Annotated in this window: 38 protein-coding genes and 1 tRNA gene; 13 read left to right on the top strand and 26 right to left on the bottom strand. The window is 61.3% G+C overall.

Features of this window, described 5'->3' with window-relative positions:
- Window positions 1-98: 98 nt before the first annotated feature.
- Complete coding sequence (locus tag TR61_RS12495; protein ID WP_050930410.1) at window positions 99-869, bottom strand: LamB/YcsF family protein; 771 nt, start codon at window positions 867-869, stop codon at window positions 99-101.
- A gap of 136 nt (window positions 870-1,005) precedes the next feature.
- Window positions 1,006-1,947 carry a hypothetical protein gene (locus tag TR61_RS12490; protein ID WP_245626883.1) on the bottom strand — a complete coding sequence of 314 codons (942 nt, stop codon included), beginning with the start codon at window positions 1,945-1,947 and terminating at the stop codon, window positions 1,006-1,008.
- A 190-nt stretch (window positions 1,948-2,137) separates the two neighbouring features.
- Between TR61_RS12490 and aroQ the strand changes: the two genes are divergently transcribed.
- Together aroQ and TR61_RS12480 are read left to right on the top strand one after the other, a co-directional pair.
- Window positions 2,138-2,584, top strand: coding sequence for a type II 3-dehydroquinate dehydratase (gene aroQ / locus TR61_RS12485; RefSeq protein WP_050930409.1), 447 nt, complete (start codon window positions 2,138-2,140; stop codon window positions 2,582-2,584).
- Window positions 2,584-3,339 (top strand): LuxR family transcriptional regulator, encoded by a 756-nt coding sequence (locus TR61_RS12480; RefSeq protein WP_050930408.1) that lies wholly within the window; start codon window positions 2,584-2,586, stop codon window positions 3,337-3,339. The genes aroQ and TR61_RS12480 overlap by 1 nt, the downstream gene beginning before the upstream one ends.
- A 401-nt stretch (window positions 3,340-3,740) precedes the next feature.
- On the opposite strand, the gene tsf is transcribed toward TR61_RS12480, so the two are convergent.
- From tsf to TR61_RS12455, 5 genes are all read right to left on the bottom strand, one after another.
- Window positions 3,741-4,616 carry a translation elongation factor Ts gene (gene tsf, locus TR61_RS12475; RefSeq protein WP_050930407.1) on the bottom strand — a complete coding sequence of 292 codons (876 nt, stop codon included), beginning with the start codon at window positions 4,614-4,616 and terminating at the stop codon, window positions 3,741-3,743.
- Window positions 4,617-4,697: 81 nt separating this feature from the next.
- Window positions 4,698-5,486: a 30S ribosomal protein S2 gene (gene rpsB / locus TR61_RS12470; RefSeq protein ID WP_050930406.1), complete on the bottom strand. Its 789-nt coding sequence runs from the start codon at window positions 5,484-5,486 to the stop codon at window positions 4,698-4,700.
- Between the two features lie 224 nt (window positions 5,487-5,710).
- Window positions 5,711-6,547 (bottom strand): lyso-ornithine lipid O-acyltransferase, encoded by an 837-nt coding sequence (gene olsA, locus TR61_RS12465; RefSeq protein ID WP_050930405.1) that lies wholly within the window; start codon window positions 6,545-6,547, stop codon window positions 5,711-5,713.
- Complete coding sequence (gene olsB / locus TR61_RS12460) at window positions 6,544-7,305, bottom strand: L-ornithine N(alpha)-acyltransferase (protein ID WP_050930404.1); 762 nt, start codon at window positions 7,303-7,305, stop codon at window positions 6,544-6,546. The genes olsA and olsB overlap by 4 nt, the downstream gene beginning before the upstream one ends.
- A gap of 102 nt (window positions 7,306-7,407) precedes the next feature.
- Window positions 7,408-7,590 (bottom strand): DUF3553 domain-containing protein, encoded by a 183-nt coding sequence (locus TR61_RS12455; protein WP_050930403.1) that lies wholly within the window; start codon window positions 7,588-7,590, stop codon window positions 7,408-7,410.
- Window positions 7,591-7,637: 47 nt separating this feature from the next.
- Between TR61_RS12455 and TR61_RS12450 the strand changes: the two genes are divergently transcribed.
- Complete coding sequence (locus TR61_RS12450) at window positions 7,638-8,234, top strand: histidine phosphotransferase family protein (RefSeq protein WP_050930402.1); 597 nt, start codon at window positions 7,638-7,640, stop codon at window positions 8,232-8,234.
- Window positions 8,235-8,248: 14 nt separating this feature from the next.
- Here TR61_RS12450 and TR61_RS12445 read toward each other — a convergent pair whose 3' ends face one another.
- The 9 genes from TR61_RS12445 to TR61_RS12405 all read right to left on the bottom strand — a co-directional run bounded on the left by TR61_RS12445 (window position 8,249) and on the right by TR61_RS12405 (window position 15,784).
- Window positions 8,249-9,517: a glutamate-5-semialdehyde dehydrogenase gene (locus TR61_RS12445; RefSeq protein ID WP_050930401.1), complete on the bottom strand. Its 1,269-nt coding sequence runs from the start codon at window positions 9,515-9,517 to the stop codon at window positions 8,249-8,251.
- A 70-nt stretch (window positions 9,518-9,587) separates the two neighbouring features.
- A complete protein-coding gene (proB, locus tag TR61_RS12440; protein ID WP_050930400.1) occupies window positions 9,588-10,694 on the bottom strand; it encodes a glutamate 5-kinase in 1,107 nt (368 codons plus the stop codon).
- Window positions 10,682-11,716, bottom strand: coding sequence for a GTPase ObgE (gene obgE, locus TR61_RS12435; RefSeq protein ID WP_050930399.1), 1,035 nt, complete (start codon window positions 11,714-11,716; stop codon window positions 10,682-10,684). Before obgE ends, proB begins: the two co-directional genes overlap by 13 nt.
- Before the next feature lie 38 nt (window positions 11,717-11,754).
- Window positions 11,755-12,291, bottom strand: coding sequence for a GNAT family N-acetyltransferase (locus tag TR61_RS12430; protein WP_050930398.1), 537 nt, complete (start codon window positions 12,289-12,291; stop codon window positions 11,755-11,757).
- Window positions 12,288-12,896: a LysE family translocator gene (locus TR61_RS12425; RefSeq protein WP_050930415.1), complete on the bottom strand. Its 609-nt coding sequence runs from the start codon at window positions 12,894-12,896 to the stop codon at window positions 12,288-12,290. The genes TR61_RS12430 and TR61_RS12425 overlap by 4 nt, the downstream gene beginning before the upstream one ends.
- Window positions 12,897-12,972: 76 nt before the next feature.
- The gene (gene rpmA, locus TR61_RS12420; RefSeq protein ID WP_050930397.1) at window positions 12,973-13,242 is read right to left on the bottom strand and encodes a 50S ribosomal protein L27; all 270 of its coding nucleotides are present in this window, start codon (window positions 13,240-13,242) and stop codon (window positions 12,973-12,975) included.
- 12 nt (window positions 13,243-13,254) lie between these two features.
- Entirely contained in the window at window positions 13,255-13,911 is a 657-nt protein-coding gene (locus tag TR61_RS12415) for a 50S ribosomal protein L21 (protein WP_050930396.1), read from the bottom strand.
- Window positions 13,912-14,114: 203 nt separating this feature from the next.
- Window positions 14,115-14,936, bottom strand: a complete 822-nt coding sequence (locus tag TR61_RS12410; RefSeq protein WP_050930395.1) for a DUF2059 domain-containing protein — start codon at window positions 14,934-14,936, stop codon at window positions 14,115-14,117.
- A complete protein-coding gene (locus tag TR61_RS12405) occupies window positions 14,933-15,784 on the bottom strand; it encodes a DUF2059 domain-containing protein (RefSeq protein WP_050930414.1) in 852 nt (283 codons plus the stop codon). The genes TR61_RS12410 and TR61_RS12405 overlap by 4 nt, the downstream gene beginning before the upstream one ends.
- Before the next feature lie 138 nt (window positions 15,785-15,922).
- On the opposite strand from TR61_RS12405, the gene TR61_RS12400 reads away from it, so the two are divergent.
- A tRNA-Ser gene (locus TR61_RS12400) sits at window positions 15,923-16,012 on the top strand.
- A 185-nt stretch (window positions 16,013-16,197) separates the two neighbouring features.
- On the opposite strand, the gene TR61_RS12395 is transcribed toward TR61_RS12400, so the two are convergent.
- Genes TR61_RS12395 through TR61_RS12385 form a run of 3 tightly spaced genes read right to left on the bottom strand, consistent with a single transcriptional unit; the run spans window position 16,198 to window position 18,383 of the window.
- Window positions 16,198-16,662, bottom strand: a complete 465-nt coding sequence (locus TR61_RS12395) for a CoA-binding protein (protein ID WP_050930394.1) — start codon at window positions 16,660-16,662, stop codon at window positions 16,198-16,200.
- A 3-nt stretch (window positions 16,663-16,665) separates the two neighbouring features.
- Window positions 16,666-17,031, bottom strand: a complete 366-nt coding sequence (locus TR61_RS12390; RefSeq protein ID WP_050930393.1) for a 2Fe-2S iron-sulfur cluster-binding protein — start codon at window positions 17,029-17,031, stop codon at window positions 16,666-16,668.
- Window positions 17,028-18,383, bottom strand: a complete 1,356-nt coding sequence (locus TR61_RS12385) for a selenium-binding family protein (protein WP_172676974.1) — start codon at window positions 18,381-18,383, stop codon at window positions 17,028-17,030. Before TR61_RS12385 ends, TR61_RS12390 begins: the two co-directional genes overlap by 4 nt.
- 71 nt (window positions 18,384-18,454) lie before the next feature.
- Here TR61_RS12385 and TR61_RS12380 point away from each other — a divergent pair, with 71 nt between their 5' ends.
- Both TR61_RS12380 and TR61_RS12375 read left to right on the top strand, forming a co-directional pair.
- Entirely contained in the window at window positions 18,455-19,216 is a 762-nt protein-coding gene (locus TR61_RS12380; RefSeq protein ID WP_050930391.1) for an IclR family transcriptional regulator, read from the top strand.
- Between the two features lie 104 nt (window positions 19,217-19,320).
- Window positions 19,321-19,674, top strand: a complete 354-nt coding sequence (locus TR61_RS12375) for a putative quinol monooxygenase (RefSeq protein ID WP_050930390.1) — start codon at window positions 19,321-19,323, stop codon at window positions 19,672-19,674.
- Window positions 19,675-19,842: 168 nt separating this feature from the next.
- Here the strand turns inward: TR61_RS12375 and TR61_RS12370 are convergent, their stop codons facing one another.
- The 6 genes from TR61_RS12370 to TR61_RS12345 all read right to left on the bottom strand — a co-directional run bounded on the left by TR61_RS12370 (window position 19,843) and on the right by TR61_RS12345 (window position 27,143).
- Entirely contained in the window at window positions 19,843-23,007 is a 3,165-nt protein-coding gene (locus TR61_RS12370; RefSeq protein WP_050930389.1) for an efflux RND transporter permease subunit, read from the bottom strand.
- Complete coding sequence (locus TR61_RS12365) at window positions 23,007-24,107, bottom strand: efflux RND transporter periplasmic adaptor subunit (protein WP_050930388.1); 1,101 nt, start codon at window positions 24,105-24,107, stop codon at window positions 23,007-23,009. Before TR61_RS12365 ends, TR61_RS12370 begins: the two co-directional genes overlap by 1 nt.
- 86 nt (window positions 24,108-24,193) lie before the next feature.
- Window positions 24,194-24,616 (bottom strand): VOC family protein, encoded by a 423-nt coding sequence (locus tag TR61_RS12360; RefSeq protein WP_050930413.1) that lies wholly within the window; start codon window positions 24,614-24,616, stop codon window positions 24,194-24,196.
- A gap of 162 nt (window positions 24,617-24,778) precedes the next feature.
- Window positions 24,779-25,861, bottom strand: coding sequence for a dihydropteroate synthase (locus TR61_RS12355; RefSeq protein WP_050930387.1), 1,083 nt, complete (start codon window positions 25,859-25,861; stop codon window positions 24,779-24,781).
- Between the two features lie 16 nt (window positions 25,862-25,877).
- Window positions 25,878-26,804, bottom strand: coding sequence for a methylenetetrahydrofolate reductase (locus TR61_RS12350; protein WP_050930412.1), 927 nt, complete (start codon window positions 26,802-26,804; stop codon window positions 25,878-25,880).
- Between the two features lie 36 nt (window positions 26,805-26,840).
- Complete coding sequence (locus TR61_RS12345) at window positions 26,841-27,143, bottom strand: virulence factor (protein WP_050930386.1); 303 nt, start codon at window positions 27,141-27,143, stop codon at window positions 26,841-26,843.
- Window positions 27,144-27,375: 232 nt separating this feature from the next.
- On the opposite strand from TR61_RS12345, the gene TR61_RS12340 reads away from it, so the two are divergent.
- Window positions 27,376-28,491: a Ppx/GppA phosphatase family protein gene (locus TR61_RS12340; RefSeq protein WP_050930411.1), complete on the top strand. Its 1,116-nt coding sequence runs from the start codon at window positions 27,376-27,378 to the stop codon at window positions 28,489-28,491.
- Between the two features lie 72 nt (window positions 28,492-28,563).
- Window positions 28,564-29,280, top strand: coding sequence for an RlmE family RNA methyltransferase (locus TR61_RS12335; RefSeq protein ID WP_050930385.1), 717 nt, complete (start codon window positions 28,564-28,566; stop codon window positions 29,278-29,280).
- Here TR61_RS12335 and TR61_RS12330 read toward each other — a convergent pair.
- Window positions 29,277-29,456: a hypothetical protein gene (locus TR61_RS12330; RefSeq protein ID WP_050930384.1), complete on the bottom strand. Its 180-nt coding sequence runs from the start codon at window positions 29,454-29,456 to the stop codon at window positions 29,277-29,279. The two genes, TR61_RS12335 and TR61_RS12330, sit on opposite strands and share 4 nt — an antisense overlap.
- 140 nt (window positions 29,457-29,596) lie before the next feature.
- On the opposite strand from TR61_RS12330, the gene TR61_RS12325 reads away from it, so the two are divergent.
- From TR61_RS12325 to TR61_RS12305, 5 genes are all read left to right on the top strand, one after another.
- Entirely contained in the window at window positions 29,597-30,565 is a 969-nt protein-coding gene (locus tag TR61_RS12325; protein WP_050930383.1) for a glycosyltransferase family 2 protein, read from the top strand.
- A 208-nt stretch (window positions 30,566-30,773) separates the two neighbouring features.
- On the top strand, window positions 30,774-32,216 hold the full coding sequence (locus tag TR61_RS12320; RefSeq protein ID WP_157440903.1) for a hypothetical protein: 1,443 nt from the start codon (window positions 30,774-30,776) through the stop codon (window positions 32,214-32,216).
- A gap of 294 nt (window positions 32,217-32,510) precedes the next feature.
- Entirely contained in the window at window positions 32,511-38,864 is a 6,354-nt protein-coding gene (locus tag TR61_RS12315; RefSeq protein WP_050930381.1) for a type I polyketide synthase, read from the top strand.
- A gap of 3 nt (window positions 38,865-38,867) precedes the next feature.
- Complete coding sequence (locus tag TR61_RS12310; RefSeq protein WP_050930380.1) at window positions 38,868-39,896, top strand: glycosyltransferase family 2 protein; 1,029 nt, start codon at window positions 38,868-38,870, stop codon at window positions 39,894-39,896.
- The coding region (locus TR61_RS12305) for a formyltransferase family protein (RefSeq protein WP_281178071.1) at window positions 39,893-40,752 on the top strand (860 nt) is incomplete at its 3' end. The genes TR61_RS12310 and TR61_RS12305, both read left to right, overlap by 4 nt.

The following is a 40,752-nucleotide window of genomic DNA, read 5'->3' as shown; positions in this document are numbered from 1 at the left end:
CACTTCAGGGTAGCGCGCTCCGCCTATATGGATTACTCTTATAATCAGTATTATGTAATATTAGTATTCATGCCGAGATAACGCGTTCCCGTATGATATCAATGTCTTCCGGTGAATTTCTGAACTGTGATCCCTGCCGCCTCCAACGCGCGGCGCACGGATTTCGCGATGCCCACCGCTTCGGGTGTGTCGCCATGCAGACAAATCGTGTCGATATGAGTTTCGATCCGCTTTCCGCTTTCGGTGATGATCGCCCCAGCCTGCACCATTTCGACCATGCGCGGCCCTGCGATCGCCGGATCATGGATCACAGCGCCTGGCAAGGATCGGTCCACCAGCGTTGCATCGTCATTATACGCCCGGTCAGCAAAGATTTCGCCAGCCCAGGCGCATCCCAGCGCGCGCACGGCTTTCTCCTGCGCGGTTCCTGCCAGAACCATGATGATCGCTTCCGGCGCAACCGACAGCGCCGCGTCATAGCAGACACGCGCCAAATGTTCGTCTTCTGACGACATGTTGCTGAGCGCACCGTGCAGTTTTACATGGCGCATTTCAGCCCCCATCGCGCGCGCCATGCCAAGGTTTGCGCCCACCTGATAGCGGATCAGATTGCAAAGTGTCGCGTCGGACAGCTTGATCCGGCGGCGCCCAAAGCCCTGAAGGTCCTGAAATCCGGGATGTGCGCCGATTCCCACGCCGTTTTCATGGGCTTTCTGCATGGTCGCGGCCATGACATCCGGGTCGCCCGCATGAAAACCGCACGCAATATTGGCCGATGTGACGACATCCAGAAGCGCGGCATCATCACCCATAACCCAAGGACCGAAACTTTCGCCCATATCGGCGTTGAGATCGACTGTATTAGTCATTGGACGACTCCTCTTACGCTACCTGAATGAGTACCGGTATCAGATTATTTTCCAACGACAAATTTGCATTTTCTCCGGATTCTTCACCTGCATCACAAAGCTTCAAGCCGTCAGTCGCGTCTTCAAGCGGTCATCTTCATGCCCGGTCATGAAGCCGTTTCATGACAATCGGCGTGAGGTACATCGGGATTTGATAACAGCCGATGAAAATCAGCAATGGCTCAACCACCTCTTCGGGCAAAGCGATCAGAAACAGCGCCACGTTCCGATTGCCGGAAATCATCGAAAAGGCGACGCGCGCCCGTCCTTTATATACATAAAAAGCAATAACTTGTAGCCCGACATTCAAGCAAAACACAGCAACAGCCCAGCCGGCAAGGCGCATTGGCTCGGTGCGCAGCAATGGCCCTACGGCTGACATCAGCCCGATCACGATCACCGCCAAGGCAAGTGCGTTCAACCCGTCAACGGCGCGTTCTTGCATTGGCCCGATGCGATCTGCCGACAAATGCCGCGCCGCAAAGCCCAGCCCGACCGAAACAAGGATCACCCCGACAAGCAGCGCAGAAGCGCGCAGCCCCTCTGCCCTACCCAGTTGCGGCAACGACCAGAAAACCGGCAGCACCAGCACCGGAAAAAGCGCGGTGCCAAGAACAAGAATGCGCATGGCCGGGGCCGGATCGGCCCCATTCATGATCGCGAAATTCGGTGCACCCGTGACGGAAGGCGCTGACAACATGAGGATGACAGCCAGCAAGAACGGCGTGATCGGCATCTGAAAGACAAATAGAACAGCCAGAAGCCCCATCGGTAACACAAGCTGCAGAACCAGGACCTGAGCCAGCACCCCTGCCCCGGTCGTCAGCCCACCAAACGCGCGCGGCGCGCCGACCCTGAAAGCCGTCAGACATAGCAAAAGCGCCACCAGAAACGGCAGATAGGGTTTCATCCAAGCCGCCAACCCAGGCAGCGCCAACCCCGCCAGAAGCCCCAGTACCAGACAACTGCGCCCAAACCGCGCGACCTGCGCCAATGCGCCTGCAAGCATGCCGGTTCGAGGGTGAATCTGGATATCCATGCAAGGAGTGTGCCCCAAGCCCAGGTCTTGCGCCATGACCGCGTCTTGCTTCGCCAATCCTTCATGCGCCACGTGGCCGGCATCGAAATGCCACAATCGGGCGATGATTGCCCGTTAGGACGCTCTGCTCAGGCTGGACAGGCCAATGCGCTGCGGTCTAACAGGGAAGGGAAGAACGGATGGAATTTCAATGACGTCGGTACTTGTCCTGAACGGGCCGAATCTGAACCTGCTGGGACGGCGCCAACCCGAGGTTTACGGCGCCACCACCCTGGCGGAAATCGAAGCGATGTGCCGCGATCACGTGGCCGACTGGGGCTGGTCCTGCGACTGCATCCAGTCGAACCATGAAGGCGCATTGATCGACGCGATTCACGCCACGATTGGCCACCATGACGGTCTGGTGATCAATGCCGGGGCCTATACACATACCTCAATCGCTTTGATGGATGCCATCGCCTCGGTCGAGGTGCCGACGGTTGAGGTGCATTTAAGCGATATCCACGCCCGCGAGCCGTTCCGGCATGTGTCCTATATCGAAAAAGTGGCGCTGGCGCAGATCTGCGGCAAAGGGCCCAAGGGCTATGTTGAGGCGCTGGATCTTCTGAAGACCCATCTTGAGACGGAGGGCATGTGATGACGCTTCGGTCTTATCTGCAATACGTCACGAACACCAAGACAATGGAGGAGCTGTGGGCCGCCCATTGCGAGAAGATGGCGGAATATGGCTTTGACCGGCTGCTGTACGGCTTTACCCGCTATCGCACCAATACGTCGCTGGGCGATCCCGAGGATTTCATCATCCTGACCAATCACGATCCGGAATACACCAAGGTGTTTCTGGGTGAAGGTCTTTATTTTCACGCCCCCATGACTCGCTGGGCGCTGGATCATGAAGGTGCCGGCAGTTGGCGGCTGGTGGGTGACATGTTCGACAACCGCGTGCTGACACCGGAAGAGCAGCGTGTGGTGGCCTTCAATCTTAAAATGCAGGTGACGGCGGGATATACGGTCAGCTTCAAATCGGTCTCTGTCAGGACAAAGGGCGCGATCGCGCTGACGGCGAAGCCCGGAATGAGCCAGGATGACGTGGACGCCATCTGGGCGGAGCATGGCCGCGACATTCACCTGATGAACAATGTCGCGCATCTGAAGATCATGACCCTGCCCTATTACGGTCCGAACCGCGCGCTGACGCCGCGCCAGCGCGAGGCGCTGGAATGGGTGGGCGACGGAAAGACCACGCAGGATATCGCGGTTCTGATGGGGCTGACCTCGGCCACAGTGGAAAAGCACCTGCGGCTGGCCCGCGAGGCCTTGTCGGTGGAAACCACGGCGCAAGCGGTGCTGAAAGCGGCGATGCAGAACCAGATGTTTGTTCTGGAAGCGTAGGGCTGAGGTTATTGTGATGAAAAATCAGGCGGTTGGACTGAATCTCCCGGGAAAGTGACCCAAGGTAAGGAATCCATTACTTTCGGATGCGCGCGCAAAAACGCATCCTGATGCTGTTCCGTGAGTGGTGGCTTTTGCCAAGGGAACATCCAAGACGCATCCTTGTGATTACTGGGCTCTGCGTTTTGTCCGGTTTTTCCCCGGAAGCCGGCCCGGCTGTGTATTCATCCGCAGTTCGGGCCGGATCTTTGACAGGTCCGACCATCCCCAAAATGCAAGGGCCGTCACCCCGGGGTCGCATCGCTGATGCGGCCCCTTTTCTTTGCCCCTGCCTCGTTCCGCCAAAAGAAAAGCGCGCCGGTTGCCCGACGCGCCGTTCGTTCATGCAGTAAGGAGTGTCCTTAGCCTTGCGCGGCTTTGGCGACTTCGGCTGCGAAGTCTTCCTTTTCAACCTCGATGCCTTCGCCCACTTCCAGGCGCACAAAACCTGTGATGGTGGCTCCAGCTTCTTTCGCGGCATCGCCCACGGTCACGTCGGGGTTCACGACGAATTGCTGGTTCAGCAGGGTGCTTTCAGCCACGAATTTGTTCATACGGCCGATGATCATCTTTTCGATCACCTGCTCGGGCTTGCCGGATTCGCGGGCGATATCCATCTGAACCTGCTTTTCCTTCTCGACCATGGCCGGATCCAGATCAGCTTCGGACAGGGCGGCCGGGTTCACGGCGGCGATGTGCATCGCAACCTGCTTGCCGAATGCCTCGTCACCGCCATCCATGGCGACCAGAACGCCGATTTTGCCCATGCCGGTGGTGGCCGCGTTGTGAATGTAAGACACGACCGACCCGCCCGAGATTTTCGCCATGCGGCGCACGGACATGTTCTCGCCGATGGTGGCGATCTTGTCGGTGATCACATCGGTGACGGTCTTGCCGCCCAGATCGGCTGCTTTCAGCGCCTCGACATCGTCGACGCCTGCTGCGGCGGCTGCGATCTTGCCAACCATCTCCTGGAATTCGGCGTTTTTCGCCACGAAGTCGGTTTCCGAGTTCACTTCGACCGCGACACCGGTGCCACCGTCCACATGCACAGCCACCAGACCTTCGGCGGCGGTACGGCCGGATTTCTTGGCGGCTTTCGCCAGACCCTTGGTGCGCAGCCAGTCAACCGCGGCTTCCATGTCGCCATCGGTTTCGGTCAGCGCTTTCTTCGCATCCATCATGCCTGCGCCTGTGCTGTCGCGCAGTTCTTTCACCATTGCTGCTGTGATTGCCATCTCTTGGCTCTCCTCAAATCGAATTGGGGTTTGGGGCAGGTCTTGGCCTGCCCCATATGTCAAATCCGTGACAGGTGCGGATCAGCTTTCCGCCGGGGCTTCCTCGGCGGGGGCTTCTTCTGCGACGACTTCTTCCACTGGGGCTTCTTCCATCGCGCCCACATCGACGCCTGCGGCGCCCAGCTGCGCGCTCATCCCGTCGAGCGCTGCGCGGGAGGCCAGATCGCAGTAAAGCGCGATGGCGCGGGCTGCGTCGTCATTGCCGGGGATGATGTAGTCCACACCATCGGGCGAGCAGTTGGTGTCGACCACGGCCACAACCGGAATGCCCAGCTTGTTGGCTTCAGCCACGGCGAGGGCTTCTTTTTTCACGTCGATGACGAACAGCAGATCGGGCACGCCACCCATTTCGCGGATCCCGCCCAGCGAGGCTTGCAGTTTGCCCTGGTCACGTTCCATGCCCAGACGCTCTTTCTTGGTGAGGCCTTCGGCGCCTTCGGCCATGGCTTCGTCGATCTGCTTGAGGCGCGAGATCGAGTTCGACACGGTCTGCCAGTTGGTCAGCGTGCCGCCCAGCCAGCGGTGGTTCATGTAGTATTGCGCGCATTTCTCGGCCGCCTCGGCGATCGGCTGAGCCGCCTGACGCTTGGTGCCGACAAAGAGGATGCGGCCGCCTTTGGCGACGGTTTCACGGATCACGTTCAGTGCCGCGTCCAGCATCGGGACGGTTTGCGTGAGGTCCATGATATGGATGCCATTGCGCGCGCCATAGATGAACTCGCTCATGCGCGGGTTCCAGCGTTGCGTCTGGTGGCCGAAGTGAACGCCAGCTTCCAGCAGCTGACGCATGGTGAACTCAGGAAGAGCCATGCCTTTTTCCTTTCCGGTTTAGCCTGAGCGGGGGTGCGACGCGGGATGCGCCAACCGGCGGACCTTTGGGGATGTCTCCCCCAAACGGCCCAACCCCGCCTGCGGAGTAAGTAGGCGGGCGTATAGGGGGGTTTCAGGGCAATGGCAAGCCCGGTTTTACCGGCGTGTTTTTGGCGTGTCGACGGCGGTCTGGGGTATTTGCAGCCAGAAAGAAGCAGGAGGGGTTATCCGGCTTCGGGAAGGGCGTTTTGGTGGGTGATGCGGATGGCGTTTTCCAGATACGCGGCAAGCGCCTTGCGATCGGGGAAATCGGCCACGCGGACGGGGGGTAGGTAGTGCACCTCGACCGCGCCCTGCCGTGGGGCTGCCAGGGTTTTCAGAAGATGCGGTCCGAACTCCATATCGCCCCACCAGCCGTAATAGTGAGCAGGCGCGCCTGCAGGGGCGCGGTAGATCACGGCCACGGGTTGAATATGCATGTGATCGCGCAGGGCATCCGCATAGAAGGCCGCGAACAATGTCGTTTTGAAGGGCAGCACGCGTAAACCGTCGGTCGAGGTGCCTTCGGGAAAGAACAGAAGCTTGTGGCCTGCCATCAGGCGGGCCTGGAACAGCTCGGTCTGTTCGCGGGCGCGCCGGGGGTTGCGTTCGATGAAGACGGTTCCCGTGGCGCGCGCCAGCCAGCCGATGCCGGGCCAGTTCGCAACTTCGGATTTCGAGACGAAATAGATCCGTTTGCGCGCATTCAGCGCGAAGATATCCAGCCAACTGGCATGGTTCGCCACCACGGCGCCACGCTCGTGCATGAGCGCCCCGTAGGAGGAAAAGCGCATGCCCAGAATGCGGAAGGCGTTCCGGCAGACAAACTGGGTGATATGCGGCGTGACGGGCCGGTGCAGACCGCACAGCGGCCGTTCAAACAGGCGGACAAGCAGCAGGATGGCAAGACAGCCAAAGACCAGCGTACCCAGAACAAGCCCGCGCGCCACAACACGCAGCCAGCCCAGCGGCGTAATGCGCACGGGATCGGGCACGGTGTCGCTGTCCCAGGTTTGGCTCATGCCCCCTCCCGCATGTAAAGCTTGCGCTGGCGTTCGTTCATCCGTGCGGTGTCCAGCACCAGGCAGACATCGGTGGTGTTGAAGGCGTGGTCAATCCAGGCCCCCTGCCCCACAAAGCCACCCAGACGCAAATATGCCTTGATCAGCGCGGGCACCTCCAGCATCGCCGAACGGCGATTGATCTGATCGGGGGCAAGCAGGTTCATGTCCTGCGCCGCATCGGGTTTGGCGATCGGGCGTAATTCGGGCGGGGCCAGATGGCTGTGGTGCAAAAGCGACAGCGGCTGGGCCAGCGCGGTCACATCGGTGCCATGGAAGCTGGCCACGCCGAACAGCACCTCGATTTCGTGCCGGGCCACATACTCGGCCAACCCGGTCCAGAGGTGATACATCGCAGTGCCGCCGCGGTAATCCTTGTGCAGGCAGGATCGGCCCAGCTCAAGCAGGCGCCTGCCGCTTTGGCGCAGGGGTGTGAGGTCATATTCATCCTCGGAATAGAACTGACCGGCTGCCTCAGCGCATTCCCCGCGCAGCAGGCGGTAGACGCCCACCACCTGCCCCGTCGCGTTATCGGTGGCGATCATATGATCGAAAAACGGGTCGAAACGGTCGCGTTCAAGGCCCGCTTCGTGATCCACCATCACGCCGCCACCGCCCAGTTCACGCACGAAAACATCATATCGCAGCGCCTGGGCCGCGCGCAGCTCATCCGCTGTGTCTGCGATTTTGACGGTGAAACCGGGGCCTTGATCAGGCATGAGAGGCGGCGCCTTGCGCGAAAGGGATCGACGTTCAGGGCTGATAACGCAAAGCGGGGGCGCGGGGCAAGCGCGCCGGCGTTAACCCTTTTTCAACCATGTTCAGCCATCAAAGACAGGAACAAGCGTGATACGGCTGCCATCAATGACGACTTTGCCCTCGTCCGGAAAGTTCACGGTGATGCGGCCGTTGACATTGGATTGAACCTGCCCGATGCCCCAATCGGGCTGATCGGGATGACGGACCTGCATACCGGGCGTGAAGATTGAGTTCAGATCGTCCATTTCTCTCGTGGATTGTTATGATGGATGCATTACAATTTAACGGCGACATGACGCCGAAAGCCCAGAACCTGACATCTCTCATAGGATCGCGGATCTGTCACGACCTGATCAGTCCGATCGGGGCGATCAGCAATGGTATGGAGCTTTTGAGCCTTTCGGGTGCGATGGCGGGGCCTGAACTGGCGTTGATTGAAGACAGTGTGGCCCAGGCCAACGCGCGGATCCGGTTCTTCCGTCTGGCATTCGGGATCGCCGATGCGGCCCCGGTGACCGAGGCTGAGGTGGTCGAGATCCTGCGTGGCTATGCCGGGGGGGCGCGCGTGTCGCTGGGCTTTCATGTGACCGGGGCCCAGCCGCGCAACGAGGTGCGGTTGGTGTTTCTGGCGATCCTGTGCCTTGAAACTGCCCTGCCCTTTGGCGGCAAGATCACCGTGCACCGGGAGGCCGATCACTGGCACATTTCGGGCATCTCGGACCGGGTCCAGAGTTCGACACCGGCATGGCGAGCGCTGTTATCCGGCCAACTGCCGGAGGAAATCACGCCAGGCACGGTACAGTTCGTTCTCTTGCCCGAAGGCGCGGGTGACCTGGGGCGCATGCTAACCGTGGATAAGGCGACGGACGGAATCACCATCCGTTTCTGATTGAGACAAGCGCATCAGGCGCGTGTCGTGCCGTCTCCGGTGACCAGGTATTTGAAACTGGTCAACTGTGCCGCCCCAACCGGCCCGCGCGCGTGCATTTTGCCCGTGGCGATACCGATTTCAGCGCCCATGCCGAACTCTCCCCCATCTGCGAATTGGGTGGAGGCATTGTGCATCAGAATGGCACTGTCGAGCCGTTCGAAAAAGCGGTCCCGGGCGGCGAGATCTTCGGTGAGGATACAATCGGTGTGGTTGGAGCCATAACGGCGGATATGGGCGATGGCGTCATCCACATCGGTGACCACCTTGGCCGCGATATCCATGTCGAGATATTCGCGCCCCCAATCTTCGTCAGTGGCGGGTTCGGTTCCGTCGATCAGGTTGTGTAGCCTGTTATCGGCGTGGACGCGCACACCCGCATCCATCAGCGCGCGGATCACGCCCTGACCGATGGTGGACAAGATGTCTTCGTGGATCAGCAGACATTCGGCGGCGCCGCAGATGCCCGTCCGCCGGATCTTGGCGTTCAGCACCACTTTCAGCGCCTTTTCCGGATCGGCCTCTTTGTCGATATAGATATGCACAATGCCTTCCAGATGGGCGAAGACAGGCACGCGGGCCTCGCGCTGGACCAGACCCACAAGACCCTTGCCGCCGCGGGGCACGATCACGTCGATATAGTCTGTCATCGTCAGCATTTCCGATACGGCGGCGCGGTCGCGGGTGGGGACAAGCTGAATGGCGTCTTCGGGCAGATGGGCGGCTTTGAGCCCTTCGACAAGGCAGGCATGGATCGCCCGCGAGGAATGGAAGCTTTCAGACCCGCCGCGCAGGATCACGGCGTTGCCCGCCTTGAGGCAGAGCGCGCCGGCATCAGCCGTTACGTTGGGCCGACTTTCATAGATCACGCCGATGACGCCCAAGGGTGTGCGGACACGCTGGATGTGAAGACCATTGGGCTGGTTCCATTCGGCGATGACCTCGCCCACGGGATCGGCCTGTTCGGCCACAGCGCGCAACCCGTCGACGATGGACTGAATGCGCCCCTCGTCCAGCATAAGGCGGTCCATCATCGCGTTGGACAGGCCCTTTTCAGCGCCATAGGCGAGGTCTTTTTTATTGGCCTCGATGATCGTGGCGCGCGCGGCCCAAACGGCGTCGGCTGCGGCGATGAGGGCCGCGTGTTTGCGCTCTGCCGTGGCAAAGGCCAGAGCATGGGAGGCTTCACGGGCGCGGGCGCCGATCTCGGCCATCAGGCTGGGGATGTTGTCGAGGTCTTTCATCTTTTGTCGTCCTTGGCGCGATGTGGCGTGCGCTGTGTGCCGTATTTGGAAAGAGAAGAAGATGCAGGGCTCAGAATGCCATATCATCCCGGTGGATCAAAGCGGCACGGCCTGGATAGCCCAGGATTGTCTCGATATCCGCTGATTGGCAGCCTTTGATCGCGCTGGCCTCAGATGAGGTATAACGCGTAAGCCCCTGCCCTATCTTGCGCTTTTCCGGATCAAGGATCGCAACGGCATCGCCGCGGCCGAACCGGCCGGAGACCGCGCGGATGCCTGCAGGCAGAAGGCTTTTGCCCGATTGCAAGGCGCGGGCGGCGCCAGCATCGATGGTAATTTCGCCTGCGGGTTTCATGGCGGCGATCCAGCGTTTGCGGGCCGCCTGCGGATCAAGCTGGGGGGTGAACCATGTGGCGGGCGCGCCGTTCTCCAGCGCGGACAGGGGATTGTGGGGCGATCCTTCGGTGATCGCCATGGCACAGCCTGCGGCCACGGCGGTTTTGGCGGCCATCAGTTTGGTTTTCATGCCACCTTTGGACAGGCCGGAGCCTGCGTCACCCGCCATCGCCTCGATCTCGGGCGTGATGTCATCGATGATGTCGAAACGGTGGGCTGAGGCGTCTTGCGCGGGGTTGGCGGAGTAAAAGCCATCGACATCCGACAGCAGGATCAGCTGATCGGCGCCCACGGTCACGGCGACCTGCGCGGCAAGGCGGTCATTGTCGCCATAGCGGATTTCATCGGTGGCGACGGTGTCGTTCTCGTTCACGATGGGAATAGCACCAAGAGACAAGAGCGTTTCCATCGTCGCGCGGGAATTGAGATAACGGCGGCGGTCGCGGCTGTCTTCGAGCGTGACGAGGACTTGTGCGGTCAGAAGGCCGTGGGGGGCCAGCGCCTCTTCATAGGCGCGCGCAAGGCGGATCTGGCCCACGGCGGCGGCGGCCTGGGATTGTTCCAGCGCCAGGTCGGTCTGGCTGAGGTTCAGAACGCCCCGCCCCAGCGCGATGGAGCCGGAGGAGACAAGGATCACATCCGTGCCACGCGCCTTGATGGCGGCGACGTCCTGGGCCAGGGATTTCAGCCAGTCTTCGCGCAAGGCGCCTGTCTTGCGATCGACCAGCAGGGCCGAGCCGATCTTGACCACGACGCGGCGCGCGTCGCTCAGGGTCGCCACGGTTCCGGTTCCTTGTCTGCTTTCAGGCGCAGGCGGTCTTCGGTGATCTCGGCGCGCAGAGCGCGCAGCACCTCGGTGACGCCTTCTTTGGAAACGCCGGACATCATCATCACGGGGCCGCCTGAGGCCTTTTCCAACTCGGCCCGTGCCTCGGTCCGTTCGTCATCGTCCAACGCGTCGATCTTGTTGAGCGCGGTGATGCGGGGTTTGTCGGCCAGATGGCCGCCATAAGCCTCAAGCTCGTTGATGATGGTGTGGTAATCTTCTGCGATCGTCTCCGACGTGCCATCGACCAGATGCAGCAGGACCGAGCAGCGTTCCACATGACCCAGAAAACGGTCGCCAATGCCCTTGCCCTCATGCGCGCCGGCGATCAGGCCGGGGATGTCGGCGATGACGAATTCGGCGTTGTCCACGCCCACGACGCCCAGATTGGGGTGCAGCGTGGTGAAGGGGTAATCGGCGATCTTGGGCCGCGCGTTCGATGTGGCGGCCAGGAAGGTGGATTTGCCCGCATTGGGCAGACCCAGAAGGCCCGCATCGGCAATCAGCTTCAGCCGCAGCCAGAGCGTGCGTTCCACACCGGGCTGGCCGGGATTGGCGCGTCGCGGGGCTTGGTTGGTGGAGGTTTTGAAATGCAGGTTGCCGAAACCGCCATTGCCGCCGCGGGCCAGTTCGACCTCATCGCCCACTTCGGTCAGATCGGCGATCACAGTTTCCTGATCTTCGTCCAGAATCTCGGTGCCTGCGGGCACTTTCAGGATGATATCCTCGCCATCCTTGCCGGTGCGTTGCTTGCCCATGCCGGGCTGGCCGTTCTTGGCAAAGAAATGCTGCTGATAGCGGAAGTCAATCAGCGTGTTCAACCCGTCGACCGCCACCGCGCGGACCGACCCGCCCTTGCCGCCATCGCCGCCATCGGGGCCGCCATATTCGATATATTTCTCCCGCCGGAAGCTGATGCAGCCCCCGCCGCCCGCGCCCGAGCGAATGTAAACCTTGGCGAGATCGAGAAATTTCATGGAATATGTCCTAGCGGCTGCGCGGCAGCCCGGCAATGTCAGAGTTTGCGGCTGTATGTCCAGGTCGGCACGGGTTTGTCACGCGCGACCGAAAAGCTTTCCGCATCGCCCAGATATTCAAAGCCGCAATGGGTCAGGACACGGGCCGAAGCCGGGTTGTCCTGAAAGACCGATGCGAACATGGTCTGGTTCTGCAACGGGTTGGCGTTCACCAGAGCTTCGACCGCCTCGGAGGCGAGGCCGGTGTTCCAATACGCCGGCGCCACCCAATAGCCCACTTCGGACTGATTGCGGTCCATGCGTTCAAGGCTGATCAGGCCCATCAGCTCGCCGCCCCCGGATTTGGTGGCATCCATGGCCCAGACATCTTCGTCGCGATCCTCGGCCATGGCGCGTTGGATGAACGCCTCGGTCGAACCAGGCGGCAACGGGTGCGGGATGGACGTGGTCATATGCGCGACACGCTCATCGCCCGCGTAAAGTTCGATCAGACCCTGATCGGACCGGCGCAGGGGGCGCAGGTCGAACCGTTCGGTCTCGATTGTGGGTTGATCCACGATATGTTCCAGTTTCATTGTGCTGACCCTCCTCCGATAAGCACATAGAGAACGGACACGACGGTCAGAGCCGCCAATGTCCACATCAGGTATTGTTCCTCGGGCCGTCCTGCAACCGTTCGAGCGATGCGATCACCGGCAAGTGTCCAGATGGGATGCAGGATCAGCTGGCAGCTCAGCAATACGGCCGCGACCGTTACTGTGGCCTGAAGGGTTGGGATATCGGCACCGACGAAGCCGGTGAAAGCGGCCACGATCATCGCCCAGGCCTTGGGGTTGAGCGGGTGCACGATGAGACCTGCGAAAAACCCGGGGGCGTCCGCCTCCCCTTGGTTGGCTGACAGGCGCAGGTTGGCCACGCGCCAGGCCAGCCAGATGATATAGGCGGCCGATGCCCATTTGAGAGCGACAAACACGCCCGGATAACTTTGCGCGAGCCCCATCAGGCCAAAGCCGATGGGCCAGATGATCAGCTGTTTGCCGAGGGCCACGCCCAGCACAAAAGGGAGTGCGGCCCGGAAGCCGAACCGCGCGCCGGTCGCCATAAGCGCCATATTGGCAGGCCCGGGCGTGCCGACCTGAGACGCGGCGAAGACAAACAGACTGGGAAGAGCGATGGACATGACAAATGCACTGCAAACGAAAAAGGGGACCGGCGGCTGCCGATCCCCCAAGATGTGATACCTTTTCCGGTTCGGCTTATTCAGCGGCCTCCGCCACTGGCAGGACCGAAATAAAGGTGCGGTTTTTCAGGCCCTTGTGAAACTTCACGGCGCCTTCAACAGTCGCAAAGATGGTGTGATCCTTGCCCATGCCCACGCCTTCGCCCGGCCAGAACTTGGTGCCGCGCTGACGCACGATGATGTTGCCGGGGATGGCCGACTGGCCACCATAGAGTTTCACGCCAAGGCGACGACCGACGGAGTCGCGACCGTTTCTGGATGAACCGCCTGCTTTTTTATGTGCCATTGGTGTCTCTCCTTAGCCTTTTGCCAGTTCTTTGGCCTGTTCGACCCAGCCTTCACGCTCAATCCGGCCTTTGAACGACAGTTTCTCGTCAAATTCTGCAATCTCGGCTTCGCCCCATGCGGCGATCTGCGCGAAGGTGGTCACGCCTGCGTCATGCAGTTTCTTTTCCAGCGCGGGGCCAACGCCCGACAGTTTTTTCAGATCGTCAGCGCCAGCGGGTGCTTCGGCCTTCGCCTCGGCCTTGGGCGCGGCTTCTTTCTTGGGGGCAGCTTTCTTGGCAGGCTTCGCAGCAGCCACAGCCGCAGCCGAAACCGAACCCGCGCCAATCGCGGCTTTCACACCGGATTTGTCCGCGCCGCTTGCCAGGATATCGGTGATCTTCACCAGCGTCAGTTGCTGACGGTGACCCTTGGTGCGCTTGGACGAATGCTTACGACGACGACGCACGTAATGGATCAGCTTCTCGCCTTTGATCTGGTCGATGACTTCGGCTTGCACGCCGGCGCCTTCCACCATGGGCGAGCCAACAACGGTTTTGTCACCGCCCAGCATCAGCACGTCGTTGAATTGGATTTTTTCACCGGCATCTGCAGCCAATTTTTCAACGCGCAGCGTATCGCCCGCCTGAACCTTGTACTGCTTGCCGCCTGTCTTCATGACCGCGAACATGGTCGTTTCCCTTTGCTTTCGCGTCCTGTGGTCCCCGGCTTCCCGGGCGTTTTGGCCAATGCCACCTCGAACAGCGCGCCCTGGTCTGGGCGTATGAATATGATAACCCGGCACGGGACAGGCCCTGCCGGGTGGCGGGCTTATGAGCGGAAAGCAGCGCCAAGTCAACAGGGTTTGCGGGATTTTTCCGCCCGCAGAGCGCTTTAAAGATCGCTGCCCGTCATCGCCCGCGAGGCCGCAAGACCCAACCCGAACGAGATGTCACGATACATCCTTTCAAACCCTTCAAACAGCGCCGCGTTCAGCGCCTTGCCGCCGTCTGTGCCCGAAAAGGCGATATAGGCCTCCATCGCTTCGTCACTCAGCGGCTGGTAGGCCATCAGAAGGAACCCGAACAGCCATTCCTCGGTATCGGTGCGAATCTCGGGCTCCTGCCCATAGACATCGGCCAGAATGTCCTCATCGGTCATGTTGAAAGCTCCGCCATCGGCCAGACCTCGAAAGAACTGGTATTGCGAGCTGAGCGCCCCGGCCACATTGCGTTCGATCAGATCATTGGCTTCGACAAAGCGGTCGATCTGATCCAGCCGGTCATCGCCATCCGCGCGCAGATCCGCATAGGCGGCGCGCGCGATCTGTTCGATCTCGGGGTCTGACATGGCGGCGCGGGCGGCGTTTTCGAAACTCAGGATGCTTTGCCCCTGGTCGGTGTCGAAAAAGGCAATGCTGTCGGCGATCTGCGCATCACTCATGTCGCTTTCCAGCGTGTCGGTCAGCGCGCGTGTCATCGCGCCCCGGTCATAAAGCCGGGCGATGGTTTGCGTCCAGAAGGCACCGCCGCCATTGGGCAGCATGTCGGCCTCGATCGTGTCGGCATAGACCATGCCTTCATCATGGAGGATGTCGACCACCTCACCCAGCTTCAGCACCTCGGCCAGACGCGCGGCATCGGCCCAGGCGGGCAAGGCCATGACAGCGGCAAAGGCCCCGGCCAGAACCGGGGCAGCAAGAGCGCGCAGGTTCATAGTTCCTGCCCCGGCTGCAGCTCGGCCATGCGGGTGGCCAGTACTTCAAACCGGTTGGCCATGATCTCGTATTGCACGGCATTCATCAGCACATAGACCTCTTGCATCATCGGATGCTCCAACGCCTCGGCATAGGCGACAAGATCAGCATCAGAGAAGGATTGATAGGTATAGGCCGCATTCGCCAGCCCCGATTCCTGCAGCGCCAGCCGCAGCCTGTCTTCGTCCCGCGCCAGAAGCGCGCGCAGGTCGTCGGGGTCCACGCGCAACTCAAGCACTCCCGCGGCGCTGGCGGCAATCAGGAAACGATAGCGGATTTCCTGAAAGGCCCGCGCCCCGCTTCCGGTGCTGTCGATGGCAGCGTTCATGCGTTTGATCGTCTCAAGGCGCGGATTGCCTTCCTGTACCCACTGCCCCACCAAAGCGCGGCCCTCGTCGCGCTTGGCCTCGTCATCTTCGCGCAAATGCGACGCGTTCTCGACCTCGACCAACCGCTGTCCCAGCGGGCTGGCATAAAAGTCGGCCGCATGCGTCAGAAGATCGTCGCTGAGCGTTTCTTCCAGAATATCCAGCGCCATGTCATGCATCAGCGGCACGTCAAAGACGTCCCTGCTCACACGGGTCCATTCCGATCCGAAAATGCCCGGATCAATGCCCAACATGTCCGGTGCCGCCCCTGCCGACAGCTTGATGCTTTCCAAGGCAACGTCAAATCCGGTGACATGCAGGAACGCCTCAAGCCGGTCGCGATCAGCGGCACGGGCAGGTGCAAGAGCGAAAATCAGGGCCGCAAGCGATGCCAGAAGCAAAGGCAGCGCGGGCGACAGACGGCGGGACACATCAATCATAGACATGCGGGGAAAGTGACGCTTTTCGCCGGGACAGACAATGAAAATCACGGGAAAGTCATCTTGTCGGCAAACTAGTGGAAAAGGGCCCTTGCCAGCCTGCGCCCAAGCGATTAAACGCAGCCCCCAGACCCCCGCGGAGAGGTGCCGGAGTGGTCGAACGGGGCGGTCTCGAAAACCGTTGTGGGTGCAAGCCCACCCAGGGTTCGAATCCCTGTCTCTCCGCCACTATGTTTTTTCGAGAGCGAAATGGATGTTTGTCGGCCCTGCGGACAAAGCGGCCAAATCGAGGTTGAGAGCGAACACCCTCTATCAGTGCACGTAAATAAAGACTTTTATGATCTTTTAGCCGACAACAGACTTGGCTGAGCCCCTGTTCGGCTACTCATCAGGCGGCATCGAAATGGTAGTCGTCAGATCTTCAGATCGAGGCGCGGCTTCCAAAACGGACGGAAGAGTTCAATCTTGGGGCACCGGTTCATCACAACCTTGAGGCCTGCATCTTCCGCAAGCTTTGCCGCCTTGTCGTCATATACGCCGATTTGCCCCCAAAGAACCTTTGCTCCTATTGCTATCGCTTTCTCGGCGAAGCCATAGAATTCCTCTTTGGGGCGGAAGACGTCCACCATATCAACCGGTTTGTCGATTTCTTCCAGCGAGTGATAGACCTTGAGACCCCGGATTTCCGAAACATTCGGGTTGGGATTTACCGGCAGAATATCATAGCCGATTTCGCTGAGTTGCCGCAGCACGCCATAGCTGAATTTCGTTTTGTCGGCACTGGCTCCGACCATCGCAATGGTTTTGACCGACTTCAGGATGTCGGCAAGATATTTGGGGTCATAATTGTAGATACGGTCAATATCTGCTTCGGGCATCGGTTAACCTTCCTTCGGCGTCGCAATGTCCGCCTTGAGTTCATGGGGTTTCAGCGGATCGAGAAACGGATTTCGGTAGAGCTTGTCATGGCTCTCGACCCCGATTTCCAGGGTGATGTCGGAGGTCGCACGCGCGACGCACAAGATCACATAGCCGTTGGCGATCTGCCGATTGTTCAGTGCGACCTGCCGGCGCTGGTCCACTGTCCCCGCCGTCAGTTTCGCCGCGCAGGTGATGCAGCCGCCATATTCGCAGCCATAGGGCAGATCGACGCCGTGATTGCGCAATTGCTCAAGCAGCGGGCGGCGGTCGTTCACCTCATAGATCGCGCCGCCGCGGTTGCCGAGTGTCACGGTATGCGTCGTCATAGCCAAATGTCGCTTGTGCAATCACCGCCGGGATACCGGCTTTCATGACAGCGCGAGGGGCCGTTCGGCTCTTTGCCGAAGTCGACGATGAAATCCTCGTTGATCTTCATGCCGCCGTTTTCGGGATCGCAGTCTATCATCACCATCACACCGCCCTTTTCGCGGATCTCGGGATAGAACTGGTTGTCCCAGGTCGAAAACAGCGAGGTCGTCACATAAAGCCGCCGCCCGTCCAGCGACAGCTGGAACATCTGCGGGCCACCGGCAACCTCAACCCCATTCACAACCGGAGCCTTGCCCAACAACCCACCCATGAACACCTGGCCGGTCAGTTTGGGATTATGCGGGTCGGTGATGTCGTATTGGCGCATGTCGCCGTGTAACCAGTTGTTCAGGTAAAGATACTTGTCGTCCATCGAGATCAGGATCGCCGACATCACCCCCGGCAACGGAATCGGCCATTCCGGGTGCATCTCGTTCTCGACGTCGATGATCTTTTCCCACTTCCACGTGTCATCGCTGTCCTTCCACCAGTGAATGACGTTGGTCGACAAAGCGGCCCCACAGAACCCGTGGGTGCTGTCAGGGTCGTGGTGGAACTTGACCTCCAGCGGCAACAGCCCGTCTTCGCCCAGATAGAAGCTTTCGATCGGTTCGCGCTTTTCGAAATCCCAGAAATGCAGCTCACGTCCGTATTTCAGATGGCCGACCTCTTCCAGGTCGAACCCCGGCATGAAGGTGTTGGGCGCCGCCCATTCGGAACTCACCATCACGTTGTGGCGCGGTTGGTACCAGAAATCGTAGCCGAACTTGATGTCGCCCATGGAGTTTTCCCAGCGACCGACGATGTTGAACTCTTTGTCGAGATGCAGATAGCCGCCCGGCGCCTCACCCTTGGCGTTGCCCAGGAAGGAAATGATGATTTCCGATCCCAGACAATGCACCGTATGCGGGCCGGACAGATCGGCCTTGGCCTTGATCTCGGCCCCGTCGATCACCTTGTGCAACCGCGGCGCACGCGGGTCCGTGGCTGTATCAACGATGTGAAGATTGTTGGACCGCACGCCCGGCAGGATCAGATATTTGCGCGACATCGAACTGTCGTCGTGACAGGACGAACAGGCATTCCAGCCCATGTGATGAAGTTCATCCCCGATCCCGGGCATCTCCAGCCGGTGGATAACTTGGGAATAGGTCGGGCTTGCCGGGTCCACGTCTACGGTTGCCAAGTAGTCGGGCTTCTGGATGCCAGTGCCTGTATAGATCGCAATCGTGTAAAGCAGCTTTTCCCGGGGGGCTTTGATGGCTTCTTGCGGGCTTCCATATCCCGGTCCGCAGCATGCTCCATCCATCACGTTCTCCCTCCCTTGATTCTGGTAGTTTTATCGTATATCGAAAATTCAGTTATCGTATAGTGAGAATAATGCATCTCGAGCGTCTGATCCTGATTTTGGAAGTGGTCGGCCAGAAAGGGCGCGCGACCGTGGCCGATATCTGCGCGCACACTGATCTCCCCAAACCCACTGCATATCGGTTGGTACAAGATCTTGTTTCCTCAGGCCTGCTCGAGGCTCCTGCGCGAGGAGAGTTTGTGATCGGGACAAGATTAAAAGGCATTATGGTGAGCGATCACTCGGATCGTGCCTTACTGGAATTAATTGCTCCGGTACTTGCCAGCGCCGCTACGGATTACGGTGCCGCGTTTTTCTTGTCTCGTTTGAGGGGGCACTTTGTAGAGATAATCCACGTGGCCACACCGGAGACGGGTGTGTCTTACCTTCACCCCGGCATGGGCAAGCGGCCATTGCATGCATGCTCTTGCGCGAAGGCAATTGCTGCAGTGTCGCCGGAGTTGCTGTCTCATGACGAACTAAGCGGGCAGCTCAAGCAATATACTGAGCGCACTATCACCAACCGAAAGGATCTGGCGAAAGAACTCGATGCCATTCGGGTCAAAGGGTACGCCGAATGTGTCGAGGAATTGGAAAGAGGCATAAGTTCTGTCGCAACAACACTGGCCAAAACGGGCATTGGTTCGACCCTTTCCATTGGCGCGACAGCTTCGGTTCGGGTGTTTACACCCTCAATGCGAGCCAAGATCGGCCAATTGCTCATCGAAATGTCGCATGAACTGTCATCTTCGCTAGGTTGGAGTGGTGCTGACGCCGATAGGAAATCCGCCTAGGGTGGTGTTGGCTAAAGCGGTGCCGCACGTTTTGTGCGATCAACCGGCATCGGAACTTTTGATGGCCTGAGTTCGGGGGTTACGGGCAACAAGGGAGGTTCGGTATGGAAGATGGAATGCGCGGGGGGTTCTTCGCAGTAAATGTCAAACCAGAGCACAGGCAGTCTTTTTTGAACACCAGCATCTTCGAAGCGCAAAATGTTGTCAGCGAGGAGGCGGAGGTTTTCCAATTTCACATCATGGTCGACATGACAAACCCCAATCGCTTCTACTTCTACGAAGTGTTCCGGAACGAAGCAGCTGTTCAGAACCATTGGGAATCTGAAGCTTTCAAGAACTGGCTGAACACTGTGCGAACGATGCTGGATGGTGACATCGAAATGATTGCCCGGATGCGCTCGCTTTTCCCAACGAACAAAGGCTTCGAGGCGCAAAAGCCGGGCCTGTTGCAGTGGTGAAACTGACCGGTCGTTAGAAGTTTAAGTGGCTGTAAGAAAGTGATCCGTCATCAAGCTATTGGGCTACGGGCACAAAGCGGTCATTCACGGGATATGCGTATCAATTCTTGATACCTTTATGGTCTGAGCCCCCACTTAGGACCCGGCACCAAAATCACCTCGCGGGTCTCAGGCCTTTGCGCCGGCTTGCATACGCACATCCTCTTCCTCTTCCGCTTTGCGCAGGCACAGCTTCAGCAGCGGCGGTACCGTCAAAAGCGTGAGAAACGCCGACATGGACAGGCCGCCCACAACCACCGCGCCCAGACCGCGATAAAGCTCGGACCCTTCGCCGGGGAAGATGATCAGGGGCAGCATGCCCATGACCGATGTCAGCGTGGACATGAAGATGGGGCGGATGCGGTTGCGGGTGGCTTCGATGATCGCGTCGGACGGCTCCATCCGGTCCTCACGCAGGTGGTACAGCGCCTGGTGCACGATCAGGATGGCATTGTTCACCACGATGCCCACCAGGATCACGAAGCCCAGAAGCGTCAGCATATCCAGCGGCTGCACCTGATAGGTGTTCAGAAGGGCAAGGCCCCCTACCCCACCGGCGGCGGCGACAGGCACCGAAACCATGATCACCAGCGGCAGCACAAAGCTTTCGAACAGGATCGCCATGACCAGAAAGACGATGACCAGTGCAACCACCAGGTTGATCTGGATCGCGGACCAGGTCTGGCTCAGTTGGTCGGCGGTGCCCGAGACGGTCAGGCGGATATCCTCGGGGATGCCGCGATCCTCCAGCACCTCAACAACCTCGCCCTGCAGCAGCTCCACCGCTTCTTCCAGCGCCAGCGCATCTGACGGGCGCACTTCCAGCGTGACGGTGCGCAGCCTGTCGCGATGGCGGATTTCGGTGGGCCCCGCGGTCAGCACAACGTCGGCAAGGGCCGATACCGGCACGATCTCGCCCCCCGGTGTGACAACCGGGTAATTGCCCACATCCTGCGTGCGCACCGCATCGCTGATCACCGGATCGCCTTTCAGAACCAGATTGACCCGTTCCGCCCCCACGGTGATTTCGGCCACGCGCAGCCCGTCATTGAAAGCATCGACCGTAGCGGCCAGCCCGGAACTGTCCAGGCCCGCATCGGCCAGCCGCAGCCTATCCGGGACAAGCCGCACCTCGGGCGCGCCCAGCTCAAGCCCCGGAATGGGACGGAACTGGTGCCCTTCCGAACGCGGCAGCAGGCCCGAGATGATACCGGCGGCCTGCCCGGCAACCGACAGGATCTCATCCAGATCCTGCCCCGACACATTGAGTTCAATCGCGCGCGCGCCGCCCACCCCGCGCCCGAAAAGCGACGGTTGGGTCATGAAGCCAAAGGTGCCCGGTTCGGCAAAGATCGGACGGCTCAGCACCGGGATCAGCTCGGCCGCGCGTTGGCCGTCGGTGGCGGCGGCGCCCACAAAGGAATTGCCCGGAGTGGCGACAAAGAAGAAATGCGAGATGGTGGGAACACCGTCCTCGGTCTCGGTCGCGGGGGCCGCAGACCAAAGCGGTTCGGCCACACGTTCGATCCGTTCGGCAATCGTTTGCGTCGTATCCAGGTTATAGCCGGGCGGCGGGATCAGCAGGCCGAAGACCAGGTTGCGGTTGCCTTCGGGCAGATATTCCAGCCGCGGCAGATAGGTATAGCTGGCCACCGCCGCCCCACCCGCGATCAGCGACACCAGCGTGATCCCGATCAGGCGCGACCGCACGGTGACGCGCACATAAGCCATCACCAGATACCGGAACCCATGCGCAAGGTGATCCACGCCCCACAACCGCGTGGGCGTCTGATCACCCGCCGTCAGCAACCGGCTGGACAGCGCCGGGATCACGGTGACGGCCACGACAAGCGACAGCAGAACCGACACCGAAATCGCCACCGCGATGTCACGGAACAGCTGGCCCGCCTCAAGCTGCATGATCAGGATCGGCACGAAAACCAGAACGGTCGTCAGCGCGGACACAAGGATCGCGCCCCAAACCTGTTTCGCGCCCTTGTATGCGGCCTCGCGGCGCGACAGCCCCTCTTCCCTCAGACGGAAGATGTTTTCGAGCACAACGATAGCCGCATCCACGATCATGCCCACCGCAAAGGCGATCCCGGCCAGCGAGATCACGTTCAGCGTGCGCCCGGTGATCGCCATCACCACGAAGGTCGCCACGATCGACACAGGGATGGCCAGCGACACCACCAGCGTGGCGCGCGGCGATCGCAAAAACAGCATCAGCACCAGTGCCGCCAGCGCGCCGCCGATCCAGATGTTCTGCGTGACCAGATCGATCGCCCCGTCGATATAGATCGTCTCGTCATAGACCTGCTGCAGTTTCAGCCCCTGATCGGCCACGGGGCCTGCCGACAGCTCGTCCAGAACGACGCGGATTTCCTCCATGACGTTGATCACATTGGCCCCGGCCTCGCGCACAATGTTGAAGGCAAGACCCGGCTGGCCCTTGAAGCGCAGGCGCGTGCGCGGCTCCTGATAGGCAAAACGCACATCGGCCACGTCGCCCACACGCACCCGTCCGATCCCGCCATCCGCCGCGCCCGAGCGCAGGACCACATCGCGGATCGCCTCTTCGGTGTTCAGGTTGCCTTCGGTGCGCACCACATAGCGGCGCTTGCCCTCATCCACATCACCGGCCGAGATCGAGATGTTTTCGGCCCTCAACCGCGCGACGACCTGTGGAACCGTCAGCCCGTAAAGCGACAATTGGCGTGGGTCGACCACCACCTGCAATTCGCGCGTCACGCCGCCAAAAACGTTTACGGCCGAAACGCCTTCGATCCGCTCGATCCGGTCCTTGATTACGTCCTCGACGAAATCGCCATAGGTGGGCATGGCGCGTGTATTGCCTTCGGCGGCAGTCAGGAGAACCCAGGCAATGGGGCTGTCGTCGGACCCGGAGGTGTTCAGCGACGGTTCATTGGCCTCATCCGGATATCCGCTGACGCGATCCAGCCGGTTCGACACCAACAGCAGCGATTGGCTCATATCCGTGCCGACGGCGAATTCCAGGGTGACCTCTGCCTCGCCCGTGCGGGACCGGGAGGTCATGATCTCCAGCCCCTCAAGCCCACGCAGGGCTTCTTCCTGCGGGTTCACGATCTCGCGCTCGATCTCGGAGGGGGCCGCACCGGGCCACGTGGTTTCTACCACGACGATGGGCTTGCGCACATCCGGCGCCAGCTGGATCGGGATGCGCGACAAGGCAATCGCCCCGAACAGGATCGCCATTGCCACCAGCGCCACCACAGCCACGGGGCGGTCAATCGCGTAACGGATCACATCCATCAGTTGGTTTCCGCCAGATTGGGGGTGATGTCCTGCCCCGGGCGTAGCCGTTCATTGCCGCGCACGACAACCAGATCGCCTTCGGCCAGACCACCTGTCACCTCGTACCGGTCCCCCACGGGCAAGCCCAGCGTCACGTTGCGCGGTTGCGCCTTGCCATCTTCGGCCACGAACACAGTCCAGCCTCCGCGCGCCTGCACCAGCGCGTCCTTCGGCACCGACAGCAGGTTGCGCGGCGCGCCCACGGGGATTTGCACGGTAACCGACTGCCCCTCGGCGATCGAGCTGAGGTCCCCAAGCGCGGGCGCGGAAAACAGCACTTTGCGCGTCCGCGTCGAGGCCTCTTCCACCGGCAAAACGGCGCGCAATCGCAACGTCAGGTCTTCGCCGGCTTCGGTTTGCGCCACCATCTCCTGCCCCGGTTGCAGCGTCGCGATATACCGGGCAGGCACGCTGGCCTGAACTTCGAACGCATCGGTATCCAGCAGCCGAACCACGGCGGTGCCTGCCGCGATGAACTGACCGGGGATCACATTGACGTCGATCACCACGCCGGAGAACGGGGCCGTGACCACACTGCGTTCCAGCTGATACCGCGCTTCGGCCATGCGCGCCTCCACGCTTTTCACGCGGGCCTGCGCTTCGGCCATTTGCGACTGCGCTTCCAGCACATCCGATTGCGCGTCATCAAAGCGGCCCTGGCTGAAGGTGGCGGAATCGCGCAGTGCCTCGATCCGGGCAAAGGTGGTTTCGGCCCGGTCCAGGCGCACCTCAGCCGTCGCAATGCTGGCCTGGGCGACGGCCAGTTCGGCCTCCGACTGGGCCAGTTGGATGCGCAAGAGCTCATCATCCAGATCGATCAGCGGATCGCCCATGGCCACGGTTGAGCCATCCAGCACATGCACGGTTTCCACCGTGCCCGCCACGCGGCTGGCGACCGTCCCGTCGCGTGAGGTCTTGATTTCCGCAAAAACCGGCACGGTTTCCGACAAAAGCCGCGTTTCCACCGGCTGAACGGTGACAGCGGTGGCGCGCCCCTGGGCGGACAGAGCCACAGGGATGGCAAGGGCGGTGACAAGAGAGGCAAGCAAGAGGCGCATGGGCAGGAACTTTCTGGACTATCTGGGCAGATAGCACATCGCGGGATAGATCAACCCTGCTGCCATATCAGAATGCCGTGAACGGGTCACGAGGGGTCATCGCGGCCCGGTTCATCCGGGTCCGAAGAAAACAGGGCGATCTTGTTGCCCTGCGGATCGCGCAGATATCCGACATAGAACTGCGGCCCGTATGAGGCGCGAAAGCCCGGTGGGCCCTCATCCGATCCGCCTGCGGCAAGGGCCGCGGCGTGAAGCGTGCGCACCTGCTGTTGGTTTTGCGCCTGAAACGCGACCATTGTACCGTTGCCGGCTGAGGCCAGAGCACCGTCAAAGGGTCTTTTCACATAGAAATCCGGTGACAGTCGCGACTGCCCCGGCTCAACCGGGGGAACAAAGCTCAGATCGCCGTGATACCGCTCCATCCTGTATCCCAGCGCGGGCAGGAACGCGGCATAGAACCGTTCCGCCTTTGCGATGTCGTCCACACCGACCGTGACGTAAGCTATCATCTGGCGCGCTCCATGTGTCCGCGTGTCCCATTTGCGCAGAGAATGCACGCAAGCCGCTCAATTACCAGCCTTTTGCAGCGCGGGCCCGGCTGGCAATGACCGATCTGGAAAAGAAAAAGGCCGGAGTGTGACCCCGGCCTCTCCCTACACGCTTTTGCGGCCTTACGCCCGGCGGCGACGCCCGCCTGTGCGTCCTGCACGCCCCCGGCCCTCTTGACCGGCTTTGGGCGCGACCTTGTTGAAGTTGATCCAGGCAGCGCCGCCTTCGTCATTGTTGGTCAGGAAATTGGCGGCGCGGATCGCCTCCATCTCCTTGCCTGGCTTGGGTTTGGTCGAGCCCAACCCGAACATCTGGCAGAACGTTTCGTCATCCATATCCGCGGGCAGGATGATACCGGCGGCTTCAACTTCGGCTTTCTTTTCTGCAATCTTCTTGGGGCCAACAGGCAATGCCACCGGGTTCATGATGGCCGAGGTCATGCCGGTCGCCATCGCCATGGGCAGAAACGCGTTGTTGATGCCGTGACGGTTCGGCAGCCCAAACGAAATGTTAGAGGCGCCGCAAGTGGTGTTCACGCCCAGTTCGTCCCGCAAGCGGCGCACCAGGGTGAAAACCTGCAAACCCGCCGTTCCCATCGCGCCGATTGGCATGACCAGCGGGTCAACGACGATGTCATGCGCAGGAATGCCATAATCGGCGGCGCGTTCCACGATCTTCTTGGCCACGGCAAAGCGCACATCCGGATCTTCCGAAATGCCGGTATCGTCGTTCGAGATCGCCACGACCGGCACGTTGTATTTCTTCACCAGCGGCAGGACGAGTTCCAGACGCTCTTCCTCTCCCGTTACCGAGTTCAGAAGCGGACGCCCCTCCGCCGCCGCCAGACCGTTTTCCAGCGCGCCGGGAACCGAGCTGTCGATGCACAAGGGCGTGTCGGTCACGGCCTGCACGACCTCTACCAGCTGTTTCATCAACGTAGGTTCGACAAAGTTGTTGTCGGCGTAACGCGGATCTTCGGCCATTTTGTTGGAAAACACCGCGCCCGAGTTGATGTCGAGCACGGTTGCCCCGGCTGCGGCCTGAGCGATCGCGTCCGCTTCGACGCGGGAGAAATCGCCGCGCTCAAGCTCTTCGTTCAGGATCTTGCGGCCCGTGGGGTTGATCCGCTCGCCAATCACGCAGAACGGCTGGTCAAAGCCGATAATGGCGGTCTTGGTTTTGCTTTCGATGACGGTGCGGGTCATGTGATCTGCCTTTTGCTTAAGCGTTTGCAGGGCGGGTCGAAGCGCCGCCGTTTTCGATGGCCCAGTTGGCATTGGTCTTGATGCCGCCAAGCGGGAAGAAGTGCACATTGGTGATGTTGAAATCAGGGTTTGCGGCCGTGTGCGCGGCCAGCTCGCCAATCACCTCGGTCGGCTCAAACGGCAACAGCAGTTTCGACACGTCCTTGGCGCGCTTTTGCAAGACTTTCAGCGACGGGCCAACACCACAGGCGATGGCGAACTTGATCAGCGTCTGCAGCTTCGCGGGGCCCGCGATGCCGATATGGATGGGCAGGTCGATGCCAGCCGCTTTCAGATCGTCGGCCCATTTGATGATAGGCGCGGCCTCGAACGCGAATTGTGTGGCAATCGCCATTTCTGCATCGGTGCGGGTCGAGAAATCCTGTTTCCATTGAAGCGCTTCCGAGACGTTCTTCATCCCGCCCTGCGGGTCGATATCCTTGTTGCCTTCGGGGTGGCCTGCCACGTGCAGACGCTTGAAGCCCGCCTTGTCGAAAAGCCCGGTTTCCATCAGCTGCATGGAGCAATGGAAATCGCCATGCGGCTCGGCCACGCCACCTGCCAGCAGCAGCGCTTGCTCAACGCCCGCCTCGCCCTGATACATGGCGATCCAGTTTTCCAGCGTCTTGGCATCCTTGATGATGCGCGCCGGGAAATGCGGCATCACCGGGTAACCGTCAGCCGCCAAACGTTTGGCGGTGGCCACCATGTCTTCGATGGGCGTGCCTTCGATATGGGCGATATAGACGCGGGTGCCTTCGGGCAGCAGGTCGCGGAAGTTTTCGACCTTTTCGGCGGTGCGCGGCATCACCTCGATGGAATAGCCTTGCAGGAAGGCCTCGACATCCGGGTTGACCGGGGTTGCCGCTGGCGCCTCACGCCGTTTGAAATTCAACAAAGCCATCGCGGCCTCCCATAGATTGCGTGGGCGATTGCCCATTTACGCGTTTGCCCAGCCGCCATTGGCGATCAGCGCCTTGATCCTGTCGGCGTCGTATTCCGCTTCCAGCCGGGCCGCTTCGGCCTCGGCCACGTCACCGGGTTCACCCTCCACGGCATAAGGCTCGGCCTTGCGCCATTCGGCCAGGTAATCGTCCGTTTCCGCCGCGCCTGTTTTCATCGCGGCACGGTCGATCGCCTGCTCAAACCGTTCGGCCAGCTGTTTTTTAGCCCCACGCCGCCCCTTGCCAACAATCACCTGGGCAGGGATGTCGCGCCAATACACAACGGTGACGTCAGGCATGGATGATTCTCCCGGTTTCGATACGCCCTCTCTAAGGCAGCCGCGGGCTTTGCCAGTGCCGGTTTTCGACAGGTGACACGCAATCCGCGACGTCAAGCTAAGCGCTGAGCGACCACATGGCCATGGGGCCCCGTCCCAGAAATTCTCATGAAAGATGTGAACCAGACTGATCTCTTGCGCGGAGGCCTTTCAGCGCATAGCTTGGAGGCAACTCGAAATGGAGGGCGTAAAGATGGCGCCCAAGCGTCCCGATGGTGCGGGCGCGTTCCCTAAAGCGGTTGAGCCACCCGCGCCTCAAACGCCTGATCCAACCGATCTTTATGCGGCTCTGGATCTGGGCACAAACAGCTGTCGCATGCTGATTGCCCAACCCAAGGGCAGCGGCTTTCACGTCGTGGACAGCTTTTCAAAATCGGTGCAGCTGGGTGCGGGTCTTGAACGCACCGGGCAGTTGTCGCGCGCGTCCATGGCGCGCACCATTCAGGCGCTGCGGATTTGCCAGCAGAAGCTGAAGCGCAACAAGGTCAGGCGAATGCGGCTCGTCGCCACCGAAGCCTGCCGCCGCGCGCTGAATGCCCAAACCTTTGTCGAGAACGTGCATCGCGAGACCGGCTTGCGGCTTGAGATCATCGAGCCCGAGGAAGAAGCGCGTCTGGCGGTGATCTCCTGCGCACCACTGGTATCGACCAAGACAGAACAATTGCTGGTCGTCGATATCGGCGGCGGTTCGACCGAACTGGTGTGGATCGACCTGTCGGCGGTGCCCAGGCGTGACCGTCCGCGCGCGCTGATGCGGCTGCACGCCGGCTTCCACTCCGTCGACAGCCCCTTTCCCGCCGCCAAGGTCGTCGACTGGATCTCGGTCCCGCTCGGTGTGGCCACGCTGCGCGATCAGTTCTCGGACGTGAAGGATGATGCCGCACGCTTTGCCCTGATGAGCTGGTTTTTCGAAGAAAACCTCGCCGAATTCACGCCCTATCAGAAACTGGAACACCTGAAAGAGCGGTTTCAGATCGTGGGCACTTCGGGCACTGTGACAACCGTGGCGGCCAGCCATCTGGGTCTGAAACGCTATGACCGGACCAAGGTGGACGGATTGCGCATGACCTCGGACCAGATCGACACGGTGATCCGGCAGTATCTGTCGATGGGTCCCACCGGGCGCAGGCGCGATCCAAGGATCGGAGAGGACCGGCATGCGTTGATCATGTCCGGCTCGGCCATTTTGCAGGCGCTACTGCGGCTTTGGCCCACAGACCGGCTGTCCGTGGCCGACCGCGGCCTGCGCGAGGGGTTGCTTTTTGCACAGATGTCGGCAGATGGCGTATTGGAAGACGGGGTGTATTGAGGGGGCCAGCCCCCCTCGCCCGTGCCGGGCTCCTGCCCGGGAATATTTTTGGAACCCAAAGAAGTATGGATCATGGCCAAGACGCCCACAGGTAAGAACACATCGGGACGCGGGCAGCGGGACCTGAAGGTCAAGGTCAAGACTGCGCGCGGGCGCAAGCTGTCTTCGACACGGTGGTTGCAACGGCAGCTAAACGATCCCTATGTCAAACGCGCGCAGGCCGAAGGTTATCGCGGGCGCGCGGCCTTCAAGATCATGGAACTGGACGACAAGTTCCGCTTCCTTGTGCCGGGCGCGCGCGTGGTCGATCTGGGCGCGGCCCCCGGCGGCTGGTGCCAGGTGGCAGTCAAACGCATCAACGCACTGGGAGAGAAATCGGGCAAGGCCCAGGGCCGGATCATCGGGGTCGATCTGCAGGAAATGGAGCCGATCGCCGGGGTCGAGCTGCATCAGCTTGATTTCATGGAAGACGACGCCGACGAAAAGGTAAAGGAATGGCTGGGCGGCAAGGCCGATGTGGTGATGTCGGACATGGCGGCAGCCTCCTCCGGGCACAAACAAACCGACCATCTGCGCATCATCGCCCTGTGCGAGGCGGCTGCTTACTTCGCCTTTGACGTGCTTGAAGAAGGCGGTACGTTCGTCGCCAAGGTGCTGGCCGGCGGCGCCGAGGGGGATCTGCAGAAAATCCTGAAGCAGAAATTCACCAAGGTGGTGAATATCAAGCCCCCTTCGTCACGGTCAGACAGTTCCGAGAAATTCGTGGTCGCAACCGGCTTTCGTGGTTAATCCGCGGGCCGCTGCGGTATGTCCCAGGATTTTTGCGCCTGCGCAAGAAAGGCGCGCTCAACCTCCCGGGACGGGAAATCGCGCAGCCCGGCCTGTCCGGCATTAACCGACAAGGCCGAAAGGCTGGATTGATGCCAAAGCTCGAAAAGCTGCTGATATGGTCGGCTGTCGGGCATGCATATTCCCCCAATAGGAAAGCGTTGCGCATCATGTTCAACCAATGTGGTTAAGGCGGGGTAAAAACGGGCCGATTTTGCGGAAATTAACCATCCTTCTCGATTGCAAAGACCCCCTCACCCGCTAGGCTGGCTCTAAGATGCAAGACAAACAAACCTTTGATGCGCCAGTGATTGATGCGGTCGTGATCGGGCGCAATGAAGGCGCGCGATTGGTGGCCGCATTTGAAAGCCTGCACGGCAAGGTCAGGCGCATCATCTATGTGGATTCCGGTTCGACCGACGGCAGTGTGGATGCGGCACGGGCCATAGGTGCCGAAGTGGTGGAACTGGATACGTCGCTGCCCTTCACGGCGGCACGTGCGCGCAATGCGGGGCTGAGCTGCCTCGATAATGAGACCGATTTCGTGCAAATCCTCGATGGCGATTGCGCGCTTCGTCAGGGCTGGATATCCGACGCGATCACTTTTCTGCTGGCCCATCCGGAAGTGGCCGTGGTCTGCGGGCGTCGCCGTGAAAGGTTCTCCGACGCCAGCATCTACAACCGGCTGGCCGATGCCGAATGGGATACGCCAGTCGGTCAGACAAAGGCCTGCGGCGGGGATGCGATGATGCGCTTTTCCGCCCTGCGCGACGTGGGATTTTACCGCGAAGAACTGATCGCGGGGGAAGAGCCGGAACTCTGCGTCCGTTTGCGCAAAGCCGGTTGGAAAATCTGGCGGCTGGACAGCGAAATGACCTGGCATGACGCACAGATGACGCGGTTTTCGCAATGGTGGCGCCGGACACGGCGTGCGGGCTATGCCTTTGCCGAGGGTGCTGCGCTGCACGGCGCGCCCCCGGAACGCCACTGGGTGACCGAGACGCGACGCGCCATGGTCTGGGGTCTGGGCCTGCCAGCAATTGCCTTGGTTGGCGGCGCTTTCGTCCCGCTTCTGTGGTTACTGCTTCTGGCCTATCCACTTCAGATTCTGCGCCTGTCCGGCCGCATGGGAATGACACGCTCTGCGTTTACGGTTTTTGGAAAATGCGCCGAAGCATTGGGCGCCTTGGAGTATTGGATGGATCGCGCCATGGGAAGAAAGCGAAAGATAATCGAATATAAATAATATCTTGTGATCCAATCTTAAAGCAGTATCGCCACTGCAGCAACAGCGCCGCGACCGGTCCGAACCGGTCGCATTCTGCCACCACCCGTGCCATCATCTCGCCGTCTTCGCCTGCTATCTCAGCGGGTGAGGACAACCGGCAGCGCCTGACCGCCCTGGGCGGAACGGGCGAAAGAACAAAGGTATCAGGCCCCCGATGGGCAATGGATTGGCATATCTGATGCTGGCCGCCTGGCCCGCAATCTGCGTTGGACTGTTCGCGCGGTTCAGCGTTGAACGCGCGCTGATCTGGTCATTTCTTGGCGCTTACATGCTGCTGCCGCCGGTCACCGAATTCGACCTGCCGCTTGTGCCCGCAATGGACAAGAACTCCATCCCCAGCGTGGCCGCACTTGTGATCATGGTCGCTTTTCTGGGCCTGCGGCCTTCCTTCCTGCCGCGCCACCGGATCACGCGCCTGCTGATCGCCATGATGCTTGTGGGAGCGGTGCTGACGGTCCTGACCAATACCGACGGTATCGTGTTCCACCAGCGGATCGACCTGATGCCCATCGACTTTCCCGTCGGGATGCTTCCGGGACTGCGCCTGATTGATACGCTGTCGGCACTGGCCTCCACTGTGATCCTGCTGATCCCCTTCTTTCTGGCACGCGCCTATCTGGCGACGGACAAGGGCCTGCGCGAACTCATGCTGGCCTTCCTGATCGCCGGGTTGATTTACACTGTACCCGCGCTGATCGAAATCCGGCTCAGCCCGCAGATGAATGTCTGGTTTTATGGCTTCTTCCAGCATTCCTTTGAACAGATGGTGCGCGATGGCGGGTTCCGCCCGATCGTGTTCATGCCGCACGCGCTATGGCTGGCGCTGTTTTTCGTCATGGCGATGTCCGCTGGCGCCGCCCTGATGCGGGATGCCACGCATCAGACGCGATGGCGCTATATGTTGGCCACGGCCTATCTGGTGGTGGTGATCTATCTTTGCAAAAGCCTGGCCTCCCAGATCTACATGGTGCTGCTTTTGCCGCTGATCCTGCTTGCGGCGCCAAAATGGCAGATCCGGGTGGCGCTGGCTTTTGCCGCGGTGGCGATCCTTTATCCGATGCTGCGCAATCTGGGCCTGATCCCACTGGATCTGATCCTGGCCAAGGCCGAACTGATCAGCGCCGAGCGCGCTCAGTCTCTGGGCTTCCGCTTCATGAACGAAGAGATCCTGCTTGACCGCGCATCAGAGCGGTCGCTTTTCGGCTGGGGCGGCTGGGGGCGCAATCTGCTGCACGCCGACACCTCGGGCGAGATCGTGACCATCGCGGATGGGCGTTGGATCATCGTCTTCGGCACCGCTGGCTGGTTCGGCTATGTCAGCCAGATGGGTCTTGTGGTTCTGCCGCTTGTTCTGATGGCGCGCGCGCTGCGGACACATGCCGCAGAAGACCTGTCACCGATGATCGCCCCGCTCTGCCTGATGCTGGGCTTTACCGTGGTGGACATGCTGCTGAATGACACGCTGGTGCCGATGACCTTGCTGATGGTCGGCGCGATCCTGGGATATGCCGAACGCCTGACCTTGCCAGATGACAGCCCCCGTACCCTTTTCCCGAACGGCCCCGTCATCGGACGTCGGAAAGGCGGCGGAAAACGGACCGTCATGTGAAACCGCGTGGTCCTCAGAATGCCCCATTCCAGCCCGGTTTTCAGCGAAGCTTTGCCGATGCACAAAATTCCCGTTTCTTATTGCAGAACAATGCCACCATTCGCAGAATGATTGATATCTCTGTGTCACCATTCCACAAAAATGCCTTACAAAAGGTCTGATCTGACCATGAAGTTTGGGCGCGGGGGGCGTATCAGGAAAGATGGTGGTGGCGATATGTATGAGTACCGGTTGCGCCCGTGATCCAGGCTCTGGATCACGGGCAAACGTCAACGAGTAACCGAAAGCGCCATAATGCACGCCACACACTCGCCCATCCATGATGACGACATCGCAATCGTCGGCATGGCCGCCCATCTGCCGGGGGCCGAAGACATTCGGACTTTTTGGGAGAATCTGCGTGACGGCGTGGAATCCATCCGTGTGCTGGACGAAAAGACCCTGCTGGCCGCCGGTGAACGTGCCGATGTGATCGGCCGGAAAAACTATGTTCCCGCCGCAGCGCCCATGGACGGGTTCGACATGTTCGACGCGGAGTTTTTCGGTTTTTCTCCGAAAGAGGCCGCAATCCTCGATCCGCAGCATCGCAAATTCCTCGAAGTGTCATGGGCAGCGATGGAAAACGCGGGCCATATGCCGGAAGGCTTCGGCGGCGATATCGGTGTGTATGCAGGCTGCGGGATGGGCAGTTATTTCTATTTCAACATCTGCTCAAACCCCGATCTGGTGCGCGATGTAGGCATGTTCCTGCTGCGCCATACCGGCAATGACAAGGATTTCCTCTGCACGCGGGTCAGCCATGTCTTTGACCTGAAAGGCCCGTCGGTGAACCTGCAAACGGCCTGCAGCACGTCCCTTGTGGCGGTGCATTATGCGGCCAAGGCTTTGCGCGACGGCGATTGCGACATGGCGCTGGCGGGCGGCGTGACGATCGAATTGCCGCAAAACCGCGGGTATCCGTATCGCGAGAACGAGATCCTGTCCCCCGACGGACATTGCCATGCTTTCGATCACCGGGCGCAAGGGACCGTGTTCGGCTCGGGCGCGGGCGTGGTGGTTTTGCGCCGTTTGCGCGATGCACTGGAAGATGGCGACCACATCCACGCCGTTTTGAAAGGCAGCGCGGTAAATAACGACGGCGCCGGCAAGGCCGGTTACCTGGCCCCATCCGTTGACGGGCAGGCCAAGGCAGTCCGCGCTGCGCTGGATGCCGCGCATGTTCCGGCAGACAGCATCGGCTATGTCGAATGCCACGGCACCGGAACCTATCTGGGCGATCCGATCGAGGTTTCGGCCCTGACCCAAGCCTATCGGCAGGAAACCTCTGCCCAAGGGTTTTGCAAAATTGGCTCGGTCAAAACCAATATCGGCCATCTGGATACGGCGGCAGGCGTTGCAGGGTTGATCAAGACCAGCCTGGCTTTGCAAAACCGCCAGATCCCGCCCTCGCTGGGCTATGAAGCGCCGAACCCCGCGATTGATTTCGACACAAGCCCCTTCCGCGTCAATGACCGGTTAAGCGACTGGCCCGCCGGCCCCACCCCCCGCCGCGCCGCCGTCAATGCCCTGGGCGTGGGTGGCACTAACGCCCATGTCATTCTGGAAGAAGCCCCTGCCCGCCCCGCTTCCGACGAAAGCGACTGGCCCTTTCACATCCTGACCGTTTCGGCCCGCAGCAAGGCCGCGCTTGAGGCCAATGCCGCCAATCTGGCCGCCCATCTGCGCAGCCATCCCGAACAGGATCTGGCCGATGTGGCCTTCACCCTCAAGGAAGGCCGCCGCGCTTTTGAAAAGCGCCGCGTGGTCGTAGCCGAAACCCATGAGGAAGCCGCCCGCCTTCTGGAAAGCGGCGAACCGACCCGCGTGTTCACCCATGACCGGCTGGGCGACAGACCCGAGACCGTCTTCATGTTCCCCGGCGGTGGCGCACAATACCCCAACATGGCCCAAGACCTCTACGAGACCGAACCGGTCTTCGCGGAATGGATGGACAGGGGGCTGGACCATCTGCAAAGCCAGCTTGAGTATGACATCCGCGCGCTGTGGCTGCCGGAACCGGATCAGGCGGAAGCGGCCGCACAGGCGCTGCAGAAACCGTCGGTGCAATTGCCGCTGATCATGATCGTGGAATATGCGCTGGCGCAACTCTGGCTCAGCTGGGGGGTGAAGCCTGCCGCCCTGATCGGCCATTCCATGGGGGAAAACACGGCTGCCTGCGTCGCGGGCGTGATCCGGTTTGAGGATTGCATCGACCTGGTTCTGCTGCGCGGGAGGCTGTTTGATACGGTGCCCAAGGGCGGCATGCTCAGCGTTTCGTTGTCCGAAGACGACTTGCGCCCACTGATCGGGGCCGATCTGGACATCGCAAGCGTGAACGCGCCGGGGCTGTGCGCCGTGTCCGGGCCGCAGGCGGCGCTGGATCGTCTTTCCGCCGATCTGACCGGGCGCGGGGTCGAACACAACCGGGTGCAGATCGACATCGCCGCCCATTCGCGCATGCTTGACGACATCCTGCCCGACTTCAGCGCCTTCCTGCAGGGGATCGAGCTGAAGGAACCGCAGATCCCGTTCATCTCGAACCGCACGGGCCAGCTTATTTCTGCAAGCGAGGCGATCGATCCGGACTATTGGGTCGGGCAATTGCGCAATACGGTCCTGTTCGCCAAAGGGATCGAGACGCTCTCCGCAGGCGCACCACGTGTCTTTCTGGAAGTGGGTCCCGGGCGCGCCCTCAGCTCCCTGGCGCAGATGGCACCGGCCGTGAAGCCGGGACAGGCCCTGCCAAGCCTGCGCCATCCCGATCAGGACGTGGCCGATGACCTGTGGTTCCTGACCACCATCGGCCGTCTGTGGGCCAGCGGGATCGAGGCCGACTGGTCCCAGATCTGGGGCGACGCGCGGCGCAACCGCGTGCCCTTGCCGGGCTATGCCTTCCAGCGCAGCCGTTATTTCATCGAACCGGGCAAGGCGGCGTCAGACGAGGCGACGGCGCTGATGCGCCAGGAGGATATGACCGATTGGGGCTATGGCATTGCATGGCGGCCGGCCTACGCCACTTGTGACGTGGATCTGACGGGCGACCTGTCGGCCACAGCGGCACAGACATGGCTGGCCTTCACGGATGACGCAGGCCTCCTTTCGCCCGCCCTAACCCGTCTGCGCGACGCCGGGCATCGGGTGATCACCGTAACATCGGGCGACAGTTTCGCGCAAATGGGCGATGGCTTCACCTTGGCCCCGGAAGAAGGCCGCGCCGGGTATGACGCGCTGTTCGACGCGCTGGCAGCGCAAGACCTGCTGCCCGACCGGATCGCCCATGGCTGGCTGATCACCGCAAGCGAAACCCACAGGCCGGGCTCCAGCTTCTTTGACCGCAACATCCAGCACGGGTTTTACAGCTTGCTGCATCTGATGCAGGCGATGTGCGATGCGGGGATCGAAGGGCGGCATGTCACCGTGTTCACAACCGGGGCCGCGCAAGTCGCGTCAGAACCGCTGCCATACCCTGAAAAGGCCCTGATCGCTGGACCCGCAGGCGTGGCACCGCGCGAATTTCCCGGCCTTACTGTGTCGAGTCTGGATATCACGCTGCCCGAAGCCCCAGCGCCCAAGGGACGGTTTGTCCGGAAACCCGACCCGGCGCCAGACGGGTTGACCGAGGCCCTGCTGGAAGAGCTGCTGGCCGAGCCCGCCAACCTCACCGCAGCCCTGCGCGCGGGCAAACGGTACGAGGCGCGCTACGTGCCCGCCCCGTTGGAACGGGCCGGGGCCGCGCCCTTCACGAAAGGCGGCACCTATCTGATCACCGGCGGATTCGGCGGGATCGGCCAGACGCTGGCCGCCGACCTGCTGACCCGCTACAACGCCAATGTCATCCTGCTGGGCCGCACCCCGAGCCCCGGCGCGCTGGGCAAGCTGGACGGGCTGGGCGGTCAGGTCATCGCGATGGCGGGTGATGTCGCCAATATCGACGACATGCGCCGCGTGGTGGATGACGCGACGGCGCGGTTTGGCCGCATCAATGGCGTGTTGCACGCCGCAGGCCATATCAACGACGCACCGATGCTGACCAAGGATGCATCCAGCATCGAGGCGGTCTTTACCCCCAAGATTCACGGTCTGCGGGTGCTTGATCAGCTTTTCCCCGATGGCGCGCTGGATCTTCTGGTGCTGTTTTCGTCTTCCTCCACCGCGACACAGCCTGCGGGCCAGGTCGACTACGTCGCGGCCAATGCCTATCTGAACGCCTTTGCGCGCGCGCGGACAGGCGGCAAAACCCGCGTCTTTGCCGTCAACTGGGGCGTCTGGGCCGATGTGGGCATGGCCGCCGATGCCATGTCGCGCCGCGTGGGCGCGGACACCGCACCGCGCATTCCGGTCACATCCGCGCTGATTTCCGAGCGCAGCAGCGACAGGGGCGAGACCCGGTATCACGCCTCCCTTGCCCCCGATCACTGGATCTTTGACGAACACCGCACCACCGGCGGTCACGCGGTGCTGCCCGGCACGGGGTACATCGAACTCGCCGCCCAAGCCGCGCGGCTTCACGGCATCGACCGCCCGTTCGAGATCCGCGACCTGTATTTCATCCGCCCGATCATGGCCGCCAGCCAGCCGCGCCGGATCGACGTGACCCTGGAAGACGATGGCACGCTCAGCATCCGCAGTGACGCCACCTTTGGCGGACACAGCGGTAAGGCGCTGAATGCCCAGGCCAGCCTTGCAGCCTTGCAAAACACGCCTGGCAGGCAACATATTGATCCGCGCGCCATTGCAAAACGCTGTGCACGGGCCGTGACCGGATCCGAGGGCAACCGCCTCCGCTCCCCGCAAGAGGCGCATCTGGCCTTCGGTCCACGCTGGCATGTGCTGCACTCCATGGCCTTCGGGGATGGCGAAGGGCTGGCACGCCTTTCCCTGCCGCAGGCTGCGCGCGATGATCTGACCCAGGGGTTCATGATGCATCCAGCGCTGCTGGATCTGGCCACCGGATGGGCGATGGAGCTGATCCCCGGGTATTCCGGCGCGCATCTCTGGGTGCCGCTCAGCTATGGCCGCATCGCGATCCACCGCGCCCTGCCGGCCGACATCCTCAGTTGGGCCCGACTGCGCACAGGCAGCAGCGAAGACGGGCAAGCGCAGTTTGACATTACCCTGTCTGACGCACAGGGCGACGTGATTGCCGAAATCGAAGGGTTCGTGATCCAGCAGATCGCGCGCGAGGCCGGTTTCGCCAGCGCTCCCCTGACCGAGGCGGAAATTCAGTTCGACGAAGGCACCGCCACCGCGCCGCTATCCCCGGATGAAGAGCGGCTTTTGCACAATATCGGCCAGGGCATCCGCCCCGAAGACGGGCCCGAGGCCCTGCACCGCGCGCTGGCGCTGGGCAAACCCGATCTGGTGATCTCTTCCCTGCCCCTGCCCGCGCTGATCGAGGAGGCCGGGCGCAGCCACTCCACGCAACCCGAAGACGGCGCCAGCTTCGAGCGGCCCGAACTGGCCAGCGATTTCGTCGCCCCCCGCAACACGGTGGAAGAGGTGCTGGCAGGGTTCTGGAAAAAACTGCTGGGTCTGGGTGATGTGGGCGTGGAGGACAGCTTCTTCGATCTGGGCGGCCATTCCCTGATCGCCGTACGGCTGTTTGCAATGATCAAACGCGAATTCGGCGCAGATTTCCCGATATCTCTTCTGTTCGAAGCCCCCACCATCTCTGAGATCGCCACCCGCATTGCCGAGGCGACAGGCCGCGACCTGAATGCAACCGAACCAAAAGCCCCGGCTGAAGCCGTCGCCAGCGCGCCCAGCTTCACGCATCTGGTGCCACTTCATAAACGCGACACGGGCACGCCGCTCTTTATCGTGGCGGGTATGTTCGGCAATGTGCTGAACCTGCGCCAGCTGGCGCTGCAGGTAGGACAGGATCGGCCGGTTTTCGGCCTGCAGGCCAAAGGGCTGATCGGCGGCGACGCGCCGCATACCGATATTGCCGAGATGGCGCGCGATTACATCGCCGAGATCCGGCAGGTCCAACCGCACGGACCCTACCTGCTGTCGGGCTTCTCAGGCGGCGGGATCACCGCCTATGAGATCGCGCGGCAGCTGGAACAGGCCGGGGAAGATGTGGCAATGCTGGCCATGCTCGACACGCCGCTACCCGTGCGCCCGGCGCTCAGCCGTCAGGACAAGGCGCTGATCAAACTGCAGGAATTCCGCCGCAAGGGCCTGGGATATCTGCGCGAATGGGCGGCGAACCGTCTGGCCTGGGAGCTGGCCAAACGCCAGGGACAGGCGGCAGATGATGGCGGGGCGCAGTTCAACAACACCAAGATCGAAATGGCCTTCCGTCAGGCCGTCAGCGCCTATCAGGTGACCCCGTGGGATGGCAATCTGATCCTGTTCCGCCCGCCGCTGGACCGGCACTGGAAGGTCTCGGGCGGACGTTTTGTCAGCGCAGAACGGGAATATGTACTCTATGACAATGACTGGACACGCTTTGCGCCGAACCTGACAGTGATCGAAGTGCCGGGCGATCACGATAGCATGGTTCTGGCCCCCAATGTCCGCGTGCTGGGTGCGAAACTGCGCGATCAGATCGCCCGCACCGAGCAAACGCACACAGCACCGGCAACCATCACGGCGGCGGAGTAAGTGATGTCTGAGCCCACCCTCCTGACCGTGATCCTGAACTACAAAACGCCCGAGATGACGTTGAAGGCCGCCGCCGCCGCGCTGCGCGAGATGAAGGACATCGCGGGCGAGATCCTGATCGTCGACAATGACAGCCAGGATGGCAGTTTCGATTATCTGGCGGAAAACGCCCAATTGCGTGGCTGGACCAAATCGGGCCGGGTGCGGGTGATCGCGTCGGGCCATAATGGCGGCTTCGGCGCGGGCAATAATTTCGCGATCCGTCAGGGGCTCAGCACCGGGCAGGCTCCGGATTACGTGTACCTGTTGAACTCCGACGCCTTTGTTGATCCCGGCGCGATCCGCACTTTGCTGGAGTTCATGCAGGCCCATCCGCAGGTGGGTTTTGCAGGAAGTCAGGTGCGCGGCGACGATGATGTGCCTCATACCACGCATTTCCGCTTCCCCTCGATCGCCGGGGAATTCGAAGCCTCGATCAAACTGGGCCTTGTCACCCGTGCGCTGAAAAACGCCGTGGTGCCGATGGCGGCGACCGACGTGCCGGTCAAGGCCGATTGGGTGGCGGGCGCGTCGCTGATGATCCGGTCCCGGATGCTGGATGAGATCGGGCTTTTTGACGAAACCTATTTCCTTTATTTCGAGGAAACCGACCTCTGCCTGCGCGGCGCGCAAGCGGGATGGGAGACATGGTTTGTCCCGCAAAGCACTGCAGTGCATATCGGATCGGTCTCCACCGGCATGAAAACCTGGACCCGCGCGCCGCGCTACTGGTTTGACAGCCGCAGGCATTACTTCCTGAAAAACCACGGGCGTGTGTATCTGATCGGCGCATCGCTTGCGCGGATCGCGGGCGGGCTTCTATGGCGCGCGCGGCGCGTGATCTCTCCACGACCCTTGGGCGAACCACCCCGCTTCCTGCGCGATTTCGTGACCCATGCGATCCGCGCCAATCTGCCGGGCCGCCGCCCGCGCGTTCCCAAACCCTATTCGCAGGGGCTGCCCTCCCATCGTTTCGCAAAGGACAGCAAATGAGCGTCTTTTCCGCCATCGTGATCGGGGATGAATCGCTGACCATCAGCTGCTCTGACATGCTGATGGAGCGCGGTCACCGGCTGACCGCGCTGGTCACGCGCAACCCGGACGTGGCCGATTGGGCGCGCGCCGCCGGTGTGACCGTGCTGGCCAGCCCCGGCGATCTGAACGCGGGTCACAGTGCCGATTGGCTGTTCTCCATCGCCAATCTGCAGCTGATCCCCGAAGACACTCTGGCGCTGGGCCGTAAGGGCGCGGTGAATTTTCACGATGGCCCCCTGCCCGCCTATGCCGGTCTGAATGCGCCCGTCTGGGCACTGCTGAACGGCGAGACAAGCTATGGCGTCTCCTGGCACCTGATGGAGGCGGGGATCGACAAGGGCGATCTGGTGGCCACCCAACCTGTGCCGGTCAACGATGATGACACCGCGCTGTCGCTCAATGCGAAATGCTATGCCGCCGGGATGGAAAGCTTCGAAGGGCTGATCACCCGGATCGCCTCCGGCACGATGCAACGTAGCCCGCAGGATTTCACCCAGCGCAGTTACTTCGGCAAGAACAGGCGACCCGTGGCCGCCGGACGGCTGAATTTCAACAGCCCCGCAGTGGACCTCCTGCGCCTTCACCGCGCGATGGAGTTCGGCGGATACTGGAACCCGTTGACCCGGCCCAAGATCGACATTGGCGCGGGGGTCTTGGCCGTGGCTCAGGCCAAGTCAGAGGAAGGCGCGGGCGCCCCCGGCACGTTGCTGGAGGTGGGGGCCGATCACGTGAGCGTCGCCTGCGCCGAAGGTGCGATCCGCCTCTCTGGCCTGACCGATTTGAACGGCCATGCCCTGCGCGTATCCGATCACCT

This window comes from Aestuariivita boseongensis, assembly GCF_001262635.1.
Lineage (GTDB): Bacteria > Pseudomonadota > Alphaproteobacteria > Rhodobacterales > Rhodobacteraceae > Aestuariivita > Aestuariivita boseongensis.
This window is presented reverse-complemented; position numbering and strand designations above follow the sequence as displayed.

What these genes read in the sequence shown, in the direction of transcription:
- TR61_RS12495 (WP_050930410.1), bottom strand. Translation starts at nt 869, where the DNA reads ATGACTAATACAGTCGATCTCAACGCCGATATGGGCGAAAGTTTCGGT.
- TR61_RS12490 (WP_245626883.1), bottom strand. Translation starts at nt 1,947, where the DNA reads ATGGATATCCAGATTCACCCTCGAACCGGCATGCTTGCAGGCGCATTG.
- aroQ (WP_050930409.1), top strand. Translation starts at nt 2,138, where the DNA reads ATGACGTCGGTACTTGTCCTGAACGGGCCGAATCTGAACCTGCTGGGA.
- TR61_RS12480 (WP_050930408.1), top strand. Translation starts at nt 2,584, where the DNA reads ATGACGCTTCGGTCTTATCTGCAATACGTCACGAACACCAAGACAATG.
- tsf (WP_050930407.1), bottom strand. Translation starts at nt 4,616, where the DNA reads ATGGCAATCACAGCAGCAATGGTGAAAGAACTGCGCGACAGCACAGGC.
- rpsB (WP_050930406.1), bottom strand. Translation starts at nt 5,486, where the DNA reads ATGGCTCTTCCTGAGTTCACCATGCGTCAGCTGCTGGAAGCTGGCGTT.
- olsA (WP_050930405.1), bottom strand. Translation starts at nt 6,547, where the DNA reads ATGAGCCAAACCTGGGACAGCGACACCGTGCCCGATCCCGTGCGCATT.
- olsB (WP_050930404.1), bottom strand. Translation starts at nt 7,305, where the DNA reads ATGCCTGATCAAGGCCCCGGTTTCACCGTCAAAATCGCAGACACAGCG.
- TR61_RS12455 (WP_050930403.1), bottom strand. Translation starts at nt 7,590, where the DNA reads ATGGACGATCTGAACTCAATCTTCACGCCCGGTATGCAGGTCCGTCAT.
- TR61_RS12450 (WP_050930402.1), top strand. Translation starts at nt 7,638, where the DNA reads ATGACGCCGAAAGCCCAGAACCTGACATCTCTCATAGGATCGCGGATC.
- TR61_RS12445 (WP_050930401.1), bottom strand. Translation starts at nt 9,517, where the DNA reads ATGAAAGACCTCGACAACATCCCCAGCCTGATGGCCGAGATCGGCGCC.
- obgE (WP_050930399.1), bottom strand. Translation starts at nt 11,716, where the DNA reads ATGAAATTTCTCGATCTCGCCAAGGTTTACATTCGCTCGGGCGCGGGC.
- TR61_RS12430 (WP_050930398.1), bottom strand. Translation starts at nt 12,291, where the DNA reads ATGAAACTGGAACATATCGTGGATCAACCCACAATCGAGACCGAACGG.
- TR61_RS12425 (WP_050930415.1), bottom strand. Translation starts at nt 12,896, where the DNA reads ATGTCCATCGCTCTTCCCAGTCTGTTTGTCTTCGCCGCGTCTCAGGTC.
- rpmA (WP_050930397.1), bottom strand. Translation starts at nt 13,242, where the DNA reads ATGGCACATAAAAAAGCAGGCGGTTCATCCAGAAACGGTCGCGACTCC.
- TR61_RS12415 (WP_050930396.1), bottom strand. Translation starts at nt 13,911, where the DNA reads ATGTTCGCGGTCATGAAGACAGGCGGCAAGCAGTACAAGGTTCAGGCG.
- TR61_RS12410 (WP_050930395.1), bottom strand. Translation starts at nt 14,936, where the DNA reads ATGAACCTGCGCGCTCTTGCTGCCCCGGTTCTGGCCGGGGCCTTTGCC.
- TR61_RS12405 (WP_050930414.1), bottom strand. Translation starts at nt 15,784, where the DNA reads ATGATTGATGTGTCCCGCCGTCTGTCGCCCGCGCTGCCTTTGCTTCTG.
- TR61_RS12395 (WP_050930394.1), bottom strand. Translation starts at nt 16,662, where the DNA reads ATGCCCGAAGCAGATATTGACCGTATCTACAATTATGACCCCAAATAT.
- TR61_RS12390 (WP_050930393.1), bottom strand. Translation starts at nt 17,031, where the DNA reads ATGACGACGCATACCGTGACACTCGGCAACCGCGGCGGCGCGATCTAT.
- TR61_RS12385 (WP_172676974.1), bottom strand. Translation starts at nt 18,383, where the DNA reads ATGGATGGAGCATGCTGCGGACCGGGATATGGAAGCCCGCAAGAAGCC.
- TR61_RS12380 (WP_050930391.1), top strand. Translation starts at nt 18,455, where the DNA reads ATGCATCTCGAGCGTCTGATCCTGATTTTGGAAGTGGTCGGCCAGAAA.
- TR61_RS12375 (WP_050930390.1), top strand. Translation starts at nt 19,321, where the DNA reads ATGGAAGATGGAATGCGCGGGGGGTTCTTCGCAGTAAATGTCAAACCA.
- TR61_RS12370 (WP_050930389.1), bottom strand. Translation starts at nt 23,007, where the DNA reads ATGGATGTGATCCGTTACGCGATTGACCGCCCCGTGGCTGTGGTGGCG.
- TR61_RS12365 (WP_050930388.1), bottom strand. Translation starts at nt 24,107, where the DNA reads ATGCGCCTCTTGCTTGCCTCTCTTGTCACCGCCCTTGCCATCCCTGTG.
- TR61_RS12360 (WP_050930413.1), bottom strand. Translation starts at nt 24,616, where the DNA reads ATGATAGCTTACGTCACGGTCGGTGTGGACGACATCGCAAAGGCGGAA.
- TR61_RS12355 (WP_050930387.1), bottom strand. Translation starts at nt 25,861, where the DNA reads ATGACCCGCACCGTCATCGAAAGCAAAACCAAGACCGCCATTATCGGC.
- TR61_RS12350 (WP_050930412.1), bottom strand. Translation starts at nt 26,804, where the DNA reads ATGGCTTTGTTGAATTTCAAACGGCGTGAGGCGCCAGCGGCAACCCCG.
- TR61_RS12345 (WP_050930386.1), bottom strand. Translation starts at nt 27,143, where the DNA reads ATGCCTGACGTCACCGTTGTGTATTGGCGCGACATCCCTGCCCAGGTG.
- TR61_RS12340 (WP_050930411.1), top strand. Translation starts at nt 27,376, where the DNA reads ATGGCGCCCAAGCGTCCCGATGGTGCGGGCGCGTTCCCTAAAGCGGTT.
- TR61_RS12335 (WP_050930385.1), top strand. Translation starts at nt 28,564, where the DNA reads ATGGCCAAGACGCCCACAGGTAAGAACACATCGGGACGCGGGCAGCGG.
- TR61_RS12330 (WP_050930384.1), bottom strand. Translation starts at nt 29,456, where the DNA reads ATGCCCGACAGCCGACCATATCAGCAGCTTTTCGAGCTTTGGCATCAA.
- TR61_RS12325 (WP_050930383.1), top strand. Translation starts at nt 29,597, where the DNA reads ATGCAAGACAAACAAACCTTTGATGCGCCAGTGATTGATGCGGTCGTG.
- TR61_RS12315 (WP_050930381.1), top strand. Translation starts at nt 32,511, where the DNA reads ATGCACGCCACACACTCGCCCATCCATGATGACGACATCGCAATCGTC.
- TR61_RS12310 (WP_050930380.1), top strand. Translation starts at nt 38,868, where the DNA reads ATGTCTGAGCCCACCCTCCTGACCGTGATCCTGAACTACAAAACGCCC.